Origin of the sequence: Nonomuraea corallina (assembly GCF_027620315.1) — a bacterium.
Taxonomy (GTDB): domain Bacteria; phylum Actinomycetota; class Actinomycetes; order Streptosporangiales; family Streptosporangiaceae; genus Nonomuraea; species Nonomuraea corallina.
In genome coordinates, this window is record NZ_JAPNNL010000024.1 from 1 (window position 1) to 55,390 (window position 55,390).

Sequence of the window (55,390 nt, forward strand, 5' to 3'; positions counted from 1 at the left end):
GGACGAGCGCCTGGTGGGCGGCCACGGCCGACAGCCCCAGCGCCGCCACCGCCACCGGGTCGGCGCCCGGCGGCAGTTCCACCAGCTCGCTCCCGGGCACCGCCGCCAGCTCCGCCATGCTGCCGTCGCCGGGCGCCATCCCGGCCTTGGTGGGGAACCAGACGGTCCGTCCGCCCGTGGTGCCCACGCCCTGGACGCCCGGCACGTACGGGGTGGGCGGGGTGCCGAAGTAGGACGTGCCGGTCGCGCAGAGCAGGTCGAGCGGGGTGATCGGGGCGGCGAGCACCTCCACGAGCACCTCACCGGGGCCGGGCGCCGGGGCCGGGCGCTCGGCCACCACCGGGGGCTCGCCGCAGGCGTGGATCTGGGCGGCGCGCATGGTCAGGTCGCGATGTCCGGGTAGGGCAGGCTCATGTGGGCCAGCTTACGGGCGTACTCCTTCTGGAACCCGAGAGGCTCGTAGTCGCGCTCGAACATGGCGATGAAGAGCGTGAGCGTGAGGAACGGGTGCGCGCCCAGCTCGAACAGCCGCACGTAGTCGTGCGAGGCCAGCGCCTCCCGTTCGACGTCGTCGAAGCGCAGCCAGGTGGACGCCTCGCCGCCGTGGCAGTTGAGCACCAGGTTGGCCCGGGTGGACTCCCACCACTCGACCGTGCCGCGCGGGTCCTCGCGGTAGCGCTCGACCAGCTCGGGGTCGCGGTCGACGGTGAACAGGAACTTGTTCAGCAAATACTTGCTCACGACCGGCCTCCGCGCGGGTACCAGGTGAAGTACGCCTCCATGGTGTGGAACAGGTCATAGGTGTCGACGTAGTCGGCCTTCCGGCCCTCGCCCGCCACGCCCATCATGAGCATGAAGTCCATGAACCCGTGGGTGGCGTTGCCCGGCGCGTGCAGGCTGTCGAGCGTGACCTCGGCCAGGCAGCCCTCGATGTCGCCGCTCGCGATCCACTCGACGGCCTTGGCGTCGAACTCCGGGTCCGGCCCGTGCGGCCCGAACTGGCGCGGCCCGCCCAGCTCCAGCGACAGGTGGCCGGTGCCGATGACGGCGACCCGCTGGTCCGACGGCCACGACTCGACGAGCTGCCGGATCGTCCGGCCCAGCTCGACGAACCGTTTCGGCCGGGGCAGCGGCGGCGCGAAGATGTTGGTGTAGACGGGCACGATCGGCAGGTCGTTCTGCGGGCGCAGGGTGATGATCGGGCAGGTGATGGAGTGGTCGATCCGCAGCTCGTTGGAGAAGGCCAGGTCGAAGCCCGCGTCGAGGCCCTCGCGCAGCACGTGGGAAGACAGGTCCTCCTGGCCGGTGAAGAGCATCCGGGGCAGTCCGAACTCGCGCTCCTCGTTGTACCAGTTCGCGTCGTAGTAGGGCGCCTTGCCGACCAGGAACTGCGGCATGTTGTCCAGCCAGAGCTGGTGGAAGTGGTCCGACCCGACCATCACCAGCACGTCGGGCCTGGCCCGGGTGAGGGTCTCGCGGAACGCCTCCACCTTGCGCACCCACTCGTCGGCGAACGGCGGCCGGTCCTCGCCGGTGGCCGTGCTGGCGCGGTAGTAGAACGGGTGGTGGGTGGACGCGATCACGGCGACGAGTTCAGCCATGCGTGCCTCCAGGGGGGTACGGGTCGGGGGCGACGGACCGGTTGTTGAGATCGACCGACAGGAAGACGTCGTTGGCCACCGGCCGGCGCAGCTCCTCGGCGAGCTGGCCGATCAGCCCGGCGGTCCTGGCGAGCAGGGCGAAGCCGCGCAGCAGTTCGAGCGGCAGCCCCAGGTCGGCCAGCGCCGCCCCGCAGGCGCCGGCCCCGTTCAGCGGCAGCGTCCTGCCCAGCACCTCGGGGTGGACGCGGCCGATCGCGGCGAACAGGGACAGGTGGGGCCCGTAGAGCCCTTCCTCGGCGGCGATCCGCAGCAGCCGGGGGGTGCGCGGGTCGCCGTCCTTGTGCACGTGGTGGCCCAGCCCGGGGATGAAGGCGCCCTGCTCGCGGCGGGCGCGCACGGTCTCCAGGGCGAGCGCGTCCCAGCCGGCGTCGTCCTCGGGCGGCGCGCCGGCCGACTCCAGCACGGCGTGCAGGAACCGGCCGCAGTCCTCGGTCACGCCGAGGAACCTGGAGCCGCCGCCGAGCAGGCCCGCCGCCAGCGCGCCCTGGACGGAGTCGGGCGCCGACAGGTAGGTGAGCCGGGTGACGATCGCCGTGGGCGTGAACCCGTGGTCGGCGAGCGCGGCGAGCACGGCCTCGAACACCCGCGTCTCGCCGGTCGTCGGCCTGCGCTGGGTGGCCAGCCAGAACGCCAGCTCGCCGAAGCCCACCTGCCCCATCACGTCCTCGGCGAGGTCGTGGCCGAGCAGGGTGATCTTGTCGGCCGTGGAGGCGCCGAGCGCCGTGGGGTACTCAGGCACGGTCGCCGTCCTCTCCGGCACGCCCGTCCGTCACGGTCCGGTCGTCCTTGCCGGCCAGCCAGGCGCGCAGCTCGGCGCCGTGCTCGTCCAGCTCGGGCGGCGGCAGCTCGTACGTGAGCGCGCTCTCGGAGAAGCGGATCGGGTGCCGCGTCGTCGGCACCGCCCGCTCGCCCTCGCCGACCGCCACGACGGGGTCGAGCCCGAACCGCTCGGCCATGGCGAACCCGCCGTCGACGGTGTTGATCGGCCCGCTCGGCACCCCGGCCTCCACCAGCAGGTCGAACCATTCCAGGGCGGTCTTCGTGCGCAGCCGGTCGACCAGGAGCGGCCGCAGTTCCTCGCGGTTGGCGGTGCGGCCCGCGTTGCGGGCGAAGCGCGGGTCGTCGGCCACCTCGGGGATGCCGAGCACTTCGCACAGCTTGCGGAACTGGCCGTCGTTCCCGGTCGCGACGATCAGCTCGGTGTCGGCGGCCGGCAGCGGCTCGTACGGGAACACGCTCGGATGCGCGTTGCCCATCCGGAACGGCACCACGTCGCCCGCCACGTAGGCGGAGCTCTGGTTGACCATCGCGGTCAGCGCCGACGACAGCAGGTTGATCTCGACGTGCTGGCCCTGGCCGGTGGCGTCCCGGTGGCGCAGGGCGGCGAGGATGCCGATGACGGCGTGGTTGCCGGCCATCACGTCGAACACGGAGATCCCGGCGCGGTAGGGCGGGCCGTCGGGGTCGCCGGTGAGGCTCATCAGGCCGGACATGGCCTGCACCATCAGGTCGTAGCCGGGCACCTTGGCGCCGGGGCCGGAGCCGAACCCGCTGATGGACGCGTACACGATGCCGGGGTTGGCGGCCCGCACGGCGTCGAAGCCGAGCCCGTACTTGCCCAGCCCGCCGGGCTTGAAGTTCTCGATCAGCACGTCGGCCCGCCGCGCCAGCTCCCTGGCCAGCCCGGCGTCCTCCTCGTCGCGCAGGTCCAGCGCGATCGACCGTTTCCCCCGGTTGACGCCCAGGTAGTAGGTGGACGTCTCACCGCGGGCGGGCGGCGTCCACGACCGGGTGTCGTCCCCTTGAGGCCCCTCGACCTTGACCACCTGGGCCCCGAGGTCGGCCAGGAGCATCGTGGCGTACGGGCCCGCCAGCACGCGGGAGAAGTCGGCCACCAGCACACCGGACAGAGGTCCTGCTGTCATACCGGCTCCGCCCTCCATATCCGTTGAACGGACATTTGTCCGTGACGCTCATTCTCACCATTGATCTGGACGAGCGTCAACCATTGACAGAGCGCTGGAGCCTCATCAGAGTGTCCTTAACCAGCAGGTGACCGTATGACGGACAGTCGTACGCTGATTCGGGGTGAGGGAGTCCACCATGACGGAATTCGAGACCGGACGCCCCGTGGTGCTGCGGGGCGGCACGGTGCTGCCGATGGACGACAGCCGGAGCGTGCTCCCCGGCGCCGACGTGCTCGTCGACGGCGACCGCATCGCCGCCGTCGGGCCGCGGCTCGCGGTGCCCGACGGCACGATCGAGATCGACGCCGCCGACGGCATCGTCATGCCCGGCATGATCGACACCCATCGGCACATGTGGCAGACCGCGATGCGCGGCTACGGCGCCGACTGGACGCTGACCCAGTACTTCGTCTGGTACTACCTGGAGCACGGCAAGCTGTTCCGCCCCGAGGACGTGCACGCCGGCAACACGCTGGCCGCCATCGAGGCGATCGACGCCGGCGTCACCACCGTCGTCGACTGGTCCCACGGGCTGCGGACCGTCGACCACGCCGACGCCGCCGTGGACGCGCTCCAGGCGGTGCCCGGCCGGTTCGTGCTCGCGTACGGCAACATCCAGGCCCCGCCCGCCGAGTGGACCGCCGCGCCGGAGTTCCGCGACTTCGTCACCCGGCGCATCACCGGCGACGACCTGCTCGGCTTCCAGCTCGCCTTCGACGTGCTCGGCGACCCGTCCTTCCCCGAGAAGCCCGCCTTCGAGGCGGCCCGCGACCTCGGCGTCTCAGTCACCACCCACGCCGGCGTGTGGGGCGCCACCAGCGACGAGGGCATCCGGCTCATGTACGAGCACGGCTTCATGACCCCCGGCACCGTCTACGTGCACGCCGCCACGCTGGAGGCCGACTCCTACCACCGCATCGCCGCCACCGGCGGCTCCATCTCGGTCTCCACCGAGAGCGAGCAGAGCGCCGGCCAGGGCTACCCGCCCACCTGGGCGATCCGCCTGCACGGCATCCCGGTCTCGCTCTCCATGGACACCAGCGTCTGGTGGAGCGGCGACCTGTTCTCCGCCATGCGCGCCACGCTCGGCGCCGACCGCTCCCGCGCCCACCTGGAGGCGCACGCCAAGGGTGAGACCGTCACCCACTGCGCGCTCCGCGCCGACCAGGTCGTGGAGTGGGCCACCAGGGGCGGCGCGCACGCGCTCGGCCGCGACGACCTCGGCAGCCTGGAGCCCGGCAAGAAGGCCGACCTGGTGCTGATCAAGAACGACCGGTCACCGGTGTCGTTCCCGCTGCTCAACCCGTACGGGCACGTCGCGTTCCAGGCGCAGCGCGGCGACGTGCACACGGTGATCGTCAACGGCCGGGTGGTCAAGCACGAGCACGAGCTGGTCGGCGTGGACCTGGCCGCCGCGCGCCGCCAGGTGGAGTCGACCGTCGAGTACCTGCGCTCCACCATGGGGGAGGAGACCTGGATCAAGGGCATGAACCCCGACATCCCGGAGACCAAGATCCTGGACAACCCGTACACGTACACCGACTACCGGAGCTCGGCCACGCGCGACCGCTGAGATCCTCTCCCCGAAGTCCTCCGCGTAAAGTCCTACCCGTGAGACCCACTGAGCGAGGCGTCGATGGCACGCGCTGACACCGGACCCGATTTCATCGAGGCGCTGGCCCGCGGCCTCGACGTGATCAAGGCGTTCCAGCCCGGCCGGCCCGTGATGACGCTGACCGAGGTGGCGACCGCGACCGGGCTGGCCAGGCCCACGGCCCGCCGCATCCTGCTGACGCTGACCGAGCTCGGCTACGCGCGGGCCGAGCGTGGCGGGTTCGCGCTCACGCCGCGCGTGCTGGAGCTCGGCGTCTCGTACGTCCGCTCGATGGGGCTCTGGGAGGTCGCCAGGCCCCATCTGGAGCGGCTGGTGGCCCAGACCCACGAGTCGTCGTCCATCGCGCAGCTCGACGGGTCCGACATCGTCTACGTGGCGCGGGTGGCGGTTCCCAAGATCGTCACCCTGTCGGTGCAGATCGGGACCCGGTTCCCGGCGCTGCAGACCTCGCTGGGCAAGGTGCTGCTGGCCGCGCTGCCGCCCGCCGAGGTGGAGCGGGTGCTGGCCGAGCCGAGCCGGTCGGGCATCACCCCGCGCCGGCAGCCCGGCCGCGAGGAGCGCGAGAGCGCGCTGCGCGCGGTCAGGGCCAAGGGCTGGGCGCTCACCGACGAGGAACTGGCGCCGGGCATCAGGTCGGTGGCCGCCCCGCTGCGCGACGGCCTGGGCAACGTGATCGCCGCCGTCAACGTCAACGCGCACGCCGCCGAGACCCCGCTGCGGAAGCTGACCGAGGAGCACCTGCCGCTGCTGCTGACGACCGCGGGCGCGATCAGCGCCGACTGGGCGCAGTACGCCGCCGTGCCGCAGGTCACCGCGTCTTGATGACGCCCTTCCCGACCAGCCACTCGACCGACTCGCGGATCGCCTCGAAGGGCGTGAACCGCGGCCGGAACCCGAGCAGCCGCTCGGCCTTCTCCATGTCGCAGTGGGGGCTGTGCAGGATGTGGTCCCAGGTGACCTCGGCGTCCTCGGGCGAGACGGTCTCCTTCCACCGCTCCCACGGCAGGAACGACAGCCGCGCCTCCTGGCCGAACCAGCCCGCCGCCGTCTCGGCGTAGCCGCGCAGCGTGACCGCCGAGTCCGCGACGCAGTGGAACGCCTCGCCGACCGCCACCGACCGGTTGGCCAGCGCGGCCATGAACAGCCGGGCCACGTCGTCGGCGTGGACGTGCTGGACGGTCTCCAGGCCCAGGTTGGGCAGCGCCAGCTCGCCGCCGTCGGCGAGGGTCTGGAACGCGGCGGGGTTGACGTTGCCCTGCGGAGTCACCGGCACCCAGCCGGGGCCGACGATGTGGCCGGGGTGGATCAGCGTGGCGGGGAAGCCGTCACGCTGCGCGCGGTCGAGCAGGTAGGACTCGATCGCGGCCTTCTTGACGCCGTAGCCGCCGAACGGGCGGCGCGGCGCGTCCTCCCTGGTGGGCACCTGGACGCTGGGACCGTGGACCCAGATCGTGCCGCAGTGGAGGAAGTGGCGGACCTTGCCCGCGAGCGCGTCGGCCAGCTGCCGGGCGCTGGACTCCTCGAAGCAGATGAGGTCGATGACCGCGTCGGGCTCCAGCAGCGCGATGCGGTCGCCGAACGTGCCGGCCGCCTCTTCCGCGTCGCGGTCGGCGGTCACCGTGGTGACCCGCTGCCAGGCGCCGTGCGGGGTGTAGGGCCGGCGCGCGCCTCGGCTCACCGCGACCACGTCGTGGCCGGCCTCGACGAGCCGGGGAATCAGATAGGTGCCGATGTGTCCGCTGCCGCCGATCACCACTACGCGCATGGTTCAAGCTTAGGGGGCCGTCCGGTTTGCAGGTAGCCGCCCGGGGCAGCCGCCGGAGCATGGCCGACAGCAGCAGCCGCCGCGACGCCGCCGCCCGGCTGGCGCGCGCGCAAGGAGTGTTCACCGTGGCGACCGGGCTCTGGCCCTCGGTCTCCATGTCCAGCTACGAGAAGGTGTACGGGACCAAGACCGACCGCTTCCTGGTCCGCGCGATCGGGAGTCTGCTCGTCGGGTTCGGGCTCAACCAGCTACGGGCCGCCGCCCACCCGGAAGGGGTGCCGTACGCCAAGCGCATCGGCACCTCGGTGGCCCTGACCCAGCTCCGCCTGGACGTGGTCAACGTCCTGGCCGGCCGGGTGCCCGCCACGTGCCTGATCGACGCCGCGGCCCAGGCCGGCTGGCTGTACGCGTGGCGGCGCGTCTCCGAGCCGTCCGCCACCACGGTCGCCGGCGTGAAGTTCGCCAAGGGGACCGGCGTGGCGCTGGCCGGCACGGCCTTGGGCGCCTGCGCGGCGCTGGCCGGCGAGGCGATGGCCCGGCGGATCAGGAACGCCCGCACGGAGGCGCGGGAGGAGCGGGCACAGGCGCCGTTCCAGCCCGTTTGAGGCGCCCTGACCTGGTCAGGGGGATGTGGGGCGAGATGAGGGGGAACCATGAGTGAGCAGCCAGGATTCGAGTCCGGACGCGACATCGGCGCGGCGCAGGAGGTCGTGCCCCGTCCGCCCGGCGCCACTCCCGGGATCGAGGACAGCATCGACGAGCACGAGCTGCGCCGGCTCACCGAGCTGAACCCGGACGACTTCGAGTGACGGCGCGGACACGGCCGGCGGGGACGCCCTCGCCGGCTGTTTCTTGCCATGCTGCCTGCGAGGACGGACGATCACGGATGCTGCCAGGTGTGAAAGCCGTATAAAACGGCATGTGCCTGGCAGTTCACAGGCACCTCAGGAGGCTGGCATGGCGACGACGGAGAAGAAGGAGCCCGCTCCGGCGGCGACGATCCAGGTGCTGTTATCGCCGGGGAACGTCTGGCGCGCCGGGCTCGTCGTCATCGCCGTCCTGGCGCTGGCGATGTTCCTGCGGTTCGTGCTGATCGACGCGGGGTCGTTCCTCTTCCTCGTCGTGCTGGCCTGGTTCCTGTCGCTGGCCATGGAGCCGGCGGTGAGCAGGCTCGCGCGGCACATGCGGCGCGGCGCCGCGGCCGGACTGGTGATGGCCGGGCTCGCGCTGGCCGGCGCGATCTTCCTGGTGCTGTTCGGCCAGCTCTTCGTGGAGCAGGTGGCGCTGCTGGTCAGAGGCCTGCCCGAGGTGCTCACCGCGGCGACCGAGTGGATCAACGCGCGCTTCGGGACGAACTACAACGTCTCCGACATTCTCGCGTCGATCAAACTGACGCCGCAGCAGGCCGCCGGGTACGCCCAGGGGGTGCTGGCGGGGGTCCTCGGCGTGCTGGGCACCGTGGCCGGAGCGGTGTTCAACGCCTTCACGCTCATGCTGCTGACCTTCTACCTGTCGGCCGACGGGCCGCGCGCCCGGCAGTGGCTGGCCCGGCAGCTTCCCGGCCGCACCCAGCAGATCTTCGTCAGCGTGTGGGACATCTCGCTGACCAAGACCGGCGGTTACGTGGCGGCCCGGCTGATCCTCTCCCTGATCAACGGCATCACCTCGACGATCGTCTTCCTGCTGCTCGGCATGCCGTCGTGGCTCGCGCTGGGCGTGTGGACCGGGGTGGTGGCCCAGTTCGTGCCGACCATCGGCACGTACATCGCGATCGCGCTGCCCGTCGTGGTCGGGCTGGTCTCCGACCGGCCGTGGATCGGGCTGGCCGCGCTGGCGTGGGGCATCCTCTACCAGCAGGTGGAGAACCTCACCCTGGAGCCCAGGATCAGCGGGTGGGGGGTCGACGTCCATCCCGGGGTCTCGTTCTCGGCCGCGATCATGGGCGCGCTCCTGTTCGGCCTGACCGGGGCACTGCTGGCGATCCCGACGGTGGCGATGCTCCTGTCGCTGCTGGAGACGTTCGGCACCCGCCACAAGCTCGAACCCCGGGTGACGCCCGCCGACGCCGAGGAACCGGCCGCCGACGCCGAGAAACGGGCCGCCGACGCCGAGAAACGGGCCGCCGACGCCGAGAAACGGGCCGGGAAGCCGCCCGCCGAGAAGGGGAGCTGACCGCTCGTCGCGCCCCGTGCACAGGCTGTGGACGGGCCGGGGTGGTCGCCGCCGGCCCGGCGGGTACGCTTCGGCGGAGATGCTGAAGCTCGATCGGTTGGTGAACGTTCTCGGGGGGTACGGGGCGCGGCTGGCGTGCGCCCCGGCCTCCAGGGACGTGCCGCTGCGCAGCGTGGTGGTGCACGACCCCACCGACCCGCGGGCCGCCACCGGGGACGTGTTCCTGGCCGTCGGGGTCGGGTCCGCGGGCGAGGCGGTCCGGCTGGGGACGGCCGCGCGGGCGGTCGTGGTACTGGTGCGCGACGAGGCCGCCGACAAGGCCGCCGACAAGGCCGGTGACAAGGCCGCCGACAAGCCCGCCGACAAGCCCGCCGACAAGGCCGGTGACGAGGCCGGTGACGAGGCCGGTGACGAGGCCGGTGACGAGGCCGGTGACGAGGCCGGTGACGACGCCGCCGGGGTGGGCCGCGCCGCCGGGATCGCGGTGCTGCTGGTCGACCCCGCCGTCTCCTGGAGCCAACTGCTCGGGATCGTGTACGGCCTGGTGCTCGAAGGGCGTGAGACGGAGGCGGGGCGCGGCCCGACCGACCTGTTCGCGTTCGCCGACACGCTCGCCGGAGAGCTGGGCTGCCCGGTCACCGTGGAGGACCAGATGTCGCGGGTGCTGGCCTACTCCGGCTCCCAGCAGACCGCCGACCCCGTACGGCTGGAGACCATCCTCGGCCGCCGGGTGCCCGAGGCGATGCGCGGGCTGCTGGCCCGTCAGGGCGTCTTCGCCCACCTGGCCGTCTCCGACGAGCCGCTGTTCGTGGCGCCGTCGCCGGACCACGGGCTGCGCGGTCGCATGGTGGTGGCCGTGCGCGCCGGGCGCGAGCTGCTCGGGTCCATCTGGGTGGAGTGCCAGAGCCCGCTGGCCGGGCGGCAGCGCGAGACGCTGGCCGACGGGGCCCGCGCCGTGGCGCTCCATCTGCTGCGCTCCCGGGTGAGCGCCGACCTGGAGCGGCAGGTGGAGTCCGACCTGGTGATCCAGCTCCTGGAGGGCACCGCCGACGCCCCGGCGCTGATCAGCAGGCTCGGCCTGCCCGGCGGCCAGTTCCGGGTGATCGCGCTGCAGGCGCACGTAGGCGAGGAGCGGAACGCGGCCTTGCTCACGGCCTTCGAGCGGGTGACCACCGGCTTCGGCTGGTCGCGGCCGGGCCGCAGCGCGCTGTTCGGCAACACGCTCTATACGGTGCTGCCCTGCGGCAATGACGCCACCCCGGCCCGCGACTGGGTGCGCGCGACCGTGTCCGCGCTGCCTCCCGGCGTCACGGCGCCCGCCGGGGTGGGCGGGCCGGCCGAGCCGGCCCAGCTCCCCGCGAGCAGGCAGGAGGCGGACGAGAGTCTCGCCCTGCGCGCGGCCGGTCCCGGCCGGCCGGTGGTGTACGACGAGTCGTGGGACCGGATCCTGCTCCAGCGGCTGCGCGCCGCCGCCTCGGCGGGCCGGGTCCCGGCCCGCGGCCCGGTCGCCGACCTGAGCCGCCACGACGCCGAGTACGGCACCCGCTACGTGGAGACCCTGCGGGCCTGGCTGGACGCGCAGGGCGACCTCGCGTCCGTGGCCGCCCGGCTCGGCGTGCACCCGAACACGGTGCGCTACCGGCTGCGCAAGATGACCGCGCTCACCCCGCTGGAGCTGGACCGGCCGGAGAAGCGGCTGGCCATGATCATCGCGCTCGCCGCCCACCAGGAGTGACACCTTTGTCCCGGGCGGACAAACAGATACGAATGGGTTGTTCTACCAGTACAGCGCCTTTTGCCTTCTCACCGGCCATCCTTCCTCACAACCGAGGAAGGAGACGGCAGTCATGGGTATCGACGGTGGGCCGCGTACGGCAGTGGTGATCGGCGCCGGTGTGGTGGGCCTGTCCACCGCCTGGTTCCTGCAGGAGCGCGGCGTGGAGGTGACCGTGGTCGACCGCGACGGGGTCGCCGCGGGCGCGTCCTGGGGCAACGCGGGCTGGCTGTCCCCGGGGCTGGCCATCCCGCTCAACGAGCCCGGCGTGCTCCGCTACGGGCTGCGCTCGCTGCTCGACAAGGACGCCCCGCTGCACGTCCCGGCCACCCCGGACGTCGGGCTCTGGTCGTTCCTGACCCGGTTCGCGCTGCACTGCAACTGGCGTTCGTGGGGCCGCGCCGTGCAGGCCAACCTCCCGTTCAACGAGGAGTGCCTGGAAGCCTTCGACGTGCTCACCGGCAACGGCGTCGAGGCCCCGACCATCGAGGCGCCGATCATGGCCGCGTTCGGGACGCCGAAGCAGGCGGTCGCCCTGCTGCACGAGCTGCGCCGCATCAACGACTCCGGGCTGGAGATCCGTTACGCCGCGTTCGAGGGCGACGAGCTGCGCGCGCAGATGCCGCAGCTCTCGGCGAACGCCACCGCGGGCGTCCGGCTCGACGGCCAGCGCTACATCGACCCCGGCGCGTTCACGCACGCCCTGGCCGCCGCCGTCACCGCGCGCGGCGCCGAGATCCGGTCCGGCTTCCGGGTCACCGGCGTGACGACGGAGGCCGGCGGGCTCGTGGTCCGCTCCGGCGGCGGCGACGCCGTCAAGGCCGACGCCGTGGTGCTCGCCACCGGCGCCTGGCTGAACCAGCTCGGCAAGGACTGGGGCGTGCGGACACCCGTCAAGGCCGGGCGCGGCTACTCGTTCACGGTGCCGACCGACGAGCCGGTGCCGAGCCCTCTCTACCTGCCGGCCGTGCGCGTCGCCTGCACCCCGTACCAGGGCAAGCTGCGGGTGGCGGGCACGATGGAGTTCCGCGACCCGGACGCCCCGCTGTTCGAGCGGCGGGTCGAGGCGATCATCAGGTCGGCCCGGCCGCTGATGACCGGCGTCCACTGGGAGGAGCGCACCGACACGTGGGTGGGCCCGCGTCCCGTCACCCCTGACGGCAAGCCGCTGGTCGGCCGGACGAACGTGCCGGGCGTCTACGTGGCGGGCGGGCACGGCATGTGGGGCGTCACGCACGGCCCCGCCACCGGCCGCATGCTCGCCGAGCAGATCACCACGGGCAAGACCTCCACGATCCTGCGCGCGTTCGACCCGATCCGCTGAGACGACGAGACGGGCCACCGCCATGGTGAGGCGGTGGCCCGTCGAGCGTCGGATCAGATGCCGATGGCCTGGTTCCTCAGCCGGTAACCGTTCGGGCAGTCGAGCACGTTGCGGCGCCCGTTGAACTCCTCGGTGACCTCCACGGTCCTGTCGCCGTTCTCGCAGCGGATCCAGTGGCGGTAGTCGTCCCGGTAGCGGCAGCTGGCCAGCGAGGCGGAGCCGTTGTTGATCGTGCGGAGCGAGCACTCGAACCGCTCGGTCGGAGCGGCGGCGCTGGCGCTGCCGCCCATGGCCATGAGGCCGGTCGCGAGCATGGCAGGAACAGCAAGCGAAATGAGGGTCCGCTTGAGCATGAAAACCTCCTGAACGAGGCGACACCGATCGGCATCGCACCTTTCGTGACGGCGCGTTCACGCCGCGTTGCCATGCTGGTCTCCTGAGCGCGCACGATGAGGGAATGGCGGGGCTGAAGAAGGTAAAATTTCGAGCAGCTACGGGCCCTTTCACCGTCATAACCCCGGAAACCCCGTTTAACGGGAAGACGCTGCGAACCCAGCCCGAATCCCATGATTCACCCGCTGCTAAGGACCGCCTCTCTCACCAGTTGGCGGGCATCCCCGGCGTGGTGGCCGGCAGGTCGTGGCCCGGCGGGTGGATGACGTAGACGACGCCCCCGCTGCTGGAGCTGCGCAGCCAGACGTTCTCGAAGGCGGCCCGGTCGTAGACCCGGCGGACGGCGGCGTTGGTGGGCGAGGCCGGGTCGTTGGCGATGACGTCACCGTCGGCGGTGAAGCCGACGACCACCATGATGTGGCCGTTCGTGCCGTACCCGGCGCCGGGCAGCTCGTTCTTCTTGAACGACTGCGAGGTGATCACCGGAATGCCCGCGCTGATCAGCCGCTCCAGCTCGGTGAGCGTGCGCAGGCGGGTGACGAAGCCGTCCAGGCCGTAGCGGCCCGCGTAGGCGGTGTTGAACGGCCAGTTGCCCGCCCCCTCGTAGGCGTGGTCGTAGGTGTGGCGGGCGGCGTGGTCCACCTCGGGGTTGGGATCGGACGGATCCACCCAGGAGGTCTCCTCCGCGCTCGGCAAGCGGCCCCAGTAGCCCAGCACCATGGTGGTCGAGGTGGGGCTGCACCAGGCCTGCCCGCCGCCGTCCCACTCGGGGTAGTGGCCGGAGTGGATGCTCTGCGACCGGCGCGGCACCGCCAGTTCGGTGCCCCACGCGCCGCCGCCGGGGCTCACCGGCACGGTCTTGCGCTCCGGCACGTTCGAGGCCATCGCGCCGAGCGTGCGCACCCGCGGCGCCACCGATGAGCCGGGCGCCCGGTAGAGGGTGACGCGCAGCTGGTAGGCGGAGATCTGCCGGCCCTCGGCCGCCACCAGCGTGTCGACGGCCACCCGGGCGTCGTCGTCGCCCTGGCCGGCGACCGACGTGCGCCTGATGTCGTCCTCGCCGTAGGCCCAGCGGCCGAGCACGTACCACGTCGTCAGCCCCGAGACGTTGCGGGCCCGCGCCTCGATCTGCACCCAGCTGCCCGCCGGGACGTCCGCCGTCCAGGACGCGATCAGCTCGGTGGCGGTGAACTCCAGCGGCCGCTCGGGGCCGGTCCAGCGGGCGTACTCCCAGGTCCTGGTGCCGAGCGCGTCGGTGTAGGAGGTGGTGCCCGCGGCCTCGGCGAACGCGAGCCCGTCGCCCGCGGCGGTGCCCTCCGGCGTACCGGCCGCGAAGTCGGCCCGGTCGAACACCACGTCGGCGGCGTCCGCACCGGGCTTCTTCGGAACGGCCTCAGCCGGCGCCGTGAGGGCGGTCGCCAGCAGGACGGTGGAGAGGAACGCGGTCAGCGTGCGCATGGACCCACCTTCGTCGGACGCGGCCTGGTCCGCCGACAGTAGGCGCGCCTCGCCGGTCGCGCATCGGCGAATCTACGTACGCCGGCTACTTGTCCTTGCCCTTGGCCTGGCCGCGCGGCTCGGACTTGCCGAGGTGCCCGGTGCGGCCCCGCCCGTCACCGTCGGCGGACCACCTGGTGCTGTCGGAAGACTGCCCGATGCCGTCGGCGGACCGCCGGGGGGAGGCGGACGGGCTGGCGGAGACGGACGGGCGGGACGCTCCGGTCGGGTCGGGGGAGCCGGTCGGACGGGCCGAGGTGGTCGGACGGGACGAAAGGGTCGGACGGGCCGAGGCGGTGGGACGGGCCGAGCCGGTCGGGCGGGCGCTGGAGTGGGTCTTCACCCGGCGTTCGGTGCGGGCGCGCTCCTCCCGGGCGGCTCCGCCACTCGGGCGCGAGGAGGGCTCGGCCCGCGGCGCCTCGGCGAGGGCGTCGGTGGTCGGCTGCGGCATCGGGCCGGCGTGCCACCGCGACGGCGACGACTGCAGGGAGACGGCGGTGACGACGGTGGCGATCAGCACCGCCCCCGTGACGGCCGCCACGCACCGGGCGGAAACCGGCCACGGTCTCCCCATCATCCGCCCGGCCTCCCGCGACGGGGTGGAGGCCGGTTGCGGGGTGCCGGCCGTCTGGTCGGCGGTCAGGGGTGGGGCCGGTCGCAGGTCGGGCCTCGACCGGCCGGCATTCCTGCGTCGGGTGGAGAGCGGTTGCGGGGAGGGCCCCGGACCAGGGGAGACCGGGCCGGGCTGGTGTCTCGGTCGGGCCTGGGCCTGGTGCAGCGGTTCCCGTGCCGGGATCGGGCCGGGGTGGCGGCTCGATCCGGTCCGGGCCTGGTGCAGCAGTTCGCGTACCCGGTCCAGGCCGGGGCGCTGGGCGGGGTCCTTGGTCAGCATGGCCGCCAGGGCCGGCGCCAGTCCGCCGGCCCGCTCGAAGGGCGCGGGGTCGCGGGTGAGCACGGCGTGCAGGGTGTCGAGCCGGCTGCCGCCCTGAGGGAACGGCGCCCGCCCCTCCACAGCGGTGTACAGGGTCGCGCCCAGGGACCACACGTCGGACAGCTCGGTGGCCCGCCCGCCCGCCGCCCGCTCGGGCGCGACGTAGGCGGGCGTGCCCATCACCACGCCCAGCTGGGTGAGCGCGGCGCCGTCGTCGTGCGCGTCGTCGAGCGCGATGGCCAGCCCGAAGTCGGTGAGCACGGCGTGGCCGTCGGCGGTGAGCAGGATGTTGGCCGGCTTGACGTCGCGGTGGAGCACCCCGGCGGCGTGCGCGGCGCGCAGCGCGGCCAGCACGTCCAGCCCGATCCCGGCGACGACCGGCGCCGCCAGCGCGCCCCGGTCGTAGATCTCCCCGGACAGGCTGTGGGACCGGACGAGCTGCATGACGATCCACGGCCGCCCGTCGGCCAGCACCACGTCGTGGACGGTGGCGATGTTGGGGTGGTGCAGCCGGGCGGCGATGCGGGCCTCGCGCATGGCGCGCTGGATCAGCACCTCGCGGTGCTCCGGCGGCGCGTAGGGCACGGTCAGCTCCTTGACGGCGACCTCGCGGTCGAGCAGCTCGTCGTAGGCTTCCCAGACCGTGCCCATGCCGCCCCGGCCGAGCTCGGACCGTAGGCGGTAGCGTCCGCTGAGTAAGGGTGGCTCGCGCATGGCAGCAGCCTGACGCGACCGCCCTTCCTTCACAACGCGCTTTCCGCACTCTGTTTGGATATCGTTGTCATGTCCGCTGCGGCCTCGCGGCCGGACGACCACCTGCCCGGGTTCGGCCTGATCGGCTAACCGGCTCGCTCCAGCAGATAGTCGCGGAGCACCACGGCCTGGTTGTGCTCGGTGTCCTTCGCCGAGTAGAGCAGGATCACCGGCCCTTCTGCGGCGGCGTCGAGCAGCGGGCGCAGCGCCTCCCGCCCGGCGTCGAGCTCGGCCCGGTAGCGGTCGGCGAACTCGGCGAACCGCTCGGGCCGGTGCCCGAACCACTGGCGCAGTTCCGTCGACGGGGCGGCGTCCCGCAGCCAGCCGTCGAGCCGCAGATCGTCCTTGCGCACGCCGCGCGGCCACATCCGGTCGACCAGGAAGACCGCGCCCTCGGCCGGCCGGTGGTCGTAGACGCGCTGGATGGTGATGGGTCCCACGTCTGTCCGTCTACCCAGAAGGTGACGTTGGTCCCATGACCCGGTGACCTACGCCGCCGGATCGCGGCCGCCGATCGGCGTTGCATGGAATGAAGGACGGAAGACAGGGGGCTGTCAGATGACCACCATGGCGACGGAACTGGCCGCATGGCGGGCCTTTCGGGGGGCGGACTGGCGGTCCGCGGTGGACGTCCGCGCGTTCATCCAGGACAACTACACGCCGTACGAGGGAGACGCCGGCTTCCTGGCCGGGCCGACCGAGCGCACGCGCGCCGTGTGGGGCGCGGTGTCGTCGCTGTTCCCCGAGGAGCGCCGGCGCGGCATCCTCGACGTGGACGCCTGCACCCCGTCGTCCATCACCGCGCACCCGCCCGGCTACATCGACCGCGACCGCGAGCTGATCGTCGGTCTGCAGACCGACGCGCCGCTCAGGCGGGCCATCATGCCGAACGGCGGTCTGCGCATGGTCGAGAACGGCCTGGCCGCCTACGGCTACAAGCTGGACCCGCTGGTCAAGGAGATCTTCACCAAGTACCGCAAGACGCACAACGACGGTGTGTTCGACGCGTACACCCCGGAGATCCGCGCGGCCCGCCGGTCCGGCGTGATCACCGGCCTGCCGGACGCGTACGGGCGCGGCCGCATCATCGGCGACTACCGCCGCGTCGCGCTGTACGGCGTGAACCGGCTGATCGCCGCCAAGCGGGACGAACTGCACACCCTGGACGCCGTCCCGTCCACCGCGGACGTGATCCGCGACCGGGAGGAGCTGTCCGAGCAGATCAAGGCGCTGGGCGAGCTGAAGGAGATGGCCGCCGGCTACGGCCACGACGTCTCCCGACCGGCCGCGACCGCCCGCGAGGCGATCCAGTGGCTGTACTTCGGCTACCTGGCCGCGATCAAGGAGCAGAACGGCGCCGCCATGTCGCTCGGCCGCACCGCCACGTTCCTCGACGTCTACCTGGAGCGCGACCTGGCCGAGGGCCGCATCTCCGAGGAGGAGGCGCAGGAGCTGGTCGACGACTTCGTGATCAAACTGCGGATCGTGCGCTTCCTGCGCACCCCCGAGTACGACCAGCTGTTCTCCGGCGACCCCACCTGGGTCACCGAGTCGATCGGCGGCATGGGCGAGGACGGCCGCACCCTGGTCACCCGTACCAGCTACCGCTACCTGCAGACGCTGCGCAACCTCGGCCCGGCGCCGGAGCCGAACCTGACCGTGCTCTGGTCGCCGCGGCTGCCCGCGCCGTTCAAGCGGTTCTGCGCCGAGCTGTCCATCGAGACCAGCTCCCTGCAGTACGAGAGCGACGAGCTGATGCGGCCCCGCTTCGGCGACGACACGGCCATCGCCTGCTGCGTGTCGGCCGCCCCGGTGGGCAAGCAGATGCAGTTCTTCGGCGCCCGGGTCAACCTGGCCAAGACCCTGCTCTACGCGATCAACGGCGGCCGGGACGAGATGACCGGCGCCCAGGTCGGCCCCGCGCACCCGCCCCTCACCGGCGAGTACCTGGACTACGAGGAGGTGGCCGCCGCCTACGACCGGATGCTCGACTGGCTGGCCGCCACGTACGTGGACGCGCTCAACGTCATCCACTACATGCACGACAAGTACGCCTACGAGCGGGTCGAGATGGCCCTGCACGACTACCCGGTCAAGCGCACGCTGGCCTGCGGCATCGCCGGCCTGTCGGTGGCCGCCGACAGCCTCTCGGCGATCAGGCACGCGCGGGTCAAGGTGATCCGCGACAAGACCGGGCTCGCCGTCGACTACGAGGTGGAAGGCGACTACCCCGCCTACGGCAACAACGACGAGCGCGCCGACGCCCTCGCCGTCGAGCTGGTGCGCTCGTTCATGGCCAAGGTACGCCGCCACCCCGCCTACCGCGACGCCGAACACACGCAGTCGGTGCTCACCATCACCTCCAACGTGGTGTACGGCAAGCACACCGGCAACACGCCGGACGGCCGCCGGTCCGGCGAGCCGTTCGCCCCCGGCGCCAACCCGATGAACGGCCGCGACCGGCACGGCATGGTCGCCGCCGCGCTGTCGGTGGCCAAGCTGCCGTTCGAGCACGCGCAGGACGGGATCTCGCTGACCAACACCGTCACCCCCGGCGGTCTCGGGCGCACCCCGCAGGAGCGGGTGACCAACCTGGTCGGCGTGCTCGACGGCTACTTCGACGCCGACGGCTTCCACATGAACGTCAACGTCCTCGACCGGGCCGTGCTGCTGGACGCGATGGAGCACCCCGAGCGCTACCCGCAGCTCACCATCCGGGTCTCCGGGTACGCGGTCAACTTCGTCCGCCTGACGCCGGAGCAGCAGCGTGACGTCGTCGGCCGTACCTTCCACGGGTCCCTCTGATGGACGGCACGATCAGCTCCTGGGACCTGTCCACCGGCGTGGACGGTCCCGGGACCCGGTTCGTGGTGTTCACCTGCGGCTGCCCGCTGCGCTGCCTCTACTGCCAGAACCCGGAGACGTGGCGGATGCGCGACGGGCGCAGGGTGACCGCTGACGAGGTCATGGCCGAGATCGCCAAGTACCGGCGGTTCATCGAGGTCGCGGGCGGCGGGGTCACCATCAGCGGCGGCGAGCCGCTGCTGCAGCCCCGCTTCACCGGTGAACTGCTGGCCCGCTGCCACGAGGCCGGCCTGCACACCGCGCTCGACACCTCCGGCCTGCTCGGCCATCGCGCCGACGACGCCCTGCTGGCCGATACCGACCTGGTGCTGCTGGACATCAAGTCGTCGCTGCCGGCCACGTACCGGAAGGTGACCGGCGGGCCGCTGGAGCCCACGCTGCGCTTCGCGCGCAGGCTCGCCGACCTGGGCCGGCCGGTGTGGGTGCGGTTCGTGCTGGTGCCGGGGCTCACCGACGCGCCGGAGAACGTGGACGGACTGGCCCGGTTCGTGGCCGGGCTCGGCAACGTGGAGCGGGTGGACGTGCTGCCGTTCCACCGCATGGCCACGGAGAAGTATCAGCGGCTCGGCCTGGACTTCCCGCTCGCGCGGACGCCCGCGCCCGGCCCCGAGCTGCTGGACCGGGTGCACGGACAGTTCCGCGAGCACGGGCTCGTGAGCGTGTGACCAGGCGAGCGGACCTCCGCCGGGACGGATGGCCGGCGAGGGGGTGCCGAAGGTCCCATCGGGCGAGGCCGTAGGGCTCTGCTGGTACCGGCCCGGATCCGATGAACTGTAACCAGCGAACGGCACCCGTGAAAGGAAACAGGAGCCATGGCCATCACGTACGAGCGCCCCACGGCGCGCAGAATCCCCGTGCACGCCCCCGCGACGCAGAACCGTCGCCCCGTCGACTACGTGTGGGCCATCGCCCGGATCGCCCTCGGCTGGACCTTCCTGTGGGCCTTCGTCGACAAGACCTTCGGACTCGGCTTCGCCACCCCGGCCGAGAAGGCGTGGCTGGCGGGCGGCAGCCCCACCACCGGCTTCCTCAAGGGCACCGAGGAGAACGCGCTCGGCGGCGTCTTCACCGCCCTCGCCGGCCAGGCCTGGGTCGACTGGATGTTCATGATGGGCCTCCTGGGCGTCGGGCTCGCGCTCATGCTCGGGGTCGGCACCCGCGTCGCGGCCGTCGCCGGCGGCCTGATGCTCATGCTGATGTGGGCGGCGGCGCTGCCCCTGACCACCAACCCCTTCATGGACGACCACATCATCTACACGATCGTCCTGGCCGGCCTGGCCCTGGCCAACGCCGGCGCCACCCTCGGACTGGGCAAGCTGGCGATCGTCCAGCGGTACCCGATCCTCAAGTGACCGGCCCGGAAGACGCCCGGCCCCCGCACCAGGGGCCGGGCTTTCCGCGTGCCGGGGCCGAGAGCGGCGGACGTTTGCCGGGGCCCGGCTCGGATAGAGGACCGGCGTACTTCCACCGAACAGGCAAGGGGGTAGCCCATGGGTGCCGACGACAAGATTCAGAACAAGGCTGAAGAGTTCAAGGGCCGGGCGAAGGAAGGTGTCGGCCGCGCCACCGACGACGAGCGCCTCGAGGCCGAGGGCCGCGCCGAGCAGTCGGAGAGCAAGGTCAAGCAGGCCGGCGAGAAGGCCAAGGACGCCGCCAAGCACGTCAAGGACGCCTTCAAGCGCTGACCGCCTTCACGCGCAAGCGCTGACTGATTCACAAGCGCTGACCGTAGGACGCTCATGACGCGTCAGGGCCGCCGCCGGACTGATCGGCGGCGGCCCTGACGTGTTCCCCGGCCCACGGAAGTGGTCCGCCGTCAGGCTCCGCCGCCCAGGAACGCCCGCTCAGGAACGTTCGCTCAGGAACGCCCGCTCACGGACGTTCGCTCAGGAACGCCCGCTCACGGACGTTCGCTCAGGACGTGAGGGTTGAGCCCGCTCGCCAGCCGTGCTTGATCAGCAGGTTGCGCGCGTCGTCGGCCACCGCGTGGTCGGCCAGGACCTCGTACCGGTCCGCGACGACGGCGCTGCGCGCGACGAAGCGGCGGCGGCGGCCCGGCGTGAGGGCGTACGAGATCAGCCCGAAGACGGCGCCGAAGAGCGAGCCGTAGACGAGACCGCCGAGGGCGACGCCGAGGAGCGGCCCGCTCTGGGGCGAGAACAGCCCCATCAGCATGCCGACCATGAGGCCGAACCAGGCCCCGGTGCCCGCTCCCGCGGCGGCCGACCGGGCCCGGCTGAAGCGCCCCACGATGGTCTCGACGAGGCGCAGGTCGGAGCCGACGATGCCGGTCCGCTGCACCGGGAAGCCGTTGTCGGCGAGGAACGCGACCGCGTCCTGCGCCTGCTCGTGAGTCGGATAGGTGCCGACCACCGTGCGGTGCTCGGCGGTGTCGGTGAGCATGGCGTTGTCCCCCTTCTCGCACGGCGGTGACCTCCTGTGATCCTCCGTGGCTCAGTCGAATTATAGCGCCACTGTCAAAAAACCTACAACTTCAATTGTAGGTTTGCGGTGGCTCAGGTGAGGCTGCGGCGCAGGTGGGTGCGGTAGGAGTAGTGCTCCGGCAGGAAGTGGCTGATGGCCAGCTCGACCGGGGTGCCCTCGGTGTCGTAGTAGAGCCGGTCGATGCGGAGCAGCGGGTGGCCGGGAGCGCAGCCGAGGTTGCGGGCCGTCGCCGGGTCGGCCGCGGCGACCGTGATGCTCTGGTCGGCCTCCGCGATGGGCGCGCCGAGCCGGGTGTCGAGCAGCCCGATGACGGTGACCGCGCTGGTCGCGCCCTCGGCGGTCAGCTCGGGCACGTCCCGCAGCAGCGCGCCCACGTGCGGCGGCAGGGAGACGGTCGTGAGGCAGAACGGCACGGCGTCGTGCAGCCGCCGGAACGCCAGGCTGCTGACGGCGTCGCTGGACAGCCGGAGCCGGCCGGCCGCGGCCAGGTCCACCCGCCGGTGCAGCGGCACGGTGATGTCCATCCGCGTGTCCACCGACAGCGCCATGAGGTCCTCGACGGAGCCGAACTGGCGCAGGTAGGTGCCCTGGCGCGGGCTGGCGAACGTGCCGCGCCCCGGCACCCGGTAGACCATCCCTTCGGCGACCAGGTCCTGGAACGCGCGGCGCACCGTCTGCCTGCTCACCCCGTGACGTTCGGCGAGCTCGGCCTCGGTGGGCAGCCGACGGCCGTCGGCGTAGCGGCCCGCCAGGATGTCGCCGCGGACCTGCCGGGCGAGCGCGCTGTAGCTGCTCTCCCGCCGCCCGGTGCTCGCCATCGCCGACCTCCCGTGTGCCCCGCGGCAGCCTACCGGTCTACGCCAGCACCGCCGCGAAACGCCAGTCGAGGACGTCGGCCGCGCGGTTGGCGCGCACCCGCGAGCGCAGGTGGGCCAGGGTGCCGGACGGCAGCGGGTCCAGCCGCTCGACCTCGACGGTGCTGGTGAGCGTGTCGTTCTCGCGCACCGGGCCGAGGTGGTCGCAGCCGTGCCAGCCGACGACGGTGACGAGCGACGGCAGCGCCCGCACGGCCTGGTGGAGCGCGATCCCGATGGTGTGCCCGCCGTACACCAGGCGCTCGCCCGCCGCCGCGTCGTGGTGCACCTTGGCGACGTTGAGCGTGAGCCGGGCCAGCTCGGGGGCCGAGGAGACCACGTCGCCGCCCGCCACCTCGAACACCTCTCCCGCCTCGACCGCCGCGCCCCGGGGGTGGGCGGCCAGGTCCCAGCCGGCCGTCACCGCGGCCAATTCGTCGCGGGACGGCGCCGCGCCGACGGCGGACAGGTCGTCGGCGTGGCCGGTGTCGAGGTCGCCGTCGCGCAGCGGGAGCATGGCGCACCGCCAGAAGTCCAGGACGGGGCGGCCCTCCTGGTCGGTCGTGCTGATCCGCAGCGCCGCGAGGCCGGTCGGCGCGCGGCCGGGGCGGCGGGCGTTCTGCCGCAGGCCGGCGACCTCGGTGACCGTCGTGAGCGTGTCGCCGACGGCGGGCGCCCGCCGGAACACCACGCCCCGGTAGAACAGGTTGGCCACCACGGTGTGGGTGGCCACCGTCGACTGGCCGATGGCGACGTCCCAGACGAGGTGCGGCGCGGCGACCACCTCTCCGGTGACCCGGCGCGACAGGCCGTGGTCGAGCGCCAGCGGCAGCCGGCAGCCGACGATCGCCTGATGGGCCGCCGCCAGCCCTTCGGTGAGGGTGACGGCCGGGGCGCCGTCGAACCGCGTCCCCGGGCGCAGGTCCTCGAAGTACGGGCCGTCCACGAGCGTCACCGGCCGCCTCCTGCCTTGGTACCGAAATATACGGCCAAATGAAAACGTGTTCACCTCCTGGCTGTCAAGCACACTTGTGGCCCGTGCCGGGCATGTGCCATAAATATGGCCGTACAAATCGACGAGGAGGTACGCCATGGGGCGGCTCGCGCAGACCGACGGACTCACCGACGTGCAGCAAGAGATTCTCCGCACCGTGCGGGAGTTCGTGGACCGGGAGATCCTGCCCGTGGCGCAGCGGCTGGAGCGTGAGGACGCGTACCCGGAGGAGATCGTCGACGGGATGCGGGAGATGGGGCTGTTCGGGCTGACCATCCCGGAGGAGTACGGCGGGCTCGGCGAGTCGCTGCTGACCTACGCGCTGGCCGTGGAGGAGATCGCCCGGGGCTGGATGAGCGTGTCGGGCATCGTCAACACCCACTTCATCGTCGCGTACATGATCATGAAGCACGGCACCGAGGAGCAGAAACGGCACTACCTGCCGCGGATGGCGACCGGCGAGGTGCGCGGCGCGTTCTCCATGTCGGAGCCGGGCTGCGGGTCGGACGTCTCGGCGATCACCACGAGAGCGGCCCGCGACGGCGACGGGTACGTGATCGACGGGCAGAAGATGTGGCTCACCAACGGCGGCACGGCCACCCTGGTGGCGGTGCTGGTGAAGACCGACGAGGGCGCGGACTCGGTCTACCGGAACATGACCACGTTCCTGGTCGAGAAGGAGCCCGGCTACGGCGAGGTGCGGCCGGGGCTCACCGTCCCCGGCAAGATCTCGAAGCTCGGCTACAAGGGGGTCGACACCACCGAGCTGATCTTCGACGGCCACCGCGCGAGCGCCGGGCAGGTGCTGGGCGGCGCTCCGGGGCGCGGCTTCTACCAGATGATGGACGGCGTCGAGGTGGGCCGGGTGAACGTCGCCGCCCGCGGCTGCGGGGTCGCGCTGCGCGCCTTCGAGCTGGCGGTCCGCTACGCGCAGGAGCGCAGGACGTTCGGCAGGCGGATCGCCGAGCACCAGGCCGTGCAGTTCAGGCTCGCCGACATGGCCACCAAGGTCGAGGCCGCGCACCAGATGATGGTCATGGCCGCGCGCAAGAAGGACTCCGGTCAGCGCAACGACCTGGAGGCGGGGATGGCCAAGTATCTCGCCTCCGAGTACTGCAAGGAGGTGGTGGAGGACGCCTTCCGCATCCACGGCGGCTACGCCTACTCCACCGAGTACGAGATCGAGCGCCTCTACCGGGAGGCCCCGATGCTGCTCATCGGCGAGGGCACGGCCGACATCCAACGCATGATCATCGGCCGCCGGCTGCTGGAGGAGTACGGCCTCCCCTCGTGACGCCGTGGACAGGGGCCGTCTCCCTCGATATCTTAGCTATCGTTGCAATGATTAAAGCGAGGTGGCCCCGGTGCGCTTCATCGACAGCCACATGCACCTGTGGCATCTGACCGAGAACAAGTGGTACCCCGCCCTCGACCCGCCAGAGGACTCCGATGACTTCGGCATCGGCGACATGGCCGGTCTGCGGCGCGACTACCTGCCCGAGCACTACCGCGCCGACGCCGCAGGCTCCGGCCTCAACGTGGTCGGCGCGGTGCACGTCTCGGCCGTCACCGCCCCCGGCACCCACCTCGACGAGGCCCGCTGGCTCGACCGGGTCGCCGCCGGACACGACCTCGTCGGCGCGGTCATCGGCGCCGTCGAACCCGGCGCGGACGCCGAGACCGTCGCCGCCGACCTCGCCGAGCAGGCCAAGAGCCCGCTCTTCAGAGGCGTCAGGGTGCTGTACGGGTTCGACCCGGCCGACCCGGTCACCCGGCGGCTCGTGGAACTGCTCGACGCCGGCGCGCACGTCTTCGACGTCGTCGTCCACCCCGGCGAGGTCGACGGCTGGCTGCCCCTGCTACGCGACTTCCCCGGCCTCGCGGTCGTCCTGGAGCACGCGGGCTGGCCCGACGGCGGCGACCCCGACCAGTTCGCCGCCTGGCGCGACGGCCTCACCAGGCTCGCCGCGCTCGACAACGTCGAGTGCAAGATCTCCGGCCTGCCCATGAGCCTGCACACGCTCGACGCCGAGACGCTGCGGCCGTGGATCCAGACCTGCCTGGAGGTCTTCGGCACCGGCCGGGCCTTCTTCGGCAGCAACTTCCCGGTCGACTCGCTCTTCGGCGGCTACGACCAGCTCGCCGAGGCGTACCTGAGCGCCACCGACGGGCTCACCGCCGACGAGCGCGACCGGGTCTTCGCCGCCAACGCCGCCCGCCGCTACCGGATCTGAGGAGAGGTCATGCACGTCGGATTCACCATGGACATGCGCAACCCGCTCGGGCGGCCGTGGCGCGACCACTGGGAGGACTGCCTCCACCTCATGTGCGAGGCCGAGGCGATGGGCTTCGACTACGTCATGGTGCAGGAGCACTTCTTCCAGCCGGACGGGTACGCGCCGTCCGTGCCGGTCTTCCTCACCGTGCTGGCCGAGCGGACGAGGACCATCAGGATCGGTTCGTACGTCTACATCCTCCCGCTGCACCACGCGGCCATGCTGGCGCAGGAGACCGCCGTCCTGGACCACCTGTCCGAAGGACGCCTGGACGTGACGGTCGGCTCCGGCCACAGCGCCGCCGAGTACCACGCGCTCGGCTACTCGCCCAAGACCAGGCCGTCCCGCATGCAGGAGGGCCTGGAGGTGCTCAAGCTGGCCTGGACCCAGCGCCCCTTCAGCTACAGCGGCCGCTACTACGGCCTCAAGGACGTCACGGTCGCGCCCGCGCCCCTGCAGCAGCCGCACCCGCCGCTCTGGGTGGCCGCCACCGCCCCGCCCGCGGCCCGCCGCGCCGGGCGGATGGGCGCCAACCTGCACGGCGCCTCCGTCGACCCCGAGTTCCACCAGGCGTACTTCGACGGCCTCGCCGAGGCCGGCATCGCGCGCGATCAGGTGCGGGTGTCCAACCCGTGGGCCATCACCGTCACGGACGAGAACCCGGACGCCGTCTGGGAGCGCCGCAAGGACTTCATCTTCGAGCGCTGGGACTTCTACCGGCGCATCCGCGACGAGATGGGCGACCCGGACCTCCAGTACGGTCTGGCCCCGTCGCCCGAGGCCTACCGCGACTACGAGATCATCGGCGATGCCGACACCGTCATCGGGACCCTCGAAGCCCTGGTCAAGGACCTCCCGCTGACCGACATCGTGCACTCCGGCCCGGCGGGCGGCATCCCGCCCGAGGAGGCGTACGAGGACCTCAAGAGGTTCGCCGACCGCGTGCTGCCGACGCTCAAGAGCTGGTAGCCCGCCGCCCGCCCCCTCCGTCTGCTGCGCTGCGGAGGGGGCGGGCCCCTTTCAGTCCTGCGGGTAGTAGAGCGTGATCGTCTCGGCCACCACGGCCGGCTTCTTCCCGCCCTCGATCTCCATCGTCGAGCCCAGCACGGCCATGACGCCGCCGCTGGCCTCCTTCGCCTCCCGCAGCTCCGTGGTGACCCGCACGCGCGAGCCGACCGGCACCGGGCTGGGGAAGCGGACCTTGTTCAGCCCGTAGTTGACGGCCATCCGCAGGCCCTCGACGCGGTAGATCGTGCCCACCAGGACCGGCAGCAGCGACAGCGACAGGTAGCCGTGCGCGATCGTGGCGCCGAACGGCCCGTCCGCGGCCCGTACCGGGTCGACGTGGATCCACTGGTGGTCGCCGGTGGCGTCGGCGAAGGTGCCGATCCGCTCCTGGCCGATCTGCAGCCAGTCGCTGGTGCCGAGCGTCTGCCCGGCCTGCGCGGCGAACTCGTCGAGACTCGTGAAGACGCGCATCACATGTGCCTCCCGCCGGCGACCTCCACCGTGATGCCGGTGATGAAGGACGACAGGTCGGAGGCGAGGAAGAGGGCGGCGTTGGCGATGTCCTCCGGCTCGCCGATGCGGCCCAGCGGGATGTTGTCGAGCATCTTCTGCAGCGCCTCCGGGGGCATGGCGGCGGTCATGGCGGTGCGGATCGGGCCGGGCTGGATGGCGTTGACGCGGATCTGGTGGCGGGCCAGCTCGCGGGCGGAGGCCTTGGTGAGGCCGATCATGCCGGCTTTGGCGGAGCTGTAGTTCGTCTGCCCGAAATTTCCGGCTTTTCCGGAAATGGAGGAGATGTTGACGATGGCGCCGCGGCGCTGCTCCCGCATGATCCGCGCCGCAGCCCGGGTGCCCAGCCACGCCCCGGTCAGGTGGACGTCCAGGACCTTCTTGAAGTCCTCCAGTGTCATCTTCGGCATCGTGGCGTCACGGGTGATGCCGGCGTTGTTGACCAGGACGTCCAGCGAGCCGAAGGCGCTCTTGCACGCGTCGGCCAGCGCCTCGACGGCCGCCTCGTCGGTCACGTCGCACGGCACCGCGACGGCCTTGAGACCCTGCGCCTCCAGGTCGGCGGCGGCCTGCTCGGCGCCCTCCGCGTTGACGTCGCTGACCACCACGGACGCGCCGTGGCGGGCCAGGACCGTCGCGATCGCCAGGCCGATGCCCTGCGCCGACCCGGTGACCACGGCCGCGCGGCCGTCGAGCAGGTTCATCTCCATACCCATCCTCATCTCTCTCTCAGCCCGGCGCGTCGACAGTGCTCGCGCCTCACTCGGCCCAGCGGGGTTCGCGCTTCTCGACGAAGGCGAGGGGGCCCTCGCTCTGGTCATGATGCCCCCACATGCCCACCAGGTGCTGGGTGCCCACCTTGCAGGCGTCCGTCAGCCCCAGTTCCAGCGCCGCCCACAGCGCCTTCTTGGTGGCGGCCATCGCGGCGGGGGAGTTGCGGGCGACCTTCTCGGCCAGCTCCTGCGCGGCCTCGCGCAGTCGCTCCGGCGGGTCCACGACCTGGCTGACCAGGCCCAGCTCGTACGCCCGCTGAGCGGACATCCGCTCGTGCGAGCCGACCAGCGCCATCCGCATCACCGCCTCGAACGGGATCTTCTTCGCCAGCCCGATCATCTCGATCGCGGTCACCTGGCCGACGCTCACGTGCGGGTCGAAGAACGTGGCGTCGGAGGCGGCGATCACGATGTCGGCGTCGGCCACGAAGTGCAGGCCGCCGCCCGCGCAGATCCCGTTCACGGCGGCGATGACCGGCTTGGTGACGTTCTGGTGCCAGGAGGTGAAGTGCAGGTCGAAGTTCATCAGGCTGTCCTGGTAGCGCTGCATGCCCACGCCGTCGTTCGCCACCTCCGACAGGTCGGCCCCCGTCTGGAAGGCGCGGCCCTCACCGGTGTGCACGATCACCCGGACCGACGGGTCGCGGTCCAGCTCCAGCCAGGCCTCGGCCAGCTCGTCGCGCATCGCGTTGTTCATCGCGTTCAGCACCGCGGGGCGGGCGTTGATCAGCCAGCCGACGCGGCCGTGCCGCTCCACCTTGATGGTCTCGTACGTCATGCCGATGTCCCTCTCGTGTTCAGACGATCTCGCGCTCGAGCACCCCGGCGAGCGCGGCCACGTGCTCGCCGGCCTCCCCGAGCAGGTGAGCGCTCGTACGTGCCCGCTTGAAGTACAGGTGGGCGTCGTGCTCCCAGGTGAAGCCGACGCCGCCGTGGAGCTGGATCGTCTGGGCGGTGACCCAGGACGCGGCCCGGCCCGCCATGAGCGCGGCCACCCGCGAGTCGCGGGCGAGCGCCTCACCGTCCGCGCGGGTGGCGGTGTAGACGGCGGAGCGCGCGGACTCGACCTTGATCAGCGCGTCGGCGAGCCGCTCCTTGACCACCTGGAAGGAGCCGATCGGGCGGGCGAACTGGATGCGCGTCTTCGCGTACGCGACCGTCAGGTCCAGGCAGCGCTGCGCGACCCCGGTCTGCTCGGCGGCGAGCAGCGCGCGCGACACGTCGGCGGCCGAGGCCAGCGCGTCCGCGCAGCCGGCCGGGCCGACGAGCACGGCCGGCGTGCCGTCGAACGCGATCCGCGCCATCTTCCTGGTCAGGTCCAGCGTGACCAGCGGCTCCACGACCATTCCCGCCGCGCCCCCGGAAGGCCCGCCCGGAGCCGCGTCGCGCTCGACCGCGAACACGCCCGGCCCGTCCGGGGTGTTCGCGACGACCAGCAGAAGGTCCGCGGTGGCGCCGTCCACGACATGGGTCTTGACCCCGTGCAGCCGCCAGCCGTCGCCGTCGCGGCGGGCGGTGGCGCGGACCGCCGCGACGTCCCAGCGCGCGCCGGCCTCCGCCAGCGCCACGGTGGCGGTCAGCTCGCCGCGGGCGATGCGCGGCCCGTACGCGCCGAGCGCGGCCTCGTCGCCCAGCGCGAGCAGCAGCGGCACGGCCAGCGTCGCGGTGCCGAACAGCGGCGAGCAGGCCAGCCAGGCCCCGCACTCCTCGGCGGCCACGGCGAACTCCGCCGCGCCGAGCCCGCTCCCGCCGCACCGCTCCGGCAGCATCAGGCCGGGCAGGTCGAGCTGGACCAGGGCGCGCCAGGTGGGCTCGTCCCACCCCGTCCCGGTCAGCATCGCCGCCCGGACCCGGGCCGAGGCGCTGACCTGCGACAGCGCGCCCCGCACGCTCTCGCGGAACTCTTCGAGGTCCTCTTCGGAGGTAACGGTCACGGCCTCTCCTCACTCGTCCGTACGTCCTCACTCGTCCGTACGTCCTCACTCGTCCGTACGGCGCCCTCGTCGCGCAGCTTCGCGATGGCCGTCGCGTCGTAGCCCAGCTCCCGCAGCACCGCCTCGGTGTGCTCGCCCAGACCTGGTACCGCGCCGGCGGGCGGCTGCCAGGCGGCGGTCACCGGCGGCGCGAGCGGGGCGGCGACCGGCCCGGCCGGCGCGTCCACCGTCAGCCAGCGGTCGCGGGCCACGAGCTGGGGGTGCTCGACGACCGCGGCCAGGTCGTTGACGAGCCCGCAGCCGATCCCGGCGGCGTGCAGGGCGTCCACGGCGCGGTCGGCGTCCATCGCCCCGATCGCGCCGGCCACCAGGGCGTCGATCGCGTCGCGGTGCGCCACGCGGGCCTGGTTGGTGGCGTACCGGGGATCACCGGCCAGCTCCGGCCGCCCCAGCACCGACGTGGCGAGCTTGGCCCACTCGCGGTCGTTCTGCACGCTCACCGTCACCAGCCGCCCGTCGGCCGCCCGATAGGCGTCGTACGGCGCGATGGCCGGATGGCTCATCCCGGGCGCCAGCGCCGGCTCCGCGCCGTGCCTGCGCACCACCAGCGGGTAGCCCATCCAGTCGGCCATCGCGTCCAGCATGGACACCTCCAGCACGCACCCCTCGCCGGTGGCGGAACGCCGCAGCAGCGCCGCCAGCACGCTGGAGAAGGCGAACATGCCCGCCGCGATGTCGGCCACCGCGATGCCCGGCTTGACCGGCTCCCGCGGGCTGCCGGTGATCGCCGTCAGCCCGGACTCCGCCTGGACGAGCAGGTCGTACGCCTTGCGTCCGGCGTAGGGTCCGCCGGCGCCGTAGCCGGAGATCTCGCAGACCACCAGCCGCGGGTGGAGGGCGCGCAGCGAGGCGCCGTCCAGGCCCAGCCGGGCGGCGGCGCCCGGGACCAGGTTGTGCGTGAACACGTCGGCCCTGGCCAGCAGCTCGCCGACGACCTGCCGGCCGCCCGGGTTCTTGACGTCGACGGCCAGCGACTCCTTGTTCCTGTTGGCCCAGGCGAAGTGCGCCCCGGTGCCGTTGGCGTGGGTGTCGAAGGCGCGGGCGAAGTCGCCGCCGTCGGGCCGCTCCACCTTGATCACCCGGGCGCCGAGGTCGGCGAGCTGCCGGGTGGCGTACGGGGCGGAGACGGCCTGCTCCATCGAGACGACCAGCACGCCGTCGAGCGGTCTGGTCATGTGCGGGAGAAGTGCCGGATCGCGGCCTGCAGGGACTCGTCGAGCGTGGTCGCGCCGCCCATCGGCGCGGGCAGGGTGACCGGGCCGTGCTCGCGGCTGGGCAGCAGGATGGTGGCGGTGGCCGGCGCGGTGACCTCGCCGCGCTGGTTCGTGGCGGCCAGCTCCAGGTCCACCGCCGGGTGGACGCCGTTGCCGTCCTCCATGAGGTGCTTGCGCACCACCGTGCCGGTGATCCACTGGGCGTCGCCGACGTAGTTGAACTTGCGGAACTCCACCCGGATCCGCCACAGCCAGGCGTCGTCCCCCATCCAGTCGGTGCAGGCGTGGATCATCCACGTCTCGCGCATCCGCCCGTAGTCGAAGGTGGTCGGGTTGCCGGAGCGGCGGGCGAACTCGGGGTCCCAGTGGACCCGCTGCATCGCGTCCCACACGCCCAGGTCGTCGCGGTGGTAGAAGCGGGGGATGCGCTGCCGGTTGCGGTGGCCCAGCCGCAGCGGCGCGACCCCGTACACGCCCATCCCCATGCCGGTGTGCCAGCACACCATGTCGGTCACCGTCAGCGGCCCCTTGACCAGCGGGGTGATCGCCTCGCCCTCCTGGACGTCCTCGAACCAGCGCGGCTCGGCGCCGCGCGCCCGCTCGGCGGCGTACTGGGCGTCGATCTCGGCGATCTTCTCCTCGGTCCACGGCTCGATCGCGACGTCGTCGTACTTCTTGCGCTTGCGCGCCTCGTCACGTTCGGTACGGATCATCAGCCGGTACTGGCCGGCCAGCGGGGTGCCGTCGGCGGTGGCGAAGACGTTGGCGTTCCACTCGTGCACGGCCCGGCCGCTGAACTCGCTGGGCTTGTCGAGCACGCCCACCAGCGCGTTGCGCCGGTGCACGGTCTGGCCCGCGTGGAGCGGGTGCCACCACTCGCGCTCGCAGGCCGAGTAGAAGGCGTGCACGCCGCGCAGCGGGTCGCCCCTGACCTCGTCCTGCCGGGCCAGATCGGCCTCGGTGAGCACGTCCTCGCCGATCAGGCTGTCGCCGCCGACCAGCGGCGGCGGGGCGATCGGCTGCCCCCAGCGGGAGCGGGCGGCGTGGCCGGGGTCGCACCACAACGGGTTGTCGTCGCCGTAGGAGCGAGCCACGATCCGGAACGCGTCGGTGCCGGGACTCAGGTAGTGGGGCGGGACGGGGTTGGGCTGGGGGATGCCGATGCGTGCCCGGAGCGCCTCCACCCCCTCGTCCGTGATCCGGGGGCGGGTCTTCTCTTCCGTCGGAGCCATGTAACCTGTCCGCCTTCTCTCGCCTTTTCTTTGCTATCTTATATATAACTATGGCTCAGAGAACAGGGGGTCGGATGGCGTACGAGACGCTGGCGGTCGAGCGCCGCGGCCCGGTCGGATGGCTGGAGTTCGACCGGCCGCGGGCCGGCAACGCCATGGACGCCGCGATGATGGCCGAGCTGCCGCGCGCCTGGCGCGAGCTGGACGCCGACGACGACGTACGCTGCATCGTCGTCACCGGCCGCGGCCGGGCCTTCCAGACCGGGCTCGACATGGCCGCGCTCGCCCGCGACCCCGCCAGCCTGCGCGAGTCCAGCCGCCGCACCCGCGCCGGCGACCTGCAACTGACCGGCTGGCACCTCGGCGTCCGCACCCCCGTCGTGGCCGCGGTCAACGGCGTCTGCGCGGGCGGCGGGCTGCACTTCGTGGTCGACGCCGACATCGTGCTCGCCGCCTCCACCGCCACCTTCCTCGACCCGCACGTCAGCGTCGGCCAGGTGAGCGCCTGGGAGGCGATCGGCCTGGTGCGCCGCATGCCGGCCACGGCCGCCGCCCGGCTCGCGCTGATCGGCGTCCACGAGCGGCTGGACGCGGCTCGCGCGTACCAGCTCGGGCTGGTCGGCGAGGTGGTCGAGCCCGACGCGCTGCGGGACGCGGCACAGCGGGTCGCCGAGACCGTCGCCGCCGCCGACCCCGCGCACGCCCGCGCGCTCAAAGAGGCCCTGTGGCGCGCCCAGGAACTCGGCCTCACCGCCGCCAGAACCCAGGGGCCACGCCATCACGACGACGGGGAGACCCACCCATGACCACACTGCCCACCGGTCCGGACGTCACCCCGGCCGAGGCCGTCGAGGCCGCCCGCGGCTGGATCGCGGCCCACCTGCCCACCGCCTGGCGCGAGGCCGGCGAGCAGGGCGGCCCGCGCGCCGTCCGCACCGTCCGCACCCGCGAGGAGTACCGCGCCTGGTACCCCGAGTTCGGCGCCTCCGGCCTGGTCGCCGCCACCTGGGAGGTCGAGTACGGCGGGCTCGGCTGGTCGCGCAAGGCCGCCGTGGCCGCCGACGAGGCGCTGCGCCCCTACCACCTGCCCCGGCTCAACCCGCTCGGACTCAACCTGGCCGCCCCCGCCCTGTTCGCGCACGGCACGGAGGACCAACGACGGCGCTTCCTCAAGCCGATCACCAGGGCGGAGGAGATCTGGTGCCAGCTCTTCAGCGAGCCCGGCTCCGGCAGCGACCTCGCCTCCCTGTCCACCCGGGCCGAACTCGACGGCGACACCTGGATCGTCAACGGCCAGAAAGTCTGGACCACCTGGGCCGACCAGGCCGACTACGCCGTGCTGCTCGCCCGTACCGACCCCGACGCGCCCAAGCACCAGGGCATCACGTACTTCCTCATCGCCATGCGCCAGCCCGGTGTCGAGGTCAGGCCGCTGCCGCACATCGGCGGCGAGGCCGAGTTCTTCGAGGTGTTCTTCGACGGCGCCCGCGTCCCCGACGCGCACCGGCTCGGCGATACCGGCAACGGCTGGCGGGTCGCCCAGGCCACGCTCGCCGGCGAGCGCCAGATGGTGTCGGGCGGCGGCTCCGTCGGCGTCGACCGCATCGGCGGCGTCAGCGCCTCCCACCTCGTCCGCCTGGCCCGCCGCCGCACCGAGGCCGGCCTTCCGGGCGGCTGGGACGACCCTCTCACCCGCGCCCGCATCGTCGAGCTGTGGTGCGAGGAACAGGTCCGCACCTGGACCAACCGCCGTGTCCGCGCCCGCCAGGCGGGCAACCTGCCCCCCGGCCCGGAGAGCTCCATCGGCAAGGTCCACGGCACCGACCTCAACCAGCGCATCCAGGAGCTGGCAGCCACCCTCGCCGGCGAGTCCTCGATCGCCTGGCCGGGCACCGTCTCGTCCCCGGCCGAGTACTGGGCGTCCATGCCCGCCGAGACCCGCGGCATGCTCCGCAGCCGCGCCAACACCATCGAGGGCGGCACCACCGAGGTCAACAAGAACGTCATCGCCGAACGCGTCCTCGGCCTGCCCAAGGACTTCGACCCGTACCGCGGCAAACCCTGGCGCGACCTTCCGCGCAGCTGACCGGCCGTTCGGCGGCGATGCACCACACCTCACCTGATCGGGTGCAGGCCCTAGAGGCGAGTCGACCGGCTGTATGAAAGACTGTGACGTGTGAGCATAGGCGCACGGAACGGAGTCGTCGGTCTCGGCCCACGGCTCGGCAATCCGAAGTGGAATCGAGCAGGCTTCGGTGCCGGAGGAGCGGAGCTTGCCCCGGCGATAGCCGCGTACACCGAGGAGATCGATTCACCGGAGGCGGATGATGCCATCGAAGGCATCACGACGATGGCGCGAGAAGGCCTGACCGGCGTCCTGTGCTTCGAAGCCCGCGAAGGCAGATGCCACCGGCAGGTAGTGCTCGACCGGGTGAATGCTCGGCTGGGCCTCGTGTCGGTCTTGTTCTAGCGCCGGGGATAGAAGACCCCCAGAACGCTGAACACGTGCTGCCGCTTCGCTTGATTGCCGACGAAGAAGACGGTGTCGCGATCCGTGGCGGACGCCAGCTCTCATGCCTGGGATCGGCAGGGGCCGGTCTGGCATCGAGGGTGACTATGTCGTACTTCCGGAAGGCGGCCGGATCCTCAAGTGCACGGAAGTTGATGGGGTAGAGCCGAATCCACTGGCTCTTCTCGGGGTTCATCCGCAGCGCTGCGACACAGACCGTTTCACCATAGGTGTGTGATGGCCGGGTCGCTGATCTTTAGGTCGTTCCAAAAAACTCTGGCATATACATAACTCAACAGGAGGCCGATGTCACTGGCAGATGGAATGTCAGTGCCGTCCGAGGACGCAGAACTCGTTGCCCTCCGGGTCGGCGAGGACCTTCCACGGGACGTCGCCCTGCCCGACGTCGACGGCGGTGGCCCCCAGGGTTCGCAGCCGGGCCACCTCCGCCTTCTGGTCTTCGACGGGGAGCGGCAGCAGGTCCAGGTGGACGCGGTTCCACCAGGTCCGCTCGCCGGGCGTGCGCAGGAACTCCAGATACGGGCCGGCCCCCTGGGCGGAACGCAGCCTCGCATGGTCGTCGGTGACCTCGTACAGAGTCCAGTCCAGCGCCTCGTCCCAGAACCTGGCCATGGCCCGGGGATCGTCGCAGTCGACCACCACCGCGGCGATCCGCCCGGTGTCGCGATACATCTCCCGAGGCTCCAGCACGCAGAACACGTTGCCCTCCGGGTCGGCCAGGACCGTCCACGGGACGTCGCGCTGCCCCACGTCGGCGGGCGTCGCGCCGAGGTCCTTCAGCCGCGCGACCAGCTCCGCCTGATGGGCGGCGGAGGTGGTGGCGAGGTCGAGGTGGACGCGGTACTTCACCGTTTCTGGGTCCGGGACGGCGACGAGGTCGATGGAGAAGGCTTCGGCGTCCGGCCGGCGGAAGCCCGGAGGTCGGAGGTTGGTCACGCCGGGCGCCTCGCTGGAGACGTCCCAGCCGAGCGCCCGCGCCCAGAACCGCCCGAGCGCCGAGTCGTCCAGAGCCTTGATGTTCGCCTGTACGAGCCTCAGCGCCATGCCGTCGATCATAGGGCCGGGCACGGAGTGAGCACGCACGTCCGAGAAGTCCCCTGAACGTCACAGGGTGGAGGTGAGCCCTTCCGCGATCTTCCTCAACTCGGTGTTGACGGCCTCGGCGCCGGAGAACTCCTTGGCGTACACAGCGCTGAAGGTGATCTCGGCCCACTGCCGGTCACCCATCTTGAGGTAGAGGCTGGGGCTGCCCGCCATGCCGTCCTCGCCGACGTGCTGCACGACCAGATAGCCGCTCCGGTCGCCGATCATCACGTCCTCGCCGTCCTTCTCGTCACGATAGCGCTGGATCCGTTCGGTGACCTCGTGGACGGTCTCCTTCTCGTAGATGAAGATCTGAACCCGGTAGGAGCTCCTCTCATCTCCCTCGTAGATGTACGAGGTGGAGTACATGTCGCCGAGGTTGAGCGACCAGGTGGACCATCGCAGCCCTTCGGGCAGGTGACCGACCTTGACGTGCCCGAACGCCAGCCCGTCGCCCAGGTCCCCGAGGTTCTCCGGCTCGGTCCGGGCGGGCGGGGTGTCGTCGATGGCGGGCGGCTCCAGCGTCGCGGAGGTCGTGGCCGGCGGCGTGGTCTGCTGGGCCACGGTGGCCAGGTGGACGGCGGGTGCGGCGACGACGGCCACGGACGCGAGCACGGACGCGGTCACCACCGCCGTCTTGACCCTGGCCCGCCGCGCCCGGCGCAGGCGCATCACCCGGTCGAGCAGGTCGGGAGCGGCGCGCAACCGCGCGGTCTCGCCTTCCATGAGCCGGCGGATCTCGTTCTCAAGCCTGGGCATTGTCGCGCGCTCCTTCCATGATGTCCCCGCCGAGCGCCGTACGGAGCTTGGCCAGGGCCTTCGACGCCTGACTCTTGACCGTGCCGACGGCGCATCCGAGCACCTCGGCGGTCTGCGTCTCGCTGAGGTCCTCCCAGTAGCGCAGGACGATCACCGCGCGCTGCCGGGGGGGCAGGGCGCGCAGCGCGTTCATGAGCACGTGGGTGAGGTCGGAGTCGTTCTCGCGGGCCGACGTCTCCGGCGGGCTGTGCATGGGGATGATGTTGAGGATCGCCCGGCGGCGGGCGCGGCTGATGGCCGCGTTGATGATGACGCGGCGCACGTAGGGCTCGGGACTGTCGTGGCGGACCCGGTGCCAGTTCCTGTAGGTGCGCTCCAGCGCCGTCTGCAACAGGTCTTCGGCCTCCGTCTGGTCGCCGCAGGCGAGATAGGCGACCCGTAAGAGGCTGGTGGCGCGAGCGGCCACGAAGGAGCCGAAGTCATGTTCCGCTCCGTTCACGTCTGTCCGTTCGATTTCACGCCTTCTCATACGCCCCGGTCCCCGGGATCGTTGCCCGCCGGGCTCGTACGATTTCGCGGGCAACCGTTCGAGGGGCCCAGGCGTATGGATGGTCATGACCTCGTTTCCCCGCAGCAGATCGATGACCTTCACAGCCGCTCTGGCGTTGACCGCCACCGTGCTGAGCGCGCCCGCGGCCGTCGCGGCCGCTCCTCCCGAGGGCGCCTACTGGCACACCAGGGCGGTGACGACCTCCACCCACCCCTGGCGGTTCGGCACCAGGTCGCACCCTTACGCGCTCCTGGAGACGAGCGTCACGGAGGAGTGGACGACCCCCGCCGGCAAGGCCTGGCACGGATATCGGGAACTGGCGACACGGCCGGCGAGCCCGGCGGACAAGAAAGCGTGGCAGCGTGACGGCTCCCCCGCACGATGGGGCAAGTCGATCGACGGCAAGATCGTGAAGCTGTCCGGTGAGCACTCCAAGGGCCATGTGGGTCCCGTCCGGCAGGAACGCGACCAGTTCCGGTTGGCGGAGCAGTGGCTGACGTACGAGGAGGTCCAGCGCCTGCCCGCCGACCCGGAACTGCTGAGGGACTGGCTCACGAGGGCGGCCCGCGTCAGCCGGGTCCCCGAGAAGTTGGTCGAGAGCTGGGTCACCTCGGTCCTGCCGTCACTCCTGCACCGGCTTCCCGCTCCGAAGGAGGTCCGCGCCGCGGCCCGCGAGGCCCTGCTGAAGTCTCCGAACGTCCGGGCGGGGGGCGCCGCGAAGGACAGCCTGGGCAGGTCCGGCGCCGTCGTCGTGATCAACCAGACGCATGAGACGCGCGGGCAGAAGACCGTGATCCAGCACAGGCTGATCATCGACACCGGCAGGATGGTGCTGCTGGCGCAGAGCCAGAAGGCCACGCACAACGGCAAGCCGGCCCCCGACATGTCGTACGACGAGACGCTGACGCGGGTCGGCTGGACCAACTCCCCGCCCACCGTGCCGGCCCTGCCCTGAGCACCGGGTTCAGCCCCGGGGGAGCCTCAGGACGCGCTGGGCGACGATCTGGCGCTGGATCTGCTGGGTGCCGCCGTAGATCGACTGGGCGCGGGACCACAGGTAGTCGCCGTACGGGGCGGGGTCGCCGAGGACGAAGGACGGGCCCGCGAGGTCGCCGACCACGTGGTGGAGGTTCTGTTCGATCCGGGTGGTCAGCAGCTTGTCCACCGATCCCGCCGACCCGCCGGGGTCGCGGTCGGCCAGGGAGCGGGCCACGTGCCACTGCAGCACCCGCAGGTCCACCGACGCGGCGGCGAGGCGGCGGCGCAGCGGCCCGTCGGCGGGGACGCGGCCCGAACGGACGTCGTCGCGGGCGGCGGCCAGCACCCGGCCGAGCCGTCCCACCCAGCCCATGTCGGCCGGGCCTCGCTCGTACGAGAGCATGTGCATGGCGATCCGCCAGCCCTGGCCGCGCTCGCCGACCAGGTTGGCCGCGGGCACCTCGACACCGTCGAAGAACACCTCGGCGAACTCGCGGCTGCCGCTGGCCAGGACGATCTCGCGCCGGTCGACGCCGGGCGACTCCATGTCCACGACCAGCATGGACAGCCCGCGGTGGCGGGGCTGGTCGCGTTCGGTACGGGCGAGCAGCAGGCACCAGCGTGACCACATGGCGCCGCTGGTCCAGATCTTCTGGCCGTCGACGACGAACCTGTCGCCGTCGGGGGCGGCGGTGGTGGTCAGTGAGGCCAGGTCGGAGCCGGCGCCGGGTTCGCTGAAGCCCTGGCACCAGACTTCGGTGCAGCGGAGCAGGCCGGGCAGGACCCGGGACTTCAGCTCCTCGCTCGCGAAGTCGGCGACGGCGTGCGCGATGTGGCCGATCGGCGGGGGCGGGGGCGCGCCGGCGGTGGCCAGTTCGTCGTTGAGCACCGCCTCGTACAGGTCGGGCAGGCCGTGACCGCCGTAGGCGGCGGGCAGGGACAGGCCCACGTAGCCGGCGGCGGCCAGGGCGCGGTGCCAGCGCAGGGTGCGTTCGACGGATTCGGCCGACTCGTAGCCGGTGGCGTCGCGGTGCTCGTCGAGGTGGTCGCGGAGCCAGGCGCGCAGACCGGCGCGGAACGCGGCCACCTCGGGGTCGTCGGAGTAGTCCACGGTCAGCTCCCGGAGAACTCGGTGGCGATGACGGCTTCGTGGTGGTGCTCGTCGCCGAACGCGGCGCGGGCGCCGTGGGCGCGGCGCAGCCAGATGTGCGCGGGGGCCTCCCAGGTCATGCCGATGCCGCCGAAGACCTGGATGGCGTTCTCGCACACCTCGACGGCCGAGCGGGAGGCGTACGCCTTGGCGACCCGGGCGGCGCGCAGCGCCTCCTCGCCGGGCAGCGCGTCGACGGCCCAGGCGGCGTACCAGCAGGCGCTCCTGGACGCCTCGGTGAGCACGTGGCTGTCGGCGAGGATCTGCTGCACGGCCTGGAACGAGCCGACGGGCGCGCCGAACTGCGCGCGGGTCCGCGCGTGGTCGAGCGCCGCGTCGAGCGCGGCCTGCATGGTGCCGAGCAGGTCGGCCACCAGCAGGCTGAGCGCGAACGCGGAGGTTCGCGCGGCCGTCTCGCCGTCCGGCGGCGTCAGCCCGGCCAGGGTCCGCGCGGGCTCACCCAGAGGGCGTACGGCGCGCGTCTGATCGGCGAACGGCACGGGCTCCCCGAGCGCGTACGCGATCCCCTCGGCCGGAACCACCGCGAACTCCGCCCCGGCGGCGTCCCACGCGAGAGACCTCGTGGCGCCGGCGAAGCCGGTCAGATCCGGGGCGAGGGCGGGGGCGAGGCGGCGGGCGCCTTCGGCGACCTCCTCCAGCAGCGCGGACGGCGCGCCCCAGGACTGGAGCTGTTCGGCCGCGATGACCGTGCCGAGGACGGGCGCGGCCACCGCGTGGTAGCCGAGCTGCTCGGCCAGGATCATCATGTCGACGGCGCCGGCCTCGGCCCCGCCGTTCTCCTCGCGCAGCCGCATGGCGAGCCAGCCGGCCTCGGCGACGCGGGACCAGGAGGTCTCGTCGGGCGCGGGCGGGTCGACGTCGTGCGGGCCGCGGCCCCGGTGCCAGCGGGACGCCAGGTGGGCGGCCAGCTTGCCGCAGGACTCGCGGAAGGCCCGCTGCTCGGCGGTGAGCTCGATCTCCATGCCACTCCGAGGGTCTATCTTTTTTATCTTATAAAGGATAGGGCTCAGTATAGGACCCGGCCGCCCGTGCGGCAACGAACCGAGGAGGAAGCGATGGCAGATGACCGGAGGGCCGTGGTCGTCGAGGTGGAGGACCACGTCGCGTGGATCACCCTGGACGACGTCCGGCGGCGCAACAGCCTGAACCCGGTGCTGGTCCGGCAGCTCGCCGAGGCGTGCCAGGGGCTCGGCGGGGACGTGCGGGCCGTGGTGCTCCGAGCCAACGGGCCGGTGTTCTCCTCGGGCGGCGACATGGACGCGCTCCTCACGCCCGCGGCCGACCCGGCCGCCGTCTACCGGGGGTTCGACGCGCTCGACGCGCTGCCGATGCCCGTGCTGGCCGCGGTGCACGCCCCGATGATCGGAGCGGGCGTGAGCTTCGCGTTGGCGTGCGACGCGGTGGTGGCGGCCAGGAGCGCCACGTTCGACCCGCGCTTCCTCGACCTGGCCGTCCACCCCGGCGGCGGCCACCTGTGGCGGATGGAGCAGCGCGTCGGCCGGCAGGGCGCGGCGGCGATGGTGCTCTTCGGCGACGCGCTGACGGCCGAGGAGGCGGAACGGCACGGCCTGATCTGGCGCTGCGTCGACGACGGCGAGCTGATGGACGTGGCGCGCCGCATGGCGGCCCGGGTGGCGGGGCGTTCCCCGGACGCGGTGCGCCGCGCCAAGGCCACCATGCGCCTCAGCCGCTCGCTGACCGACCCCCGGATGGCCGCCGACGTCGAACAGCTCGCCCAGGACTGGTCCATGCGCCAACCGGCGTTCACGGAGGCCGTCGCGGCCCTCCGCGACCGCGTCCGCCGCCGCTGACCGGCACCCCGGCCTCCGCTGCGTGGGCGTCGCAGGGCCGGGGTCAGCGTGCGTCGCGGAGCAGGTCCACGGCGAGTTCCTGGAGGCGCGGTTTGGCTATCTTGCCGACCGCGCCGCGCGGCAGCTCGTCGAGGACCCAGAAGCGCCTGGGCACCTTGAAGTTCGCCAGCCGCTCCCGGCACCAGGTGAGGAGCTCGCTCTCGTCCAGCTCTCCCGAGACGACCACGAAGGCCGCGGTCACCTCGCCGAGCCGGTCGTCCGGCACGCCGACCACGGCCGCGTCCGCGACCGCGGGATGGTCGGCGAGGACGTGCTCGATCTCCGCCGGGTAGACGTTGAACCCGCCCACGATGACCATGTCCCTGGCCCGGCCGGCGATCCGGACGTAGCCGTCGTCGCCGATCCAGCCCAGGTCGCCCGTACGGAGCCAGCCGTCGCGCATCACCTCGGCCGTGGCCTCGGGGTCGTCGAGGTAGCCGGCCATGACGTTGGAGCCGGTCACCTCGATCTCGCCCACCACCGGCGCGCCGGTCGCGTCCGGCGCCCAGATCCGCGCCCGGACGCCGTCGATGGGCCGGCCGATCGTGTCGCACACCAGGTCGAGCGGGTCGCCGCGGCGGGTCATGGTGCAGACGCCGGTCGCCTCGGTCAGCCCGTAGCCGATGACGACGTCGCCGACGCCGAGCTCCTGTTTGAGATCCCGTACGAGAGCGGGCGGGACGATCGCGGACCCGATGACCGCCACGCGGACGGACAGCTCGCCGGGGATGTCGCCGTTGCGGCGGGCCGTGACGACGTACTGCTGCGCGGCGGGCGGGGCGTTGAGCACGGCGACCGGCAGCGTGCGGACGACCTCGGCGATGGACTCGGCCGACACCACGGGGATCAGCGCCGCGGTGGCCCGCGCCTGGAAGGGGGACAGGAGGCCGGTCTTGAACCCGCCGATGTGGGCGAGCGGGTAGGTCACCGGGTAGACGTCGCCGCGGCCGAGTCCCACGACCTCGGCCCAGGTGCGGGCGGTGGTGAGCATCGGCTCCTGCCGGAGCACGGCGCCCTTGGGCTTCCCGGTGGTGCCGGAGGTGAACTGGATGGCGATGATCTCGCCCGGCGTTCCGTCCTGCTCCTGGCCGGCGCCGGCCAGGAACTCGTCCCAGCTCACCGCGCTGTCGGGCGCCTCGGGGCCGAGGGCGACCACCCGGGCGTCGCCCGCGACCGTCAGCGCCTCGGCGGCCAGCCGCCGTCCCGCGAGCAGGCCGGGGGCGACGAGGAAGCGGGGGGAGACCCGGGGCAGGATCGCGGCCACCTCGGTGACCGTGTAGCGCGGGTTGAGCGGGACCAGGACGCCTCCGGCCACGATGGCCGAGAGCATGGCGACGGTGCAGTCGATCGTGTTCGCGGCCCAGCAGGCGACCCGGTTGCCGGGGCGCAGGCCGTGGGCCCGCCAGGCGGCGGCGCCCTCGCGCACGCGCGCGTGCAGCTCGGCGTAGGTCACGGACTCGCCCTCGCACAGCAGCGCGGGAACGTCCGCGGCGTCCTCGGCCGCGGCTGCCAGCAGCGTCTCGATCGTCGTGGTCATGCTGAGCGGTCCTCTCGCGTAGAGGACATCATTGCTGAAACCCCCACAAAGGTCATCCCGCTCGGCTGGTCCGGCTGCGGATCCGCCAGCCCTCGGGGGTCCGCACGAACTCGTCCGTGTAGACGCCGAAGACCCGGACTACCGGAGTGCCGGTGGTGTCGCCGAAGAACAGGAAGTAGGAGACGGCGGTGGCCGTGTCGCCGGTGACGGTCACGTGCAGCGGGACCACCAGATGGCGGGTGGCCGTGCCCGGCCCGCTGACGCCTTCGGCGCGGCGCTGCCGGGTGGCGGCGACGATCTCGTCCGCGCCGTGCTGGGTGCTGCCGCCGAAGCTCCAGGTGGCGTCGGCCGTGTAGAGCACGCGGTAGTCGTCCGGCTCGCCCTCGTCGGCGAGGTGGGCGGCGAGCCCGATGAGGGAGCGGATGAGGACCTCGTCCTCAGCGTGGCTGGTGTCGACCATTGCCGCACCCTATCATTTCAATGATGTAAATCATAAGAGGAGAGTGTCCATGATCCAGGTCTCCGAGCCCCGGCCGCGCGTCCGCCTCGTCACGCTCGACCGCCCCGCCCGCCGCAACGCGCTGGACCTCGCGGGCTTCCGCGCTCTGGCCGCCGCGTGGCGGTCGGCGCCCGCCGGGACCGGGGCCGTCGTGGTGACCGGGGGGAGCGACTTCTCCTCGGGCGCCGACCTGGCGACGTTCTCCGGTGACGTGGCCGCCGCGATCCGCGGGGGCGAGCCCGCCGCGGACGTGTGGGCCGACGTGCACCACGCGCTGCTGCGGGACGTGGTGCTGGAGGTCCCGGTGCTGGCCGCGATCGAGGGCGTCTGCTTCGGCGCCGGGATGGAGCTGGCCGGCGCGGCGGACATCCGGATCGCCGGGCGGTCGGCGCTGTTCGCGCTGCCGGAGGTCCGGCACGGGTTCATCGCGAGCGGCGGGTCGGTGGCCAGGCTGCCCCGGCAGATCGGCTACCCGGCGGCGATGCAGGTGATGCTCACCGGCGAGCGGTTCGGCGCGGAGCGGATGCGGGAGTGGGGGTTCGTCGGGGAGGTGGTGCCCGAGGGCGCCGCGCTGGACCGGGCGCTCGACCTGGCCGAGCTCATCGCCGGCCACCCTGCGGTCGCGGTGTGCGGGATCAAACGCGCCGTGGGCGAGGGGGTGCGCGGCACGCTCGCGGACGCGTACGGGATCGAGTCGCGGGTGTCGGACGAGGTCCTGAACGGATGACGGCCCGGGTCACTTGCGAGCCCGGAAGATTACGGCTTGGCCTTAACTGGGGCAATGGCCTTGTCGCTGCCCGTCTCGTTACGTATCTTATTAATGATTGATCTTTAGATCGGCTATGACGCAGTGCTCGCGAAAGGCGTTCGCCATGCCGCCTCCACAGCCCGTGAAGATCGCCGTGCGGCAGCTCGGCAAGGTCTTCTCCGGTGGCTCCGGTTCCGTCCGCGCCCTCGACGAGATCGTGCTGGACGTGCACGACGGCGAGTTCCTGTGCCTGCTCGGTCCTTCGGGCTGCGGCAAGACCACCCTGCTGCGGGTGATGGCGGGGCTGGAGCGGCCGTCCAGCGGCACGATCAGGATCCGGCACGACGACCCGTCCCGGCCGCTGTCGGCGGTGGTCTTCCAGGACTACTCCGTCTTCCCGTGGAAGACGATCAGGGAGAACGTCATCTTCCCGCTGCTGCAGAAGGGGGTCCGGCGTACCCGGGCCAAGGAGGTCGCCGATCACTGGCTCGCCCAGCTCGACCTGTCCGGCTTCGAGAACGCCTACCCGGACACCGTCTCCGGCGGCATGAAGCAGCGCGTCGCCATCGCCAGGGCCCTCGCCGTGGAGCCCGAGACGCTGCTCATGGACGAGCCGCTGGCCGCGCTCGACGCGCAGCTCCGCCTGCTGCTGCAGGAGAAGCTGCTGGAGCTGTGGCAGGCGAACCAGAACACGGTCGTCTTCGTCACCCACTCGATCGACGAGGCGCTGCTGCTCGGCGACCGGATAGCGGTGATGAGCGCGCGGCCCGGCCGCATCGCCACGGTGATCGACGTGCCCTTCGCCCGGCCGCGCGACCCCGACGAGATCCGCGCCTCACCCGACTTCGCCCTTCTGCGCGACGAGATCTGGCACCGACTGCGAAGGGAACTCCAGCCCGCATGAGCCCCGTCACCCGCGAACAGGATTCCGCCGCCGCGCAGGACGCCGGCGACTGGCGGACGATCGCCCCCGGGCCGGCCGAGCTCGACCCCCGCGGGTACGCCCGGCGCCGCACCCTCCTGGAGCGCGGCCTGGCGGTCCTGGTGCCGGTCGCGCTCATCGGGCTGTGGCAGATCCTGGCCGGCGCCGGAGTGCTGGAGAGCAACTACTTCCCCCCGCCCACCGAGATCGCCGCCTCCTGGGCCGACCTCGTCGCCAACGGCGTCTACCAGGAGTCGGTGCTGGCCAGCCTGGGCCGCATCGTCTCGGGTTACCTTCTCGGCACGCTCAGCGCGGTCGCGCTCGGCCTGGTGATCGGCTCGATCCGGCTGGTCCGGGTGGCGCTCGAACCCACGATCTCCGCGCTCTACACGGTGCCGAAGCTGGCGATCCTGCCGCTGCTGCTGCTCATCTTCGGCCTCGGCGAGACCAGCAAGATCCTGCTGGTCGCGCTGACCTGCTTCTTCGTCGTACTGATCAACACCATCGACGCGGTGGGCGGGGTCTCCTCCCGCTACCACGACGTGGGCCGCTCGGCCGGCGCCTCGCGCTGGGCCACCCTCCGCCACATCACGCTGCCGGCCGCGCTGCCGCAGACCCTCACCGGGATGCGGATCGCCTCCGGCCTGGCCGTCATCGTCATCGTCGGCGCCGAGTTCGTCGCCGCCGACGCGGGCCTGGGTTTCCTCGTGTGGAACTCGTGGAACCTCGGCGTCCCCGAGCACATGTACGTGGGCATCGTGTCGATCTCGCTGATCGGCGTGGTCTTCGGCCTGGTGCTGCGGGGCGTCGAATGGCTGCTCACCCCCTGGAACCGGTGATCTCCCCCCGCACCGGCCGATCGAAAGGAACGACCCGTGACCGCACGGCTCTCGTTGAGCAGGCGCGTCATGGCCGCGCTCGCCGTCCCCGTCCTCGCCCTCGCGCTGACCGCCTGCGGCGCCGAGGAGGAGGAGAGCGGCACGTCCGCCACTGACACCACCCGCACGCTCAAAGTCGGCTACATCTCCGGCACCTCACTCGGCCCGGCGTTCGTCGCCGACGCCCTCGGGTGTTACCGCGACGCGGGCCTGACGATCGAGTTCGAGCCCATCAAGAACCCGGCCGACGCGATCGCCTTCCTGGCCACCGACAAGCTCGACGTCTACGTCGGCTCGCCGTCGGCCGGCATGTTCAATCAGGTGGCCAAGGGCGCCGAGCTCAAGATGGTCGCCTCGCTGGGCTCGGTGAACACGCCGGAGGGCGAGGCCGCGCCGAGCGGCCTGTTCGCCGCCAAGTCGATCAAGTCGGTGGAGGAGCTGAAGGGCAAGCGGGTGGCCCTGCTCGGCACCGTCGGCTCCGCGACGTCCTACCTGCTGGGCAAGTCGCTGGAGGCCGGCGGGCTGACCTTCTCCGACGTGGAGCTGGTCCCGCTCGGCGGCTCCGACATGGTGCCCGCGCTCAAGAACGGCGGCGTGGAGGCCGCGCTGCTGTTCGCGCCCGAGACGCAGAAGGCCATCGACCAGGACGTGGCCCACCCGCTGGTCGACTCGAAGAAGGCGTACGGGAGCAGCACCACGGCCGGCATCATGTACGGCCCGAAGCTGCTCAACGCCGAGCGGGCGGCGGGAGTGAGCTTCCTCAAGGCGAACGCCTGCGCGGTCAAGCGGTTCGAGGGTGACTGGCGTAAGGACGCCGAGATCGTCAAGATGCTGGCCGACTTCATGAAGGTGCCGGAGAACACGATCAGCGGCGGCGGCCTGTACGCCTTCGACAGCACCCTCGCCATCAACGAGCAGACGCTGACGGAGATGCAGAACATGTTCATGAAGGTGAAGGGGACGCTCACCTACACCGAGGTCATCCCACCGGCCGAGCTGGTGGACGACACGCTCCGGACGGAGGCGCTCGGCCAGGGCTGAGGCGCGAACGCGAGAACGGCCGCCGGGAGACCGGCGGCCGTTTCTCTTGTGAGGTCAGCTCTCTTTTCGAGGTCTCTTGTGAGGTCAGCGCGTGCCGTAGTCGATGTTGTCGAGCAGGTCGGTGTTGACCAGGTCGTTCTGCGCGGCGCCGAGGCTGGAGCTGCGGGTGGCGTCGAGGTGGGCGGTCGCCAGCTTGACGGCGCGCGCCCCGTCGCCCGCCTCGATGGCGTCGACGATCTTCTCGTGGTCGCGCAGGGCCGCCCGGAGCGACTTGCGCGCCATCGGGGAGTCGGTGTCGTCGCCCATCTGGACGTCGCCCCAGACCGTGGACTCGTGAGCGGTCCAGATCAGCTCCAGCGAGCCGATGATGACGATCATGGTCTCGTTGCCGCAGGTCTCGACGATCTTCTCGTGGAAGCGCCGGGCCAGCCGGGGGAACTGCTCGGGGTCGTCGAACGCCTCCTGCTGCTCCGCGACGACCTTCCGCAGCTCGGGGACGGTGGTCTCGGCCCGGTCGGGGCGCGCGGCGCAGAGCGCGACGCAGGTCGGCTCCAGGCTGAGCAGCGCGCCGCTCACGTCGGACATCGTGGTGCGGCGGGTCTGCAGCACCATGCTGATCGTGCGGGCGATGCGCTGCGGCGTCGGCAGGTGGACGACCGCGCCGCCGACGTTGCCGCGGCGCACGGACACCAGGCCCTCGGTCTCCAGGATGCGCATCGCCTCGCGCACGGCCGGCAGGCTCACGCGGAACTCCGTGAAGAGGTGCTCCTGTCTCGGCAGGCTGTCCCCTTCGGTGAGCCGGCCCGAGAGGATGTCGTCACGCAGCTTCGCGGCGACGATCTCGGCGAGACGCGGCTGTCGTAGCTGTCGCACGCGTGCCTCTTCTCTCCTATGGTTACAGGGAACGGACGGAGCGCCGGACCGGCGCTCGCAACGCCGCGTGACACGCCGTTGTCAATCATACAATCATTGGGATCACAGCATAACTTCCCGCGAGGGCATCCCGACCTGCAGTTGGCGGCGCAGCACCTTGCCCACGTCGTTGCGGGGCATGGCCTCGATGGCGAAGAACGACACCGGCACCTTGTACGGGGCCAGATGCTCGCGGCACCAGGCGGCCAGCGCCTCGGCGTCCATCGCGCCGCCGGCGGGGACGATCCACGCGCAGGGCACCTCGCCGAGCCGCCGGTCGGGCACCCCCGCGACGGCCGCGTCGCGCACCCCCGGGTGGCGCCGCAGCACCTCCTCCACCTCGTCGGGGAAGATCTTGAGGCCACCTCGGTTGATCATGTCGCTGACCCGGCCCTCGATCCACAGGAACCCGTCGGCGTCGAGCCGGCCCACGTCGCCGGTGCGCAGGAAGCCGTCGAGCAGCCGGTCGGCGTCCTCGTCGCCCGCCACCGCGTACCCGCGCATGCGGTACGGCGAGCGGATGTGGATGTGGCCAGGCTCGCCGGGGGGCAGGTCGCGGTCGTGCTCGTCGAGGATGCGCACGTCCACGTCGTCGTAGGGACGGCCGGCCGCGCCGAGCTTCTCGGTGCCGTAGTTCCGGATGTCCTCGATCGTCCAGCCGACGACCTCGCCGCCCAGCTCGGTCTGTCCGTACGAGTTCAGCACGAGCACGCCGTAGCGGTCGTGGAAGCGCTGGGCGACGGCCGGGGAGAGCGGCGCGGTGATGGAGCGCACGATCCGCAGCGGCTCCAGGCTGTCGAGCCCGTCGTCGTCGGTCAGCATCGTGATCATGGCGGGGGCGAGCACCGTGGACGTCAGCCCGTGCTCGCGCACCGCGCGGGCGAACTCCTCCGGCGTGAACCGGTCGAGCAGCACCACGCCGAACCCGGCGCGGAACGAGAAGAGCGTGTTGAAGATCCCGGCCCACAGCGCCAGGGAGAGCGGGATCAGGTTGACCCGGAGCCTCGCCCGCGGCTCGCGCGGCCCGCTGTCGCGCCGGCGCAGCTTGCGCAGGCTCGCGTCGAGGGCGTCCAGCGTGCCGTCGTGGCGCAGCAGGACCGCCTTGGGCTTGCCCGTCGTGCCTGACGTGCGCAGCACCAGGGCGATGTCGCCGTCGTAGGTGGTCGCGTCGGCCGCCACGGGCCTGCGGGTGCGGGCGTTCCAGGTGGTCTCGTCGAACTCCACGACGCCGATGCCGCCGTCGCGCCCGTCGAGGTCGGCGGCTGTGCCCAGGATCAGGCAGACGGGGGTGTCGTCGATGAGGGCCGTCACCTCGTGGCCCGTCATGCGGTGGTTGACCGGCATGTAGACGGCGCCGGCCCGCCAGGCCGCGAACATCGCGACCACGCCCGAGGCGCCCGATCCGACGAGCGCCCCGACCGGATGGCCGGGCCGCACGCCGGCGCGTACCAGCTCGTCGGCGACCCGGGACACGGCGGCGCGCAGCTCGGCCAGGGTCAGGGTGCTGCTGGTCGAATGCACGACGGTGGCCTCGTCGAGCGCAGGCAGCTCATCGAGGAGCTCCGTCAGCGATCGCCCGGCCGGCCCTGCGGCCGGCCCGTCCCCCCGTGGAACGCTCGTGCTCATCTGCGTCCTCTCCATGAAACGCAATCATTACAAAGATAGTAACATCTACACGTAGGGCTGACGGGGCCGAAGAGTCCATCTTTATAATGCTTGTATGTATAGCGAGTATCCGGCCGTCGACGGCCTGGTCACGGGGCTGTCGGAGGGTGTGCTCTCCCTGCGCCTCGACGATCCGCGCCGGCGCAACGCGCTCAACGACCGCTCCATGCGCGGCGTCATCGACGCCCTGGAGCTGGCCCAGAACGACGAGCGGGTACGCGCCGTCCTCCTGTCGGGCGAGGGCCGCGACTTCTGCAGCGGCTTCGACATCGTGTCGCGCAACGCGGGCTCCGGCGGCAGGCCGCGCCCCGGCGCGATCCAGCGGCGGCTGCCGTCCCAGGCGCACCGGCTGATCCCGCAGCTGTGCGAGCTGCAGGTGCCGGTGGTGTGCGCGGTCACCGGGTACGCGGTCGGGATCGGGTTCCAGCTCGCGCTGGCCGCAGACTTCGTGGTCGCCGACACCACGGCCACCTTCTGGCAGCCGTTCATCACCCGGGGGATGACGCCCGACAGCGGCGCCACCTGGCTGACCGCCCGCGCGGTCGGCCCGCTGCGCGCCCGCCGCCTGCTCATGCTCGGCGAGCGGCTCGACGCCGCGACGGCGAGCGCGTGGGGGATCGTGCACGAGGTCGTCGAGCCGGGCCGGGCGGGCGAGGTGGCGGGCGAGCTCGCCGCCCGGCTGGCGGCGGGGCCGACGGTGGCGCTGGGCCTCACCAAGGCTCTGATCAACCAGGCCGCCGACGCCGCGCTGGCCGAGCAGCTGCCCGCCGAGGCGTTCGCGCTGGAGATCTCCTCCCGCAGCCAGGACTTCCGCGAGGGCCTGGGCGCCTTCGTGGACAAACGCGAGCCGAAGTTCACCGGGAGGTGACCGCCGTGGAGGAGGGGTCGATGCAGACCAAACAGTCGACGCGGGCCGAGGGTCCGGCGCAGGTCGGGGGGTCGATGGAGCGGGCGGCGGAGCGGACCGTGCCGCGCATGCTGATGGCCGGGGCCGAGAGGTTCGCCGACCGGCCGGCGGTGATCGACGGCGGGACCGAGCTGACGTACCGGGAGCTGCTGGCCAGAGCGCTGGAGGTGGCGCGCGGCGCCATCGCGCTGGGCGTCAGGCCCGGCGACCGGGTGGGCATCTGGGCGCCCAACACCCACCGCTGGGTGGTCGCCTCGCTGGGCCTGCACTGCGCCGGTGCGACCGTGGTCCCGCTCAACACCCGCTACCGCGGCCGCGAGGCCCGCGAGATCCTGGGCAGGGTCAGGGCCACGGCCGTCTTCCTGGACAACGGCTTCCTCGGCTACGACTACGCGGCCGCGCTGCGCGAGCGCGACGAGGACGAGCCCGCGCTCGACGGCCTCGCGGTCGTCGACATGCTGGACGGCGGCGACGGGCTGGGCTGGGCGGACTTCCTGGCCGGCGGCGCGGCGGTGAGCGAAGAAACCGCCCGCCGGACCGCGCTGGCGGTGGACCCGGACGACCTGAGCGAGATCATCTTCACCTCCGGCACCACCGGGCGGGCCAAGGGCGTGACCATCCCGCACGGCGCCTGCCTGGACCTGTACGCCTCGTACGGCCGGATCTGGGGGCTGCGGCCCGGCGACCGTTACCTGGTGTCGCTGCCGTTCTTCCACACCGGCGGCAACAAGGCCGGCATGATCACGAGCCTGATGAATGGGCTGACGATCGTGCCGCTGCCCGTGTTCGACCCGGCGGAGGTGCTGCGGATCGTCGAGTCCGTCCGCGTCTCGGTCATGAACGGGCCGCCCACCGTCTACTACGCGCTGCTGGAGAGCCCGGAGCGGGCCTCGCGCGATCTCGGGTCGCTGCGCGTGGCCGCCACCGGGGCGGCGGTGGTGCCGGTGGCGCTGGTCGAGCGGGCCCGTTCCGAGCTGCCGTTCGAGCACTTCATCACCGCCTACGGGATGACCGAGTGCTTCGGCACCGCGACCATGTGCCGCCAGGGCGACTCCGCCGACGTGATCGCCCGTACCAACGGGCGCGCGCTGCCCGGCATCGAGTTGCGGGTCGTGGACGCCGAGGGGCGTGACCTGCCGCCGGGCGAGCCGGGCGAGGTGCTGATCCGCGGCGCCAACGTGACGCCGGGCTACTGGGAGGACCCGGACGCCACGGCGCAGGCGATCGACCCCGGCGGCTGGCTGCACTCGGGCGACGTCGGCACGCTGGACGCCGACGGCAACCTCAAGATCACCGATCGGATCAAGGACCTCTTCTTCGTCGGCGGGTTCAACGTCTCGCCCGCCGAGGTCGAGCAGGCGCTGGCCCGCCATCCGGCCGTCTCGGAGGTGGCCGTGATCGGCGTGCCGGACGCCCGGCTCGGCGAGGTGGCCAGGGCGTACGTGGTGCGCCGCCGCGGCGCCGAGGCCACCGGCGAGGAGATCATCGCGTGGGTGCGGGAGCGGCTGGCCAACTTCAAGGTCCCCCGTACGGTCGAGTTCGTCGACGAGCTGCCCCGCAACGCCAGCGGCAAGGTGCTCAGGCGCGACCTGCGCGCCGCGCTCTGACCTTGGCCGACGCGACCTTCACAATTTCCCGTTGCCCATTGCCAAGGAGAGACCCTTGTGCCAGCCTTCTCTTACTAGGATTCAATCATAGATAAGATTGGATTGATGCAATGATAGGCCGACGGGCGAGGTGGGCGGCGCTGGCAGCCGCCCTGCTCGCGCTCCCGGCGTGTGGCGCCGCCGAGGAAGCCGGGACAGCAGGGGCGGCTGAGGCCCCGTACGTGATCATGGTGAGTGCCGGCAGCGACGCGGGCCCGGTCACCGACCAGCTCATCACCGGCGTGAACTCGGTCAAGGCCGGGGTCGAGACGGTCAACGAGGCCGGCGGGATCAACGGGCGGCAGATCAAGCTGATCGAGTCGCCGGACAACGCCAACCCGACCAAGGCGGTGTCCGGCCTGCGGGCGCAGCTCGCCAAGGAGAAGCCGGACGCCTACATCGTCACGGCGGGCACCCAGGTCAGCTCGGCGGTCGCGCCGATCCTGAACCAGAACAAGATCCTGTTCATGAACTCCGCCAACCTCGACGAGACGGCCGACCCGAAGCAGCACCCGCTGGCCTTCAACCTGGCCGCCTCCCCCCGCGTGGTCGTCGAGGACTACCTGCCCGTGTTCGAGGCCGAGGGCTACAAGAAGATCGGCATCCTGCACGGCAACTCCCCGTACGCCAAGACGTTCGGTGAGCTGGCCGAGACCGTGTTCAAGGAGAACGGCTACGAGGTCGTGGGCAACGTCGAGTACGACTCCGCCGCGCTCGACATGACCGCCCAGATCTCCGCGCTCCGCGACGCCGCCCCCGACGTGGTCGTCTTCAACGCCTACGGCGCCCCCACCGGCTACGTGCTCAAGGGCATGACCAAGCTGGGCTGGGACGTCCCGATGCTGGGCGAGACGTCGGTCGCCTCCACCCCGCTGGTCACCCAGGAGCCGCCGGACGGCCTGCTCGGCCTGCCCGAGGTCAAGAACCTCAAGATCGAGGTGAACGCGGCCACGGTCTACGACCCGGCGGCGGAGGCCACGAACAAGGCGGTCGAGAAGATGAAGGCGCTCGGCGGCATCAAGGGCGCGATGGTCAACGTCCTGGGCTACGACGGAGTCCTGCTCATCGCCGCCGGAGCCAAGAGCGCCGGCAGCACCGACGCCGCGGCCATCGCCAAGGCGCTGGAGGACCCGAAGGTCAACGGCAACGCGGGCACCGCCGTCTACGGCAGCTACCCGTACTCGGCGGACTCGCACGAGCCCAAGCTGCCGCGCGGCACCCACACGTTCGTGCCGCCCGCCCCGATCGTCAACGGCCAGATGGGCGCGTCCAAGTGACGCTGATCTACGCGGGGCTGTCGCTGGGAGCCGTGTACGCGCTCGTGGCCATCGGTTACAACATCGTCTTCGTGGCCTCGCGGTCGTTCAACTTCGCGCAGGCCCAGCTGATGATGATCGGCGCTTTCGTCGCCTACGCCGGCCACGTCACGTTCGGGCTCCCAGCGGTCGCCGTCATCGTCCTGGCGATGGTCGTGGTCATGGTCATCGCCGCGATCGAGGAGCGCATCGCGGTCAGGCCCGTCGCGGACCACCAGACCCAGCTGATCACCACGCTCGGGTTCGGCACGGTCCTGACGGGCCTGGCCCAGCTCATCTGGGGCACGCAGCCGCTGGAGGTGCCGTTCATCGGCTCCAAGGAGGCGATCACCCTCGCCGGCGGCCGGGTCTACACCTTCGAGATCGGCCTGATCGTCATGGCCGTGGTGCTCGTGGTCGGCATCCACCTCTACACCCGCAGGCGGCTCAACGGCCTGGCCGTCGTGGCCATGTCGCAGGACGCCGAGGCGGCGGTGCTGCGCGGGGTCAACGTGCGCATGCTCGCCTTCTCCGCGTTCGCGGTCACCGGGCTGCTCGCCGGGCTGATGGGCTTCTTCATCGGCCCCAAGACGTTCGCGGTCGCGACGCTCGGCTCCGCGCTGGCGCTGAAGGGCTTCGTGGCGCTGGCCATCGGCGGCTTCGGCAGCTTCTACGGCGGCCTGGCCGGCGGCTTCACCGTCGGACTGGTGGAGGAGCACGCGGCCCGCTACCTCGGCTCGGAGTTCAGCAACCTGAGCGTCTTCGCGATCCTCCTGCTGGTGCTGATGATCCGGCCCACCGGGCTGTTCGGCAAGGTCCAAGAACGGATGGTGTGACGACGATGAAGGCGTGGACCGCCCTCCGGGCGGTGCCGTCGTGGGCGTACCCGGCGCTGCTGGGAGTCCTGCTGCTGGCGCTGCCCTTCCTGGGCGCGGGCTACGGGCTGACCCGGCAGGTGGAGCTGACGCTCATCATGGCGCTCATCGTCAGCGGCCTGAACCTCTCGCTCGGGTACGCGGGCCAGCTCGCCATCGGGCAGGTGGCCATGTACGCCGCGGGCGCCTACACGGCGGCCATCCTGTCCAAGGCCGGAACCACCGACCTGCTGGTCCACCTGGTCGCGGCCGGGCTGGCGGCGCTGGTCGTGGGCATCCTCACCGGCATCCCCGGGCTGCGGCTGGGCTCCTGGTCGCTGGCCATGACGTCGTTCTTCCTGGTGCTGCTCGTCCCCGACGTGGTGACGATCCTGGAGGAGCACACCGGTGGCGCGCACGGCCTGTCCGGCATCCCCGCCGCGACGCTGTTCGGCTACCAGCTCGCGCCGGAGGACTTCTACTTCTGCGTGGTCGCGGTCGCCATCCTGTGGTTCGCCGCCTTCCGCAACATCGTGGCGTCCCGGCACGGCATCGCCTTCCAGGTGCTCAAGCAGAGCCCGGTGCTGGCGTCCTCGGTCGGCATGTCCATCTTCCGCACCAAGCTCGCCGGGTACGCGATCGGCGCCATCCCGGCCGGCCTCGCGGGAGCGCTCTTCGCCAACCTGGACCTGTTCGTGTCGCTGGACGCCTTCACCTTCCACGTCGCGACCGGCGCCCTGGCCGCCTCCATCCTGGGCGGCTCGGTCAGCGTGTACGGGGCGCTGATCGGCGCGGGCGTCGTCGAGTACGGCACCTCGCAGTCGACCAGCTTCCAGGAGTACTCGCTGGTCTTCTTCGGCCTGTTCCTGCTGATCGGCGGCGTGCTGATGAGCGGCGGCCTGGCGGGCGCGGCCCGCAAGCTGGTCGCCAGGCTCGACCGGGCGGCCGGCGTGACCCGGGGGGACGCCGCCGAGGCGCCGACGCGGCTCGGCCGCATCGCCGGCGGCACGCTGGAGGTCACCGGCGTGACCAAGGCCTTCGGCGGCAACCAGGCGCTCGCCGGCGCGGCGCTGCGCGCCGAGCCCGGCCGCGTCACCGCGCTGATCGGCCCCAACGGCTCCGGCAAGACCACGCTGCTCAACCTCGTCTGCGGCTACTACCGCAGGGACGCCGGCACCATCACGCTGGACGGCAAGGAGATCGGCACGGCCGCGACGCACCGCATCGCCCGGCTGGGCGTGGCGCGGACGTTCCAGACGCCGCTGATCCCGCCCGGCATCACCGTCAGGGACGTGGTGGCCTCGGGCCGCTACGCCGCCGACCCCGCCTCCTTCGGCGGGGCGATCCTGCGCAGCCGGCGCTTCCGGCGCGTGCAGCGGCGCGACCGCGACCGGGCCGCCGAGGCGCTCGCGCTCGTCGGGCTGACCCACCTGGCCGACACCGAGGCGGTCACGCTGCCGCTCGGCATGCGCCGGCTGCTGGAGGTCGCCCGGGCGCTGGTCGCCGAGCCCAAGGTGCTGCTGCTCGACGAGGTGGCCTCCGGACTGG

55 protein-coding genes and 1 pseudogene (1 of these 56 cut by a window edge) are annotated in these 55,390 nt (G+C 72.0%); 28 read left to right on the plus strand and 28 right to left on the minus strand.

Annotated elements, in window-relative coordinates:
* The 5 genes and pseudogenes from OUY22_RS08985 to OUY22_RS09005 all read right to left on the minus strand — a co-directional run.
* Positions 1-379: pseudogene (locus tag OUY22_RS08985) on the minus strand (quinone oxidoreductase family protein); the annotation flags it as partial.
* 2 nt (positions 380-381) lie between these two features.
* The gene (locus tag OUY22_RS08990) at positions 382-741 is read right to left on the minus strand and encodes a hypothetical protein (protein WP_270154364.1); all 360 of its coding nucleotides are present in this window, start codon (positions 739-741) and stop codon (positions 382-384) included.
* Positions 738-1,601, minus strand: coding sequence for a DODA-type extradiol aromatic ring-opening family dioxygenase (locus tag OUY22_RS08995; RefSeq protein WP_270154365.1), 864 nt, complete (start codon positions 1,599-1,601; stop codon positions 738-740). The genes OUY22_RS08990 and OUY22_RS08995 overlap by 4 nt, the downstream gene beginning before the upstream one ends.
* Entirely contained in the window at positions 1,594-2,400 is an 807-nt protein-coding gene (locus OUY22_RS09000; RefSeq protein WP_270154366.1) for a citryl-CoA lyase, read from the minus strand. The genes OUY22_RS08995 and OUY22_RS09000 overlap by 8 nt, the downstream gene beginning before the upstream one ends.
* On the minus strand, positions 2,393-3,586 hold the full coding sequence (locus OUY22_RS09005) for a CaiB/BaiF CoA transferase family protein (RefSeq protein ID WP_270154367.1): 1,194 nt from the start codon (positions 3,584-3,586) through the stop codon (positions 2,393-2,395). The genes OUY22_RS09000 and OUY22_RS09005 overlap by 8 nt, the downstream gene beginning before the upstream one ends.
* 178 nt (positions 3,587-3,764) lie before the next feature.
* Between OUY22_RS09005 and OUY22_RS09010 the strand changes: the two genes are divergently transcribed.
* Entirely contained in the window at positions 3,765-5,201 is a 1,437-nt protein-coding gene (locus OUY22_RS09010) for an amidohydrolase family protein (protein ID WP_270154368.1), read from the plus strand.
* A gap of 63 nt (positions 5,202-5,264) precedes the next feature.
* Positions 5,265-6,065 (plus strand): IclR family transcriptional regulator domain-containing protein, encoded by an 801-nt coding sequence (locus OUY22_RS09015; RefSeq protein WP_270154369.1) that lies wholly within the window; start codon positions 5,265-5,267, stop codon positions 6,063-6,065.
* On the opposite strand, the gene OUY22_RS09020 is transcribed toward OUY22_RS09015, so the two are convergent.
* Entirely contained in the window at positions 6,052-7,008 is a 957-nt protein-coding gene (locus tag OUY22_RS09020; RefSeq protein ID WP_270154370.1) for an NAD-dependent epimerase/dehydratase family protein, read from the minus strand. The two genes, OUY22_RS09015 and OUY22_RS09020, sit on opposite strands and share 14 nt — an antisense overlap.
* A gap of 59 nt (positions 7,009-7,067) precedes the next feature.
* Between OUY22_RS09020 and OUY22_RS09025 the strand changes: the two genes are divergently transcribed.
* From OUY22_RS09025 to OUY22_RS09045, 5 genes are all read left to right on the plus strand, one after another.
* Positions 7,068-7,613: a hypothetical protein gene (locus OUY22_RS09025; protein WP_270154371.1), complete on the plus strand. Its 546-nt coding sequence runs from the start codon at positions 7,068-7,070 to the stop codon at positions 7,611-7,613.
* A 48-nt stretch (positions 7,614-7,661) separates the two neighbouring features.
* Entirely contained in the window at positions 7,662-7,817 is a 156-nt protein-coding gene (locus tag OUY22_RS09030) for a hypothetical protein (RefSeq protein ID WP_270154372.1), read from the plus strand.
* 148 nt (positions 7,818-7,965) lie between these two features.
* Positions 7,966-9,180 (plus strand): AI-2E family transporter, encoded by a 1,215-nt coding sequence (locus tag OUY22_RS09035; protein WP_270154373.1) that lies wholly within the window; start codon positions 7,966-7,968, stop codon positions 9,178-9,180.
* Positions 9,181-9,259: 79 nt separating this feature from the next.
* On the plus strand, positions 9,260-10,915 hold the full coding sequence (locus OUY22_RS09040; RefSeq protein WP_270154374.1) for a PucR family transcriptional regulator: 1,656 nt from the start codon (positions 9,260-9,262) through the stop codon (positions 10,913-10,915).
* Between the two features lie 112 nt (positions 10,916-11,027).
* Positions 11,028-12,278: an NAD(P)/FAD-dependent oxidoreductase gene (locus OUY22_RS09045; RefSeq protein WP_270154375.1), complete on the plus strand. Its 1,251-nt coding sequence runs from the start codon at positions 11,028-11,030 to the stop codon at positions 12,276-12,278.
* Positions 12,279-12,331: 53 nt separating this feature from the next.
* Here the strand turns inward: OUY22_RS09045 and OUY22_RS09050 are convergent, their stop codons facing one another.
* The 4 genes from OUY22_RS09050 to OUY22_RS09065 form a co-directional block, all read right to left on the minus strand.
* Complete coding sequence (locus OUY22_RS09050; RefSeq protein ID WP_270154376.1) at positions 12,332-12,592, minus strand: hypothetical protein; 261 nt, start codon at positions 12,590-12,592, stop codon at positions 12,332-12,334.
* Positions 12,593-12,875: 283 nt separating this feature from the next.
* Positions 12,876-14,129 carry a peptidase C39 family protein gene (locus OUY22_RS09055; protein WP_270154377.1) on the minus strand — a complete coding sequence of 418 codons (1,254 nt, stop codon included), beginning with the start codon at positions 14,127-14,129 and terminating at the stop codon, positions 12,876-12,878.
* Between the two features lie 85 nt (positions 14,130-14,214).
* Positions 14,215-15,813 (minus strand): serine/threonine-protein kinase, encoded by a 1,599-nt coding sequence (locus OUY22_RS09060; protein WP_270154378.1) that lies wholly within the window; start codon positions 15,811-15,813, stop codon positions 14,215-14,217.
* Between the two features lie 125 nt (positions 15,814-15,938).
* Positions 15,939-16,292 (minus strand): DUF488 domain-containing protein, encoded by a 354-nt coding sequence (locus OUY22_RS09065; RefSeq protein WP_270154379.1) that lies wholly within the window; start codon positions 16,290-16,292, stop codon positions 15,939-15,941.
* A 127-nt stretch (positions 16,293-16,419) separates the two neighbouring features.
* Here OUY22_RS09065 and pflB point away from each other — a divergent pair, with 127 nt between their 5' ends.
* The 4 genes from pflB (at position 16,420) to OUY22_RS09085 (ending at position 20,402) form a co-directional block, all read left to right on the plus strand.
* Complete coding sequence (gene pflB, locus OUY22_RS09070) at positions 16,420-18,657, plus strand: formate C-acetyltransferase (protein ID WP_270154380.1); 2,238 nt, start codon at positions 16,420-16,422, stop codon at positions 18,655-18,657.
* Complete coding sequence (pflA, locus tag OUY22_RS09075) at positions 18,657-19,382, plus strand: pyruvate formate-lyase-activating protein (RefSeq protein WP_270154381.1); 726 nt, start codon at positions 18,657-18,659, stop codon at positions 19,380-19,382. The genes pflB and pflA overlap by 1 nt, the downstream gene beginning before the upstream one ends.
* A gap of 147 nt (positions 19,383-19,529) precedes the next feature.
* Positions 19,530-20,069, plus strand: coding sequence for a hypothetical protein (locus OUY22_RS09080; RefSeq protein ID WP_270154382.1), 540 nt, complete (start codon positions 19,530-19,532; stop codon positions 20,067-20,069).
* A 138-nt stretch (positions 20,070-20,207) separates the two neighbouring features.
* Positions 20,208-20,402 carry a CsbD family protein gene (locus OUY22_RS09085; RefSeq protein ID WP_270154383.1) on the plus strand — a complete coding sequence of 65 codons (195 nt, stop codon included), beginning with the start codon at positions 20,208-20,210 and terminating at the stop codon, positions 20,400-20,402.
* 229 nt (positions 20,403-20,631) lie between these two features.
* Here the strand turns inward: OUY22_RS09085 and OUY22_RS09090 are convergent, their stop codons facing one another.
* The 3 genes from OUY22_RS09090 to OUY22_RS09100 all read right to left on the minus strand — a co-directional run bounded on the left by OUY22_RS09090 (position 20,632) and on the right by OUY22_RS09100 (position 22,971).
* Positions 20,632-21,120, minus strand: coding sequence for a general stress protein (locus OUY22_RS09090; protein ID WP_270154384.1), 489 nt, complete (start codon positions 21,118-21,120; stop codon positions 20,632-20,634).
* A gap of 113 nt (positions 21,121-21,233) precedes the next feature.
* The gene (locus tag OUY22_RS09095) at positions 21,234-21,980 is read right to left on the minus strand and encodes a GntR family transcriptional regulator (protein WP_270154385.1); all 747 of its coding nucleotides are present in this window, start codon (positions 21,978-21,980) and stop codon (positions 21,234-21,236) included.
* Between the two features lie 37 nt (positions 21,981-22,017).
* Positions 22,018-22,971: a MaoC family dehydratase gene (locus OUY22_RS09100; protein WP_270154386.1), complete on the minus strand. Its 954-nt coding sequence runs from the start codon at positions 22,969-22,971 to the stop codon at positions 22,018-22,020.
* 136 nt (positions 22,972-23,107) lie between these two features.
* Between OUY22_RS09100 and OUY22_RS09105 the strand changes: the two genes are divergently transcribed.
* The 3 genes from OUY22_RS09105 to OUY22_RS09115 all read left to right on the plus strand — a co-directional run bounded on the left by OUY22_RS09105 (position 23,108) and on the right by OUY22_RS09115 (position 26,255).
* Positions 23,108-24,304: an acyl-CoA dehydrogenase family protein gene (locus OUY22_RS09105; protein WP_270154387.1), complete on the plus strand. Its 1,197-nt coding sequence runs from the start codon at positions 23,108-23,110 to the stop codon at positions 24,302-24,304.
* Positions 24,305-24,374: 70 nt separating this feature from the next.
* Positions 24,375-25,244 (plus strand): amidohydrolase family protein, encoded by an 870-nt coding sequence (locus OUY22_RS09110; protein ID WP_270154388.1) that lies wholly within the window; start codon positions 24,375-24,377, stop codon positions 25,242-25,244.
* 9 nt (positions 25,245-25,253) lie between these two features.
* A complete protein-coding gene (locus OUY22_RS09115) occupies positions 25,254-26,255 on the plus strand; it encodes an LLM class flavin-dependent oxidoreductase (RefSeq protein WP_270154389.1) in 1,002 nt (333 codons plus the stop codon).
* A gap of 51 nt (positions 26,256-26,306) precedes the next feature.
* Here OUY22_RS09115 and OUY22_RS09120 read toward each other — a convergent pair whose 3' ends face one another.
* From OUY22_RS09120 to OUY22_RS09145, 6 genes are read right to left on the minus strand one after another with little or no spacing between them, the layout of a single operon-like run.
* The gene (locus OUY22_RS09120; RefSeq protein WP_270154390.1) at positions 26,307-26,765 is read right to left on the minus strand and encodes a MaoC family dehydratase; all 459 of its coding nucleotides are present in this window, start codon (positions 26,763-26,765) and stop codon (positions 26,307-26,309) included.
* Positions 26,765-27,520 carry a 3-oxoacyl-ACP reductase FabG gene (fabG, locus tag OUY22_RS09125; RefSeq protein WP_270154391.1) on the minus strand — a complete coding sequence of 252 codons (756 nt, stop codon included), beginning with the start codon at positions 27,518-27,520 and terminating at the stop codon, positions 26,765-26,767. The genes OUY22_RS09120 and fabG overlap by 1 nt, the downstream gene beginning before the upstream one ends.
* A gap of 43 nt (positions 27,521-27,563) precedes the next feature.
* The gene (locus OUY22_RS09130) at positions 27,564-28,355 is read right to left on the minus strand and encodes an enoyl-CoA hydratase/isomerase family protein (RefSeq protein WP_270154392.1); all 792 of its coding nucleotides are present in this window, start codon (positions 28,353-28,355) and stop codon (positions 27,564-27,566) included.
* 19 nt (positions 28,356-28,374) lie between these two features.
* Positions 28,375-29,511, minus strand: a complete 1,137-nt coding sequence (locus OUY22_RS09135; RefSeq protein ID WP_270154393.1) for an acyl-CoA dehydrogenase family protein — start codon at positions 29,509-29,511, stop codon at positions 28,375-28,377.
* The gene (locus tag OUY22_RS09140) at positions 29,508-30,746 is read right to left on the minus strand and encodes a CaiB/BaiF CoA transferase family protein (protein ID WP_270154394.1); all 1,239 of its coding nucleotides are present in this window, start codon (positions 30,744-30,746) and stop codon (positions 29,508-29,510) included. Before OUY22_RS09140 ends, OUY22_RS09135 begins: the two co-directional genes overlap by 4 nt.
* Positions 30,743-32,017: a hotdog family protein gene (locus OUY22_RS09145; RefSeq protein ID WP_270154395.1), complete on the minus strand. Its 1,275-nt coding sequence runs from the start codon at positions 32,015-32,017 to the stop codon at positions 30,743-30,745. Before OUY22_RS09145 ends, OUY22_RS09140 begins: the two co-directional genes overlap by 4 nt.
* Positions 32,018-32,091: 74 nt before the next feature.
* Here OUY22_RS09145 and OUY22_RS09150 point away from each other — a divergent pair, with 74 nt between their 5' ends.
* The 3 genes from OUY22_RS09150 to OUY22_RS09160 all read left to right on the plus strand — a co-directional run bounded on the left by OUY22_RS09150 (position 32,092) and on the right by OUY22_RS09160 (position 34,487).
* Complete coding sequence (locus OUY22_RS09150) at positions 32,092-32,823, plus strand: enoyl-CoA hydratase/isomerase family protein (RefSeq protein ID WP_270154396.1); 732 nt, start codon at positions 32,092-32,094, stop codon at positions 32,821-32,823.
* Entirely contained in the window at positions 32,820-34,103 is a 1,284-nt protein-coding gene (locus OUY22_RS09155) for an acyl-CoA dehydrogenase family protein (protein WP_270154397.1), read from the plus strand. The genes OUY22_RS09150 and OUY22_RS09155 overlap by 4 nt, the downstream gene beginning before the upstream one ends.
* A gap of 90 nt (positions 34,104-34,193) precedes the next feature.
* Positions 34,194-34,487 carry a DUF488 family protein gene (locus OUY22_RS09160; RefSeq protein WP_270154398.1) on the plus strand — a complete coding sequence of 98 codons (294 nt, stop codon included), beginning with the start codon at positions 34,194-34,196 and terminating at the stop codon, positions 34,485-34,487.
* A 366-nt stretch (positions 34,488-34,853) separates the two neighbouring features.
* Here the strand turns inward: OUY22_RS09160 and OUY22_RS09165 are convergent, their stop codons facing one another.
* From OUY22_RS09165 to OUY22_RS09175, 3 genes are read right to left on the minus strand one after another with little or no spacing between them, the layout of a single operon-like run.
* Positions 34,854-35,591: a VOC family protein gene (locus OUY22_RS09165; RefSeq protein WP_270154399.1), complete on the minus strand. Its 738-nt coding sequence runs from the start codon at positions 35,589-35,591 to the stop codon at positions 34,854-34,856.
* A 60-nt stretch (positions 35,592-35,651) separates the two neighbouring features.
* Positions 35,652-36,389, minus strand: coding sequence for a hypothetical protein (locus OUY22_RS09170; protein ID WP_270154400.1), 738 nt, complete (start codon positions 36,387-36,389; stop codon positions 35,652-35,654).
* On the minus strand, positions 36,376-36,888 hold the full coding sequence (locus OUY22_RS09175; protein WP_270154401.1) for a SigE family RNA polymerase sigma factor: 513 nt from the start codon (positions 36,886-36,888) through the stop codon (positions 36,376-36,378). Before OUY22_RS09175 ends, OUY22_RS09170 begins: the two co-directional genes overlap by 14 nt.
* Positions 36,889-37,030: 142 nt before the next feature.
* On the opposite strand from OUY22_RS09175, the gene OUY22_RS09180 reads away from it, so the two are divergent.
* Positions 37,031-37,894 (plus strand): hypothetical protein, encoded by an 864-nt coding sequence (locus OUY22_RS09180; protein ID WP_270154402.1) that lies wholly within the window; start codon positions 37,031-37,033, stop codon positions 37,892-37,894.
* Positions 37,895-37,903: 9 nt separating this feature from the next.
* On the opposite strand, the gene OUY22_RS09185 is transcribed toward OUY22_RS09180, so the two are convergent.
* Positions 37,904-39,028, minus strand: a complete 1,125-nt coding sequence (locus OUY22_RS09185; RefSeq protein ID WP_270154403.1) for an acyl-CoA dehydrogenase family protein — start codon at positions 39,026-39,028, stop codon at positions 37,904-37,906.
* A 2-nt stretch (positions 39,029-39,030) separates the two neighbouring features.
* Complete coding sequence (locus OUY22_RS09190) at positions 39,031-40,050, minus strand: acyl-CoA dehydrogenase family protein (RefSeq protein WP_270154404.1); 1,020 nt, start codon at positions 40,048-40,050, stop codon at positions 39,031-39,033.
* Positions 40,051-40,143: 93 nt separating this feature from the next.
* On the opposite strand from OUY22_RS09190, the gene OUY22_RS09195 reads away from it, so the two are divergent.
* Positions 40,144-40,899, plus strand: a complete 756-nt coding sequence (locus OUY22_RS09195) for an enoyl-CoA hydratase-related protein (protein WP_270154405.1) — start codon at positions 40,144-40,146, stop codon at positions 40,897-40,899.
* Between the two features lie 43 nt (positions 40,900-40,942).
* Here the strand turns inward: OUY22_RS09195 and OUY22_RS09200 are convergent, their stop codons facing one another.
* Both OUY22_RS09200 and OUY22_RS09205 read right to left on the minus strand, forming a co-directional pair.
* Positions 40,943-42,475 carry an AMP-binding protein gene (locus OUY22_RS09200; RefSeq protein WP_270154406.1) on the minus strand — a complete coding sequence of 511 codons (1,533 nt, stop codon included), beginning with the start codon at positions 42,473-42,475 and terminating at the stop codon, positions 40,943-40,945.
* A gap of 52 nt (positions 42,476-42,527) precedes the next feature.
* The gene (locus tag OUY22_RS09205) at positions 42,528-42,935 is read right to left on the minus strand and encodes a nuclear transport factor 2 family protein (RefSeq protein ID WP_270154407.1); all 408 of its coding nucleotides are present in this window, start codon (positions 42,933-42,935) and stop codon (positions 42,528-42,530) included.
* Between the two features lie 49 nt (positions 42,936-42,984).
* Here OUY22_RS09205 and OUY22_RS09210 point away from each other — a divergent pair, with 49 nt between their 5' ends.
* The 4 genes from OUY22_RS09210 (at position 42,985) to OUY22_RS09225 (ending at position 46,563) form a co-directional block, all read left to right on the plus strand.
* On the plus strand, positions 42,985-43,701 hold the full coding sequence (locus OUY22_RS09210; RefSeq protein WP_270154408.1) for an enoyl-CoA hydratase/isomerase family protein: 717 nt from the start codon (positions 42,985-42,987) through the stop codon (positions 43,699-43,701).
* Positions 43,702-43,846: 145 nt separating this feature from the next.
* Entirely contained in the window at positions 43,847-44,626 is a 780-nt protein-coding gene (locus OUY22_RS09215; RefSeq protein ID WP_270154409.1) for an ABC transporter ATP-binding protein, read from the plus strand.
* Complete coding sequence (locus OUY22_RS09220; protein ID WP_270154410.1) at positions 44,623-45,483, plus strand: ABC transporter permease; 861 nt, start codon at positions 44,623-44,625, stop codon at positions 45,481-45,483. The genes OUY22_RS09215 and OUY22_RS09220 overlap by 4 nt, the downstream gene beginning before the upstream one ends.
* 36 nt (positions 45,484-45,519) lie before the next feature.
* Positions 45,520-46,563, plus strand: coding sequence for an ABC transporter substrate-binding protein (locus OUY22_RS09225; RefSeq protein ID WP_270154411.1), 1,044 nt, complete (start codon positions 45,520-45,522; stop codon positions 46,561-46,563).
* Between the two features lie 84 nt (positions 46,564-46,647).
* Here the strand turns inward: OUY22_RS09225 and OUY22_RS09230 are convergent, their stop codons facing one another.
* Both OUY22_RS09230 and OUY22_RS09235 read right to left on the minus strand, forming a co-directional pair.
* Entirely contained in the window at positions 46,648-47,436 is a 789-nt protein-coding gene (locus OUY22_RS09230; RefSeq protein ID WP_270154412.1) for a FadR/GntR family transcriptional regulator, read from the minus strand.
* A gap of 102 nt (positions 47,437-47,538) precedes the next feature.
* Positions 47,539-49,101 carry a class I adenylate-forming enzyme family protein gene (locus OUY22_RS09235; RefSeq protein ID WP_270154413.1) on the minus strand — a complete coding sequence of 521 codons (1,563 nt, stop codon included), beginning with the start codon at positions 49,099-49,101 and terminating at the stop codon, positions 47,539-47,541.
* 94 nt (positions 49,102-49,195) lie between these two features.
* Between OUY22_RS09235 and OUY22_RS09240 the strand changes: the two genes are divergently transcribed.
* The 5 genes from OUY22_RS09240 to OUY22_RS09260 form a co-directional block, all read left to right on the plus strand.
* Positions 49,196-50,008, plus strand: coding sequence for an enoyl-CoA hydratase-related protein (locus OUY22_RS09240; RefSeq protein ID WP_270154414.1), 813 nt, complete (start codon positions 49,196-49,198; stop codon positions 50,006-50,008).
* Positions 50,009-50,028: 20 nt separating this feature from the next.
* Entirely contained in the window at positions 50,029-51,654 is a 1,626-nt protein-coding gene (locus OUY22_RS09245; protein WP_270154415.1) for a FadD3 family acyl-CoA ligase, read from the plus strand.
* 227 nt (positions 51,655-51,881) lie between these two features.
* Positions 51,882-52,970 carry an ABC transporter substrate-binding protein gene (locus OUY22_RS09250; RefSeq protein WP_270154420.1) on the plus strand — a complete coding sequence of 363 codons (1,089 nt, stop codon included), beginning with the start codon at positions 51,882-51,884 and terminating at the stop codon, positions 52,968-52,970.
* On the plus strand, positions 52,967-53,824 hold the full coding sequence (locus OUY22_RS09255) for a branched-chain amino acid ABC transporter permease (protein ID WP_270154416.1): 858 nt from the start codon (positions 52,967-52,969) through the stop codon (positions 53,822-53,824). Before OUY22_RS09250 ends, OUY22_RS09255 begins: the two co-directional genes overlap by 4 nt.
* Before the next feature lie 5 nt (positions 53,825-53,829).
* Positions 53,830-55,390, plus strand: the 5' portion of a protein-coding gene (locus OUY22_RS09260; protein WP_270154421.1) for a branched-chain amino acid ABC transporter ATP-binding protein/permease. It continues 254 nt past the right edge of the window; only the first 1,561 of its 1,815 coding nucleotides appear in the window; it begins with the start codon at positions 53,830-53,832; its stop codon lies off the right edge, out of view.

Bases quoted from the DNA above. Each gene is read 5' to 3' on its own strand.
- OUY22_RS09210 (WP_270154408.1), top strand. From the start codon at position 42,985: ATGATCCAGGTCTCCGAGCCCCGGCCGCGCGTCCGCCTCGTCACGCTC.
- OUY22_RS09020 (WP_270154370.1), bottom strand. From the start codon at position 7,008: ATGCGCGTAGTGGTGATCGGCGGCAGCGGACACATCGGCACCTATCTG.
- OUY22_RS09035 (WP_270154373.1), top strand. From the start codon at position 7,966: ATGGCGACGACGGAGAAGAAGGAGCCCGCTCCGGCGGCGACGATCCAG.
- fabG (WP_270154391.1), bottom strand. From the start codon at position 27,520: ATGGGTATGGAGATGAACCTGCTCGACGGCCGCGCGGCCGTGGTCACC.
- OUY22_RS09030 (WP_270154372.1), top strand. From the start codon at position 7,662: ATGAGTGAGCAGCCAGGATTCGAGTCCGGACGCGACATCGGCGCGGCG.
- OUY22_RS09140 (WP_270154394.1), bottom strand. From the start codon at position 30,746: ATGACCAGACCGCTCGACGGCGTGCTGGTCGTCTCGATGGAGCAGGCC.
- OUY22_RS09050 (WP_270154376.1), bottom strand. From the start codon at position 12,592: ATGCTCGCGACCGGCCTCATGGCCATGGGCGGCAGCGCCAGCGCCGCC.
- pflB (WP_270154380.1), top strand. From the start codon at position 16,420: ATGGCGACGGAACTGGCCGCATGGCGGGCCTTTCGGGGGGCGGACTGG.
- OUY22_RS09150 (WP_270154396.1), top strand. From the start codon at position 32,092: ATGGCGTACGAGACGCTGGCGGTCGAGCGCCGCGGCCCGGTCGGATGG.
- OUY22_RS09190 (WP_270154404.1), bottom strand. From the start codon at position 40,050: ATGGAGATCGAGCTCACCGCCGAGCAGCGGGCCTTCCGCGAGTCCTGC.
- OUY22_RS09120 (WP_270154390.1), bottom strand. From the start codon at position 26,765: ATGCGCGTCTTCACGAGTCTCGACGAGTTCGCCGCGCAGGCCGGGCAG.
- OUY22_RS09245 (WP_270154415.1), top strand. From the start codon at position 50,029: ATGCAGACCAAACAGTCGACGCGGGCCGAGGGTCCGGCGCAGGTCGGG.
- OUY22_RS09195 (WP_270154405.1), top strand. From the start codon at position 40,144: ATGGCAGATGACCGGAGGGCCGTGGTCGTCGAGGTGGAGGACCACGTC.
- OUY22_RS09145 (WP_270154395.1), bottom strand. From the start codon at position 32,017: ATGGCTCCGACGGAAGAGAAGACCCGCCCCCGGATCACGGACGAGGGG.
- OUY22_RS09170 (WP_270154400.1), bottom strand. From the start codon at position 36,389: ATGCCCAGGCTTGAGAACGAGATCCGCCGGCTCATGGAAGGCGAGACC.
- OUY22_RS09220 (WP_270154410.1), top strand. From the start codon at position 44,623: ATGAGCCCCGTCACCCGCGAACAGGATTCCGCCGCCGCGCAGGACGCC.
- OUY22_RS09240 (WP_270154414.1), top strand. From the start codon at position 49,196: ATGTATAGCGAGTATCCGGCCGTCGACGGCCTGGTCACGGGGCTGTCG.
- OUY22_RS09055 (WP_270154377.1), bottom strand. From the start codon at position 14,129: ATGCGCACGCTGACCGCGTTCCTCTCCACCGTCCTGCTGGCGACCGCC.
- OUY22_RS09215 (WP_270154409.1), top strand. From the start codon at position 43,847: ATGCCGCCTCCACAGCCCGTGAAGATCGCCGTGCGGCAGCTCGGCAAG.
- OUY22_RS09155 (WP_270154397.1), top strand. From the start codon at position 32,820: ATGACCACACTGCCCACCGGTCCGGACGTCACCCCGGCCGAGGCCGTC.
- pflA (WP_270154381.1), top strand. From the start codon at position 18,657: ATGGACGGCACGATCAGCTCCTGGGACCTGTCCACCGGCGTGGACGGT.
- OUY22_RS09045 (WP_270154375.1), top strand. From the start codon at position 11,028: ATGGGTATCGACGGTGGGCCGCGTACGGCAGTGGTGATCGGCGCCGGT.
- OUY22_RS09180 (WP_270154402.1), top strand. From the start codon at position 37,031: ATGACCTTCACAGCCGCTCTGGCGTTGACCGCCACCGTGCTGAGCGCG.
- OUY22_RS09200 (WP_270154406.1), bottom strand. From the start codon at position 42,475: ATGACCACGACGATCGAGACGCTGCTGGCAGCCGCGGCCGAGGACGCC.
- OUY22_RS09130 (WP_270154392.1), bottom strand. From the start codon at position 28,355: ATGACGTACGAGACCATCAAGGTGGAGCGGCACGGCCGCGTCGGCTGG.
- OUY22_RS09095 (WP_270154385.1), bottom strand. From the start codon at position 21,980: ATGGCGAGCACCGGGCGGCGGGAGAGCAGCTACAGCGCGCTCGCCCGG.
- OUY22_RS09090 (WP_270154384.1), bottom strand. From the start codon at position 21,120: ATGCTCACCGACACCGCCGAGCACCGCACGGTGGTCGGCACCTATCCG.
- OUY22_RS09010 (WP_270154368.1), top strand. From the start codon at position 3,765: ATGACGGAATTCGAGACCGGACGCCCCGTGGTGCTGCGGGGCGGCACG.
- OUY22_RS09235 (WP_270154413.1), bottom strand. From the start codon at position 49,101: ATGAGCACGAGCGTTCCACGGGGGGACGGGCCGGCCGCAGGGCCGGCC.
- OUY22_RS09250 (WP_270154420.1), top strand. From the start codon at position 51,882: ATGGTGAGTGCCGGCAGCGACGCGGGCCCGGTCACCGACCAGCTCATC.
- OUY22_RS09060 (WP_270154378.1), bottom strand. From the start codon at position 15,813: ATGCGCGAGCCACCCTTACTCAGCGGACGCTACCGCCTACGGTCCGAG.
- OUY22_RS09105 (WP_270154387.1), top strand. From the start codon at position 23,108: ATGGGGCGGCTCGCGCAGACCGACGGACTCACCGACGTGCAGCAAGAG.
- OUY22_RS09085 (WP_270154383.1), top strand. From the start codon at position 20,208: ATGGGTGCCGACGACAAGATTCAGAACAAGGCTGAAGAGTTCAAGGGC.
- OUY22_RS09005 (WP_270154367.1), bottom strand. From the start codon at position 3,586: ATGACAGCAGGACCTCTGTCCGGTGTGCTGGTGGCCGACTTCTCCCGC.
- OUY22_RS09115 (WP_270154389.1), top strand. From the start codon at position 25,254: ATGCACGTCGGATTCACCATGGACATGCGCAACCCGCTCGGGCGGCCG.
- OUY22_RS09015 (WP_270154369.1), top strand. From the start codon at position 5,265: ATGGCACGCGCTGACACCGGACCCGATTTCATCGAGGCGCTGGCCCGC.
- OUY22_RS09165 (WP_270154399.1), bottom strand. From the start codon at position 35,591: ATGGCGCTGAGGCTCGTACAGGCGAACATCAAGGCTCTGGACGACTCG.
- OUY22_RS08995 (WP_270154365.1), bottom strand. From the start codon at position 1,601: ATGGCTGAACTCGTCGCCGTGATCGCGTCCACCCACCACCCGTTCTAC.
- OUY22_RS09205 (WP_270154407.1), bottom strand. From the start codon at position 42,935: ATGGTCGACACCAGCCACGCTGAGGACGAGGTCCTCATCCGCTCCCTC.
- OUY22_RS09080 (WP_270154382.1), top strand. From the start codon at position 19,530: ATGGCCATCACGTACGAGCGCCCCACGGCGCGCAGAATCCCCGTGCAC.
- OUY22_RS09040 (WP_270154374.1), top strand. From the start codon at position 9,260: ATGCTGAAGCTCGATCGGTTGGTGAACGTTCTCGGGGGGTACGGGGCG.
- OUY22_RS09025 (WP_270154371.1), top strand. From the start codon at position 7,068: ATGGCCGACAGCAGCAGCCGCCGCGACGCCGCCGCCCGGCTGGCGCGC.